The organism is Aeromonas sp. 5HA1 (genome assembly GCF_029237245.1).
In the GTDB taxonomy this organism is placed as follows: Bacteria; Pseudomonadota; Gammaproteobacteria; order Enterobacterales; family Aeromonadaceae; genus Aeromonas; species Aeromonas salmonicida.
Genome location: NZ_JAACFW010000001.1, coordinates 346,029 through 402,554, shown reverse-complemented (window position 1 = coordinate 402,554; position 56,526 = coordinate 346,029). Strand labels below are relative to the sequence as shown.

50 protein-coding genes, 2 pseudogenes and 1 riboswitch (2 of these 53 running past the window's edge) are annotated in these 56,526 nt (G+C 59.3%); of the genes and pseudogenes, 20 read left to right on the top strand and 32 right to left on the bottom strand.

All coding sequences use genetic code 11. The annotated features are described in order from the left end of the window. On the top strand, window positions 1-118 hold the 3' portion of the coding sequence (locus GWQ27_RS01775) for a TonB-dependent hemoglobin/transferrin/lactoferrin family receptor (protein WP_275906537.1). Its footprint begins 1,976 nt before the window's first position; the window shows 118 of its 2,094 coding nt (coding positions 1,977-2,094); the start codon falls outside the window, past its left edge; it ends in the stop codon at window positions 116-118. 279 nt (window positions 119-397) lie between these two features. Further along, window positions 398-1,537, top strand: coding sequence for a 3-phenylpropionate MFS transporter (locus tag GWQ27_RS01770; RefSeq protein ID WP_275906536.1), 1,140 nt, complete (start codon window positions 398-400; stop codon window positions 1,535-1,537). Window positions 1,538-1,638: 101 nt separating this feature from the next. On the opposite strand, the gene GWQ27_RS01765 is transcribed toward GWQ27_RS01770, so the two are convergent. From GWQ27_RS01765 to GWQ27_RS01755, 3 genes are read right to left on the bottom strand one after another with little or no spacing between them, the layout of a single operon-like run. Next, window positions 1,639-2,847 (bottom strand): hypothetical protein, encoded by a 1,209-nt coding sequence (locus GWQ27_RS01765; protein ID WP_275906535.1) that lies wholly within the window; start codon window positions 2,845-2,847, stop codon window positions 1,639-1,641. A 17-nt stretch (window positions 2,848-2,864) separates the two neighbouring features. Further along, on the bottom strand, window positions 2,865-3,074 hold the full coding sequence (locus tag GWQ27_RS01760; RefSeq protein WP_042035054.1) for a helix-turn-helix transcriptional regulator: 210 nt from the start codon (window positions 3,072-3,074) through the stop codon (window positions 2,865-2,867). A gap of 7 nt (window positions 3,075-3,081) precedes the next feature. Beyond that, window positions 3,082-3,708 carry a DUF2975 domain-containing protein gene (locus GWQ27_RS01755; protein WP_256687550.1) on the bottom strand — a complete coding sequence of 209 codons (627 nt, stop codon included), beginning with the start codon at window positions 3,706-3,708 and terminating at the stop codon, window positions 3,082-3,084. Between the two features lie 223 nt (window positions 3,709-3,931). Here GWQ27_RS01755 and GWQ27_RS01750 point away from each other — a divergent pair, with 223 nt between their 5' ends. The 4 genes from GWQ27_RS01750 (at window position 3,932) to GWQ27_RS01735 (ending at window position 14,880) form a co-directional block, all read left to right on the top strand. Continuing rightward, the gene (locus GWQ27_RS01750) at window positions 3,932-7,432 is read left to right on the top strand and encodes a PAS domain-containing hybrid sensor histidine kinase/response regulator (protein ID WP_275906534.1); all 3,501 of its coding nucleotides are present in this window, start codon (window positions 3,932-3,934) and stop codon (window positions 7,430-7,432) included. A 173-nt stretch (window positions 7,433-7,605) separates the two neighbouring features. After that, window positions 7,606-7,693: riboswitch (cyclic di-GMP riboswitch) on the top strand. 111 nt (window positions 7,694-7,804) lie between these two features. Continuing rightward, window positions 7,805-10,417: a glycosyl hydrolase family 18 protein gene (locus tag GWQ27_RS01745; protein ID WP_275906533.1), complete on the top strand. Its 2,613-nt coding sequence runs from the start codon at window positions 7,805-7,807 to the stop codon at window positions 10,415-10,417. A gap of 88 nt (window positions 10,418-10,505) precedes the next feature. Beyond that, window positions 10,506-12,881 carry a M66 family metalloprotease gene (locus tag GWQ27_RS01740; protein ID WP_275906572.1) on the top strand — a complete coding sequence of 792 codons (2,376 nt, stop codon included), beginning with the start codon at window positions 10,506-10,508 and terminating at the stop codon, window positions 12,879-12,881. Window positions 12,882-12,957: 76 nt separating this feature from the next. Beyond that, window positions 12,958-14,880, top strand: coding sequence for a glycoside hydrolase family 19 protein (locus tag GWQ27_RS01735; RefSeq protein WP_275906532.1), 1,923 nt, complete (start codon window positions 12,958-12,960; stop codon window positions 14,878-14,880). Between the two features lie 61 nt (window positions 14,881-14,941). Here the strand turns inward: GWQ27_RS01735 and GWQ27_RS01730 are convergent, their stop codons facing one another. Both GWQ27_RS01730 and crp read right to left on the bottom strand, forming a co-directional pair. Beyond that, the gene (locus GWQ27_RS01730; RefSeq protein WP_021138331.1) at window positions 14,942-15,742 is read right to left on the bottom strand and encodes a putative RNA methyltransferase; all 801 of its coding nucleotides are present in this window, start codon (window positions 15,740-15,742) and stop codon (window positions 14,942-14,944) included. Between the two features lie 122 nt (window positions 15,743-15,864). Further along, the gene (crp, locus tag GWQ27_RS01725; protein WP_005311762.1) at window positions 15,865-16,503 is read right to left on the bottom strand and encodes a cAMP-activated global transcriptional regulator CRP; all 639 of its coding nucleotides are present in this window, start codon (window positions 16,501-16,503) and stop codon (window positions 15,865-15,867) included. A 309-nt stretch (window positions 16,504-16,812) separates the two neighbouring features. Between crp and GWQ27_RS01720 the strand changes: the two genes are divergently transcribed. Then, on the top strand, window positions 16,813-17,217 hold the full coding sequence (locus GWQ27_RS01720) for an OsmC family protein (protein WP_005311765.1): 405 nt from the start codon (window positions 16,813-16,815) through the stop codon (window positions 17,215-17,217). Between the two features lie 48 nt (window positions 17,218-17,265). Continuing rightward, the gene (locus GWQ27_RS01715) at window positions 17,266-17,562 is read left to right on the top strand and encodes an MliC family protein (RefSeq protein ID WP_021138330.1); all 297 of its coding nucleotides are present in this window, start codon (window positions 17,266-17,268) and stop codon (window positions 17,560-17,562) included. 67 nt (window positions 17,563-17,629) lie between these two features. Here GWQ27_RS01715 and GWQ27_RS01710 read toward each other — a convergent pair whose 3' ends face one another. The 9 genes from GWQ27_RS01710 to arnB form a co-directional block, all read right to left on the bottom strand. Next, complete coding sequence (locus GWQ27_RS01710) at window positions 17,630-18,163, bottom strand: DUF4136 domain-containing protein (protein WP_271788302.1); 534 nt, start codon at window positions 18,161-18,163, stop codon at window positions 17,630-17,632. A gap of 15 nt (window positions 18,164-18,178) precedes the next feature. Continuing rightward, window positions 18,179-19,048, bottom strand: coding sequence for a phosphoribulokinase (locus GWQ27_RS01705; protein WP_005311770.1), 870 nt, complete (start codon window positions 19,046-19,048; stop codon window positions 18,179-18,181). Window positions 19,049-19,278: 230 nt separating this feature from the next. After that, window positions 19,279-19,725, bottom strand: coding sequence for a 4-amino-4-deoxy-L-arabinose-phosphoundecaprenol flippase subunit ArnF (gene arnF / locus GWQ27_RS01700; RefSeq protein ID WP_275906531.1), 447 nt, complete (start codon window positions 19,723-19,725; stop codon window positions 19,279-19,281). Then, entirely contained in the window at window positions 19,722-20,066 is a 345-nt protein-coding gene (locus tag GWQ27_RS01695) for an EamA family transporter (RefSeq protein WP_111589470.1), read from the bottom strand. The genes arnF and GWQ27_RS01695 overlap by 4 nt, the downstream gene beginning before the upstream one ends. Then, window positions 20,066-21,709, bottom strand: coding sequence for a lipid IV(A) 4-amino-4-deoxy-L-arabinosyltransferase (arnT, locus tag GWQ27_RS01690; protein ID WP_275906530.1), 1,644 nt, complete (start codon window positions 21,707-21,709; stop codon window positions 20,066-20,068). Before arnT ends, GWQ27_RS01695 begins: the two co-directional genes overlap by 1 nt. Before the next feature lie 68 nt (window positions 21,710-21,777). Then, the gene (gene arnD, locus GWQ27_RS01685) at window positions 21,778-22,677 is read right to left on the bottom strand and encodes a 4-deoxy-4-formamido-L-arabinose-phosphoundecaprenol deformylase (protein ID WP_275906529.1); all 900 of its coding nucleotides are present in this window, start codon (window positions 22,675-22,677) and stop codon (window positions 21,778-21,780) included. Continuing rightward, window positions 22,670-24,661, bottom strand: a complete 1,992-nt coding sequence (gene arnA / locus GWQ27_RS01680; protein WP_275906528.1) for a bifunctional UDP-4-amino-4-deoxy-L-arabinose formyltransferase/UDP-glucuronic acid oxidase ArnA — start codon at window positions 24,659-24,661, stop codon at window positions 22,670-22,672. The genes arnD and arnA overlap by 8 nt, the downstream gene beginning before the upstream one ends. Next, a complete protein-coding gene (arnC, locus tag GWQ27_RS01675; protein WP_271772289.1) occupies window positions 24,658-25,635 on the bottom strand; it encodes an undecaprenyl-phosphate 4-deoxy-4-formamido-L-arabinose transferase in 978 nt (325 codons plus the stop codon). The genes arnA and arnC overlap by 4 nt, the downstream gene beginning before the upstream one ends. Before the next feature lie 6 nt (window positions 25,636-25,641). Then, window positions 25,642-26,778: a UDP-4-amino-4-deoxy-L-arabinose aminotransferase gene (arnB, locus tag GWQ27_RS01670; RefSeq protein ID WP_275906527.1), complete on the bottom strand. Its 1,137-nt coding sequence runs from the start codon at window positions 26,776-26,778 to the stop codon at window positions 25,642-25,644. A gap of 280 nt (window positions 26,779-27,058) precedes the next feature. On the opposite strand from arnB, the gene GWQ27_RS01665 reads away from it, so the two are divergent. After that, window positions 27,059-28,405: a UDP-glucose/GDP-mannose dehydrogenase family protein gene (locus tag GWQ27_RS01665; protein ID WP_275906526.1), complete on the top strand. Its 1,347-nt coding sequence runs from the start codon at window positions 27,059-27,061 to the stop codon at window positions 28,403-28,405. Window positions 28,406-28,908: 503 nt separating this feature from the next. Here the strand turns inward: GWQ27_RS01665 and GWQ27_RS01660 are convergent. Beyond that, a complete protein-coding gene (locus GWQ27_RS01660) occupies window positions 28,909-29,151 on the bottom strand; it encodes a YheU family protein (RefSeq protein WP_275906525.1) in 243 nt (80 codons plus the stop codon). A gap of 89 nt (window positions 29,152-29,240) precedes the next feature. On the opposite strand from GWQ27_RS01660, the gene GWQ27_RS01655 reads away from it, so the two are divergent. Further along, window positions 29,241-30,392: a membrane-associated sensor domain-containing protein gene (locus tag GWQ27_RS01655; RefSeq protein ID WP_345893529.1), complete on the top strand. Its 1,152-nt coding sequence runs from the start codon at window positions 29,241-29,243 to the stop codon at window positions 30,390-30,392. Here the strand turns inward: GWQ27_RS01655 and GWQ27_RS01650 are convergent. The 3 genes from GWQ27_RS01650 to GWQ27_RS01640 form a co-directional block, all read right to left on the bottom strand. Further along, complete coding sequence (locus GWQ27_RS01650) at window positions 30,374-31,357, bottom strand: hydrolase (RefSeq protein ID WP_275906523.1); 984 nt, start codon at window positions 31,355-31,357, stop codon at window positions 30,374-30,376. The genes GWQ27_RS01655 and GWQ27_RS01650 overlap by 19 nt on opposite strands. Before the next feature lie 70 nt (window positions 31,358-31,427). After that, window positions 31,428-32,327 (bottom strand): chemotaxis protein, encoded by a 900-nt coding sequence (locus GWQ27_RS01645; protein ID WP_111589477.1) that lies wholly within the window; start codon window positions 32,325-32,327, stop codon window positions 31,428-31,430. Between the two features lie 182 nt (window positions 32,328-32,509). Beyond that, window positions 32,510-33,196, bottom strand: coding sequence for a hypothetical protein (locus tag GWQ27_RS01640; RefSeq protein ID WP_275906522.1), 687 nt, complete (start codon window positions 33,194-33,196; stop codon window positions 32,510-32,512). Window positions 33,197-33,235: 39 nt separating this feature from the next. Between GWQ27_RS01640 and GWQ27_RS01635 the strand changes: the two genes are divergently transcribed. Beyond that, the gene (locus GWQ27_RS01635) at window positions 33,236-33,442 is read left to right on the top strand and encodes a YheV family putative zinc ribbon protein (protein WP_034523471.1); all 207 of its coding nucleotides are present in this window, start codon (window positions 33,236-33,238) and stop codon (window positions 33,440-33,442) included. Window positions 33,443-33,596: 154 nt separating this feature from the next. After that, window positions 33,597-34,226 carry a peptidylprolyl isomerase gene (locus GWQ27_RS01630; RefSeq protein ID WP_275906521.1) on the top strand — a complete coding sequence of 210 codons (630 nt, stop codon included), beginning with the start codon at window positions 33,597-33,599 and terminating at the stop codon, window positions 34,224-34,226. 73 nt (window positions 34,227-34,299) lie between these two features. Here GWQ27_RS01630 and GWQ27_RS01625 read toward each other — a convergent pair whose 3' ends face one another. Next, the gene (locus GWQ27_RS01625; RefSeq protein ID WP_005311800.1) at window positions 34,300-34,515 is read right to left on the bottom strand and encodes a SlyX family protein; all 216 of its coding nucleotides are present in this window, start codon (window positions 34,513-34,515) and stop codon (window positions 34,300-34,302) included. Window positions 34,516-34,529: 14 nt separating this feature from the next. Beyond that, a complete protein-coding gene (locus tag GWQ27_RS01620; RefSeq protein ID WP_275906520.1) occupies window positions 34,530-35,498 on the bottom strand; it encodes a PQQ-binding-like beta-propeller repeat protein in 969 nt (322 codons plus the stop codon). A 119-nt stretch (window positions 35,499-35,617) separates the two neighbouring features. On the opposite strand from GWQ27_RS01620, the gene fkpA reads away from it, so the two are divergent. Together fkpA and GWQ27_RS01610 are read left to right on the top strand one after the other, a co-directional pair. Next, window positions 35,618-36,424, top strand: a complete 807-nt coding sequence (gene fkpA / locus GWQ27_RS01615; RefSeq protein WP_011899028.1) for an FKBP-type peptidyl-prolyl cis-trans isomerase — start codon at window positions 35,618-35,620, stop codon at window positions 36,422-36,424. Window positions 36,425-36,576: 152 nt separating this feature from the next. Next, window positions 36,577-37,983 (top strand): sigma-54 dependent transcriptional regulator, encoded by a 1,407-nt coding sequence (locus GWQ27_RS01610; RefSeq protein ID WP_058393571.1) that lies wholly within the window; start codon window positions 36,577-36,579, stop codon window positions 37,981-37,983. A 24-nt stretch (window positions 37,984-38,007) separates the two neighbouring features. Here GWQ27_RS01610 and GWQ27_RS01605 read toward each other — a convergent pair whose 3' ends face one another. The 6 genes from GWQ27_RS01605 to GWQ27_RS01580 form a co-directional block, all read right to left on the bottom strand. After that, window positions 38,008-38,877, bottom strand: a complete 870-nt coding sequence (locus GWQ27_RS01605) for a tetratricopeptide repeat protein (protein ID WP_275906519.1) — start codon at window positions 38,875-38,877, stop codon at window positions 38,008-38,010. Window positions 38,878-38,990: 113 nt separating this feature from the next. Next, complete coding sequence (locus GWQ27_RS01600; protein ID WP_017412614.1) at window positions 38,991-39,326, bottom strand: hypothetical protein; 336 nt, start codon at window positions 39,324-39,326, stop codon at window positions 38,991-38,993. 107 nt (window positions 39,327-39,433) lie between these two features. Next, window positions 39,434-39,772: a DUF2956 domain-containing protein gene (locus tag GWQ27_RS01595; protein ID WP_005311811.1), complete on the bottom strand. Its 339-nt coding sequence runs from the start codon at window positions 39,770-39,772 to the stop codon at window positions 39,434-39,436. Window positions 39,773-39,858: 86 nt separating this feature from the next. Next, on the bottom strand, window positions 39,859-41,697 hold the full coding sequence (locus tag GWQ27_RS01590) for a 5'-nucleotidase C-terminal domain-containing protein (RefSeq protein WP_021140908.1): 1,839 nt from the start codon (window positions 41,695-41,697) through the stop codon (window positions 39,859-39,861). Between the two features lie 225 nt (window positions 41,698-41,922). Next, window positions 41,923-43,488 carry an EAL domain-containing protein gene (locus tag GWQ27_RS01585; protein ID WP_159165702.1) on the bottom strand — a complete coding sequence of 522 codons (1,566 nt, stop codon included), beginning with the start codon at window positions 43,486-43,488 and terminating at the stop codon, window positions 41,923-41,925. Between the two features lie 198 nt (window positions 43,489-43,686). Continuing rightward, window positions 43,687-44,541 carry a TIM44-like domain-containing protein gene (locus GWQ27_RS01580; protein ID WP_021140910.1) on the bottom strand — a complete coding sequence of 285 codons (855 nt, stop codon included), beginning with the start codon at window positions 44,539-44,541 and terminating at the stop codon, window positions 43,687-43,689. Between the two features lie 437 nt (window positions 44,542-44,978). Between GWQ27_RS01580 and dnaB the strand changes: the two genes are divergently transcribed. Both dnaB and alr read left to right on the top strand, forming a co-directional pair. Further along, the gene (gene dnaB, locus GWQ27_RS01575; RefSeq protein WP_021140911.1) at window positions 44,979-46,373 is read left to right on the top strand and encodes a replicative DNA helicase; all 1,395 of its coding nucleotides are present in this window, start codon (window positions 44,979-44,981) and stop codon (window positions 46,371-46,373) included. A gap of 348 nt (window positions 46,374-46,721) precedes the next feature. Beyond that, window positions 46,722-47,795, top strand: coding sequence for an alanine racemase (gene alr / locus GWQ27_RS01570; protein ID WP_005311825.1), 1,074 nt, complete (start codon window positions 46,722-46,724; stop codon window positions 47,793-47,795). Window positions 47,796-47,862: 67 nt separating this feature from the next. On the opposite strand, the pseudogene GWQ27_RS01565 reads toward alr, so the two are convergent. From GWQ27_RS01565 to yegQ, 3 genes and pseudogenes are all read right to left on the bottom strand, one after another. Beyond that, window positions 47,863-47,943 (bottom strand): annotated as a pseudogene (locus GWQ27_RS01565) (ferredoxin); the annotation flags it as partial. 12 nt (window positions 47,944-47,955) lie between these two features. Next, window positions 47,956-48,204, bottom strand: a complete 249-nt coding sequence (locus GWQ27_RS01560) for a YfhL family 4Fe-4S dicluster ferredoxin (RefSeq protein WP_021140912.1) — start codon at window positions 48,202-48,204, stop codon at window positions 47,956-47,958. A 1-nt stretch (window position 48,205) separates the two neighbouring features. Then, entirely contained in the window at window positions 48,206-49,567 is a 1,362-nt protein-coding gene (gene yegQ, locus GWQ27_RS01555; protein WP_021140913.1) for a tRNA 5-hydroxyuridine modification protein YegQ, read from the bottom strand. 576 nt (window positions 49,568-50,143) lie between these two features. On the opposite strand from yegQ, the pseudogene GWQ27_RS01550 reads away from it, so the two are divergent. Continuing rightward, window positions 50,144-51,358 (top strand): annotated as a pseudogene (locus tag GWQ27_RS01550) (IS256 family transposase). A 98-nt stretch (window positions 51,359-51,456) separates the two neighbouring features. On the opposite strand, the gene GWQ27_RS01545 reads toward GWQ27_RS01550, so the two are convergent. From GWQ27_RS01545 to GWQ27_RS01535, 3 genes are all read right to left on the bottom strand, one after another. Then, entirely contained in the window at window positions 51,457-51,696 is a 240-nt protein-coding gene (locus GWQ27_RS01545; protein ID WP_275906518.1) for a hypothetical protein, read from the bottom strand. A gap of 82 nt (window positions 51,697-51,778) precedes the next feature. After that, complete coding sequence (locus GWQ27_RS01540; RefSeq protein WP_275906517.1) at window positions 51,779-52,186, bottom strand: H-NS family nucleoid-associated regulatory protein; 408 nt, start codon at window positions 52,184-52,186, stop codon at window positions 51,779-51,781. A gap of 353 nt (window positions 52,187-52,539) precedes the next feature. Then, entirely contained in the window at window positions 52,540-52,839 is a 300-nt protein-coding gene (locus GWQ27_RS01535; protein WP_275906516.1) for a hypothetical protein, read from the bottom strand. Window positions 52,840-53,358: 519 nt separating this feature from the next. Between GWQ27_RS01535 and GWQ27_RS01530 the strand changes: the two genes are divergently transcribed. The 3 genes from GWQ27_RS01530 to GWQ27_RS01520 all read left to right on the top strand — a co-directional run. Continuing rightward, a complete protein-coding gene (locus GWQ27_RS01530) occupies window positions 53,359-53,811 on the top strand; it encodes an antitoxin Xre/MbcA/ParS toxin-binding domain-containing protein (RefSeq protein ID WP_275906515.1) in 453 nt (150 codons plus the stop codon). A 670-nt stretch (window positions 53,812-54,481) separates the two neighbouring features. Continuing rightward, entirely contained in the window at window positions 54,482-55,972 is a 1,491-nt protein-coding gene (locus GWQ27_RS01525) for a SulP family inorganic anion transporter (RefSeq protein WP_275906514.1), read from the top strand. A 19-nt stretch (window positions 55,973-55,991) separates the two neighbouring features. Beyond that, window positions 55,992-56,526, top strand: the 5' portion of a protein-coding gene (locus GWQ27_RS01520; RefSeq protein ID WP_275906513.1) for a universal stress protein. Its footprint extends 311 nt past the window's final position; 535 of the gene's 846 nt are visible here — the first part of the coding sequence; the start codon lies at window positions 55,992-55,994; its stop codon lies beyond the right edge, outside the window.

Genomic DNA, 56,526 nt, shown 5'->3' with positions numbered 1-56,526 from the left:
GTTTGACAAGGAGTATGTCAGCTACGAGAACATCACTGGGCAGAGCGCTACCGCCAACACCAGCAACAAGACAGAGCCGGGCCGCAACCTGAGCGCACGGGTCAAGTACGTCTTCTAATGCCGGTGAGCAGCACGCACATCTTATGATTCAGGGGCCGCAAGGCCCCTTTTCTGTGGACTGAAACCGGCCCATGACCACTAAAAAAAGAAACCCGCCAGAAGCGGGTGGAAAGATTGCAACACTAACCAGGAGGTGGTATTACTCAATAGACTCCACTCTTGTGGCAATAGTTCAATTTTATTGATGTTTTTCATTTTTGCTTCCCCTCGGGATCGCAGGATCCTCCCCTGCAAATCGGTTATCATTTGTGCCCCTTCTTCCCGCTGTCGAGGATCTATGCCCGCCTTCTCCTGGTTAGCCCTGTTCTTTGGCGCCTTCTACTTCGTCTATGGTGCCTATCTGCCGTTCTGGTCGCTCTGGCTGGAGGGGATCGGCGTGAGCGCCGAGATGATAGGTCTGTTGCTGGGAGCAGGGATGGCGATCCGCTTCGCCGGCAACCTGATGGTGATGGGGCAGATCAAGGGGGCGGGGCACCTGCTGCCCATCACCCGGCTGCTCTGTCTGCTGAGTCTGCTGGCCTTCCTCGGCTTTTATCTGAGCCATAACCTCTGGTGGCTGGTGGGCTTGACCCTGGTGGCGAACTTCATCTACCCGACCCTGATGCCGATGGGGGAGGCACTGGCTACCCGCATGGTGGTGCAGGCCCATCTCGACTACGGCAAGGTGCGGCTGTGTGGCTCGTTCGCTTTCATCGTTGCATCTACTCTGGTGGGATCGCTGGTGGGGAATTTTGGCAGCGACTGGGTGCTGCATACCATGGTGGCGGGATTGCTGCTCATGCTGTTGCTCAGCTGGTTGCCGCTGCATCCGGCGCCCCGCGACATTCAGGGAGAGCGGGCGAAAGCCTCCCTGCTCGATACCCTCAAGTCCCCTTCGGTGCGCCGCTTTCTGTTGATCTCGGCCCTGCTGCAGGGCAGCCATGCCGCCTACTACGGCTTCAGTGCCATGCACTGGAAGGCGGCAGGTTACAGCGGTACCACCATAGGCTATCTGTGGGCGCTGGGGGTGGTGGCGGAGATAGGCATGTTCGCCGCTGACAAGCGCTTTCTCAACCGCTTCGGTGCCCAGACGCTGTTTCTGGTGGGGGCGATTGGGTGCGTGGTGCGCTGGAGCCTGCTCGGTGCCTCCACCGAGCTCCTGGTGCTGGTGGCGGGCCAATTGCTTCATGCGGTCACCTTCTGCGTCAGTCATCTCGGCGCCGTGCGCTTCATGACCCGTCAGTTGCCAACGGAGCAGCTGATCCCCACCCAAGCACTCTACGCGGCGCTCGGTCTCGGCATGACGGTGGCCGCCCTGATGACACTCTCTGGCCTGCTGTTCGAGCCGCTGGGTGGCGGCATCTTCTTCATCATGGTGCTGGTGGTGGTACCCGTTTTCTTCCTGCGGCTGCGCCCTGGCAAGGCGGCCTCCGCCTGATCTTGGCCGACAATGTCCTGGCCAAAATGTCCTGGCCGAAAATGAAGGTGCCAGACAAAGTGAAGGGGAGCATGTGCTCCCCTTTTTGCATGTCTCTCGTCTCACGCTGGCTCGCTCAGATAGCGGCTGATCAGGGAATGCCAGACCTCGGCACCCAGGGTGCCCGCAAGCAAGGTGCTGGAGGCCGCATCGAAGCGACCATCCTCTTGCCAGGAGAGATGCGGCAAGAGTGCCGACAGGGTACGGTGATGGCGTTGCAGGGCCAGGTCCAGTGCCTCCCAGAAGGCGCTCCCTTTCACGTAGAAAAGGGGATAGTAGGAAAGATCCCCCGCCTTGACCGCATCACTGGCCCGATAGAGGCCTGCCTTGGCATGGGGCAGACGGTCTTCGCGCTGCACCAGCTCGTCGGCGGCCGTGGTGGTGTCCAGACGGAAGCGGTGCAGCGACTTGATGGCAAGGTACTCCGCCAGGCTCTCGGCGACCCAGGTCGGTCTGGCCCGGGTGTCGAGCATGTGCACTGCCTCGTGGGCACTGGTGCGCAGCAGGCGCAGTGGGGCATCGGCGGTGGGCTGGTTGTCGCTGACCGGATAGTTGGCGACAAAGGCCCCGGCCCCGGCGGCGCCTCCCAGCGAGTGGGTACTGATGTCGCGCGCCAGCCACACCAGTTGCCAGGGCTGGCGTGGGGGCGGGGCATCGAGCTGAAAGGCGAGGTAATCGATGATGGCCTCCAGCTTCTTTTGCAGGCTGGCGATATTCAGCGCCCCGGCCACCCCATCGTAATGGATCTGCAGACGTGCTCCCTGCCGAGACTGGGTTGTCGCTGGCAGGGCGAAGGGCAGGATCAGTGGCGGCTCGTCCATGCGGGGCATGGGGTGGCACTGGCCATCCGGCAGGCAGACCTGACCCGGTTGTGCACCCTGCTGGCGCGGGAAATTCCCCCATTCGGTGACCAGCCAGCCGCCTTGTGGAAAGTAGAGGTTCTGCTGGGCAGAGGCATCGGCCCCGGTTGTCGGCACTGGTTTGAGCGTCACCTGCCAGCTCAGCTCGCGGCACCGGATAGGCTGGCCCGGCTTGACCCTGGCGCCGCTCTCCAGACAGGTAAGAGCAGGCAACCCCTGTTGCGGTGTGCCGCGCAAGGTACGGGCGGGCAGAAGAGTGAAAGGTTGTGCCCCTTCCGGGGTGAAGCGGATCAGCAGGGTGTCGGGTTTGGCGCTGGCCATGAGCTGATAGCTTGGGCCGGGTGGTGCCTCGATGGCTGCTCCCCAGAAGGGGAGCAGCAACAGGCTCTGGATGACGGGTGGAAGGGTCATGGCGTCGTTCCTGCGGGTTAGCGCGCTTGCTCATAGCCCAGCAGGTCGCCCGGCTGGCAGCCCAGCTCGCGGCAGATGGCTTCCAGGGTGGAGAAGCGGACCGCTTTGGCATGACCGTTCTTGAGGATGGAGAGGTTGGCCTCTGTGATGTCGACCCGCTGGGCCAGTTCACGGGCTGTCATCTTGCGCTCGGCCAGCAGGGCGTCGAGCCGGATTATGATGGGCATGGGATCCTCACACCGTCAGTTGTTGTTCGTCGGCCAGTTGTTTGGCCTCGCGCATCACCAGGGCCAGTGCCGAGACAATCAAGCCGGCCAGCAGCAGCCTGAAATCTGATGAGCCTATGCTGATGGTGCCATGCAATTCAGGCCCCTGCATGGTGAGGGCTATGTCGACGAGCGGCATTGTGATGATTTCTGCGACGAAGCTGGCACACAGCAGCAAGCCGAGCCAGCGATAGCGGCGGATCTGGCCGAAGGTGAACAGCATGGCGTGCCGATAGCCGCGAAACAGCTGGTGCAGTTGCCAAAGGATCAGCATGAACACCAGATCGGGGAGCAGCATGATCAGGGTGGCCAGAAGGCGAGTGCCGAAGGTGAGCGGATAGTCGCTAAGCGCAGGTGCCGGCGGGGTTAGCAAGGTGCCGAGGGCCTGATCTTCCTGAGCCTTTAGTGGCACGCCGTTGAACACCTTGTCACCGTCGTGGCCGAGCGCCTTTACCAGTTCGTCGTGCAGGCTGTCATTGCCGCCAAGCAGATGAGACCAGGTATCCGTCAGCGTCATGAGCGGGGTGGCCAGCAGGGCGAACAGCAGGATCCATTCGATCAGGCTGCTCATGCGTTCGAGCTTGTTGTATTTCATCCTATACCTCGTGATAGACGCCATGGGCCGCACAAGGCGGCATTTGCTTACTGTTTATCGATAACCTGACGCCAGTGTTTATCGTTTTTCGATATTTCGTCAAGGGTTTTTTTATTGAAAAACGATAAGGATTGACTGGCAAGAAGGAGATGACATTTTCCGGGCACCTCTCTAGACTGGCAGCTGCCGCGCTTAAATATTCAACATGGACAAGAGGTTACAGATGCACCAGGGATGGCTGCTGATCGGGTTGTCGCTCGCCTATCTGGGGCTGCTGTTTCTCATCGCCTATGTGGCTGACAAGAGCAAACGCCGCCGTCTCAAGGGGCAACCCCTGCTCTACAGCCTGTCGCTGGCGGTCTACTGCACCTCCTGGACCTTCTTCGGCACCGTCGGTCAGGCCAGCGAATCCCCCTGGTCGCCGGTGCCCATCTATCTGGGCCCCATGCTGGTGTTCCTGTTCGGCTGGCGCCTGCTGGCCCGCCTCATACTGGTGGCCAAGCGCGAGCACATCACCTCCATCGCCGACTTCATCGCTGCCCGCTATGGCAAGTCCCAGCGTCTGGCCATGTTGATAAGTCTGGTTGCCATCATAGGGGTGCTGCCCTATCTGGTATTGCAGCTCAAAGCGATCGTCACCGGGCTGGATCTGCTGATGGCCAACTCGGTGCCAGCGGGACCGACTGGCAACACGGCGGAGCTGGCACTGGGGGTCACCCTGCTGCTGGCCCTGTTCAGCATACTGTTCGGTACCCGCCACCTGGACGCCACCGAGCACCACAGAGGCATGGTGGTGGCCATCGCCTTCGAATCCGTGGTCAAGCTGCTCGCCTTCATGGCGGTGGGGGGCTTTGCACTCTGGCTTATCCTCAGCAAGCCGAGTCAGGCCCGCACCCTGGTGGCCAGCGACTTTCTCGATGCCGTGGTGGCGGTGACGCCGGGCAGCCTGCTGGAGCTTGCCATCTACACCCTGGTCGCCATGTGCGCTGTCATCTGCCTGCCACGCCAGTTTCACGTGACAGTGGTGGAGAACAACCAGGGCCAGGATCTGCACTGGGCGCGCTGGCTGTTTCCGCTCTACCTGTTCCTGATGGGACTCTTCATCTGGCCGCTGGCGCTGGCGGGCAAGCAGTGGGTGGGGGCCGGCATGGCCTCCGATACCTATGTGATCAGCCTGCCCATGTCGCTGGGCTTTGACGGCATGGCGATGCTGGCGTTTCTCGGCGGTACTTCGGCGGCCACCGGTATGGTGATCGTCTCCACCATCGCCCTGGCCATCATGGTCAGCAACGATCTGGTGCTGCCTGTGCTGCTGCGCCGCTTCTGGCAGCAGGGGCGGGACGAGCGGCTGGTGCGACTGCTGCTGCAGGTACGCCGGGGCGCCATCCTGTTGATCCTGCTGGCGGCCTGGGGGCTCTACCTCTGGCTTGGGGATCTCACCAGTCTGTCTCGCATCGGCTATCTGTCGTTCGGCGCCGTGGCCCAGTTCGCACCGGCTCTGCTGCTCGGCCTCTACTGGCGGCACGGCAACCGCAAGGGGGTCTATCTCGGGCTCGCCCTCGGGGTCAGCTTCTGGTTTGTCACCCTGCTGGCGGAGAGCGGCCTGCTGGCCGGCTCGCCGCTGGAGGCGTTGCTGGCACCGCCGGACTGGCCCGCGTTTCGCGATCTGAGTCTGGGAGCCTGGTGCATCTTCCTGAGCCTCTTGCTCAACCTGCTCGGCTATGTGGCGGGATCCCTGCTGTCGCGGGCGGCGGTGAGCGAGCGGCTGCAGGCGGCCAACTTTGTCGGCAAGCCGAGCCGGGATACGGCGGCCCTCTATCAGGCGCGGGTCTCGGTCAAGGAGCTGGAGATGCTGGCGGCCCGCTTCGTCGGTTCGAGCCGGGTCAAGCGGGCCTTCGGTCGTTTCGCCGGCGAGCGGGGCGGCACCCTGGCGCCCCAGATGCAGGCCTCGGCTGAGCTTATCGCCCATACGGAGCGGCTGCTGGCCGGGGTGTTCGGTACCTCGTCCGCCCGGCTGGTGCTGGCGTCGGCCCTGCAGGGGCGCAACATGCAGCTCGAAGAGATCGCCACCATAGTGGACGAGGCCTCCGACGTGTTTCGCTTCAACCGCGGCCTGTTGCAGGGGGCCATAGAGCACATGGGGCAGGGGATCTCTGTGGTGGACAGAGAGCTCAAGCTGGTGGCCTGGAACCGGCGCTACATAGAGCTGTTCCACTACCCGCCCGGCCTCATCCAGATGGGGCGATCCATCGAGGAGATCATCCGCTACAACGCCGAGCAGGGGCTGTGCGGCCCGGGAGATATCGAGGCCCAGGTGGCGCGGCGGGTCGCCTTCATGCAGCGTGGCAGCCCCCACATCTCGGCGCGGGAGCGACCCGATGGCCGGGTGATAGAGATGCAGGGCAACCCCATGCCGGCCGGCGGTTTCGTCATGACCTTTACCGACATCACCCCGTTTCGCGACGCCGAACGGGTGCTGCGGGAAGCCAACGAACACCTGGAGGCGCGGGTGGCCGAGCGTACCCACGAGCTATCGGAGCTCAACCGCCAGCTGCTGCTGGTAAACCAGCAGGTGGAGCGGGCCAACCACTCCAAGAGCCGCTTCCTGGCGGCGGTGAGCCACGATCTGACCCAGCCCCTTAACGCCGCCAAGCTGTTTACCTCTTCCCTGCTGGAGATGCTGCCACCCCGGGATGAGACGGCCCGCATCGCCCGTCACATCGACGATGCGCTGGGGGCGACCGAGGATCTCATCACGGATCTGCTCGACATCTCGCGGCTCGAGGCGGGCAAGTTCAAGGCCAAAAAGCTCGATTTCGCCCTGCACGACGTGTTCGACAACCTCAAGGCGGAGTTCGGGGTGCTGGCCCAGGCGGGGGGCATACAGTTCTCGGTGGTGGAGAGCAAGCTGGCCGTGTACAGCGACGTGCGCCTGCTGCGACGGGTGCTGCAAAACTTCCTCACCAATGCGTTTCGCTACAACCCGGGCGGCCGTGTGCTGCTCGGTTGCCGCCGGCTGGGGGACAAGGTGCGCATCGAGGTGTGGGACAACGGTCCTGGCATACCGCTCGACAAGCAGGAGGCCATCTTCGACGAGTTCTCCCGCCTCGATCACTCCCGCACCGCCAAGGAGCAGGGGTTGGGGCTGGGGCTCGCGATCGCCCGCGGCATTGCCCTGGTGCTGGGGCACAACCTGACCCTGCGCAGCTGGCCGGGGGCGGGATCCGTGTTTGCCATCACCCTCAATCTGGCGACCCGCCCTGTCGCAACGACGCAAGTGGCGGCGCCCGCCCTGCGGGATAGCCAACTGGAAGGCGTTCGGGTGCTTTGCATCGACAACGAGGGCGACATTCTCATCGCCATGCACTCCCTGCTGGGGCGTTGGGGCTGCGAGGTGGTGTGTGCCCAGAGCCAGGCTCAGGCGGAGGATCTCATCGCCGGCGGTTTCCTGCCGCAGCTGGTGCTCTCCGATTACCACCTGGATGACGGCAAGACAGGGTTGCAGGCCCTGCACATGCTGCGCCTCGCCCATGGCAACGACATTGGCGGCATCATCATCAGTGCGGATCGCAAGAGCGAGTTGCAGGCGCAGATCCGTGAACACGGCTACGGCTACATCAGCAAACCGGTCAAACCGCTCAAGTTGCGTGCACTGATGAACAGCATATTGCGGCCGACCAAACTTGATGATGATCACGAAACAAGTAATTCGTCTGATTTTTAATCTCAGCCCCGAGACGTCAAGATCGGCGCTTTCTTACACAACAAAGCGTCTTTTCTTCTCGTTTGGGGCTATTTTTCGATAAAAAGTGGCTTATTAATAACCTGCCAGAGGTTTGCCCTTCCTCGTTTAACTCCTTATATTCAACCGGCGATTATTTTTTATCGCAAATCAAGTTGTGCAAAAGGCAAACCGGACGAAAGTCCGGGACGCAAAGCTTCCGGTCTAAGGGTCAGCAGTACCTAAGATAGCGGGGCCACCACAGGTTGTTTCGTCCATGGGCCAAGCCATGGCGCGATGTTGTCTGCGTTACCTGTCTGGTTGGCGTTGCCTTTTTCGTTGTTAATTCCAAGAACGAAATAAGGATATTCAACTATGTTAAGTCCAAAACCCTCAGTACTGGCGTTGTTGGTCGGGGGTCTGTGTGCCTCCTCCGCCTTCGCTGCCGCCCCCGGCAAACCCACCATCGGCTGGGGCGAAACCAAGTTCGCCATCGTCGAAGTCGATCAAGCCGCCACCTCCTACAACAAACTGGTCAAGGTACATGCCGATGGCGCGCCGGTCAGCGTGAGCTGGAACCTCTGGTCCGGTGATGTCGGCCAGACCGCCAAGGTGCTGCTCGATGGCCAGGAGGTGTGGTCCGGCGCCGCGTCAGCCTCTGGCACCGCCAACTTCAAGGTGACCAAGGGGGGCCGCTACCAGATGCAGGTGGCCCTGTGCAATGCCGATGGTTGCACTCTCTCCGACAAGAAAGAAATTCTGGTGGCCGACACCGATGGCAGCCATCTGGTGCCGCTCAAAGCACCGTTGCAGGAGAACAACAAACCTTACGCCAACAAATCCGGCAAGGTGGTGGGGGCCTACTATGTGGAGTGGGGCGTCTATGGCCGCAAGTTCACCGTGGACAAGGTCCCGGCCCAGAACCTGACCCACATCCTCTACGGCTTTACGCCCATCTGTGGCGGCAATGGCATCAACGACAGTCTCAAGTCCATCTCCGGCAGTTTCGAGGCGCTGCAACGCTCCTGCGCCGGGCGGGAGGACTTCAAGGTCTCCATCCACGATCCCTGGGCTGCCATCCAGATGGGGCAGGGCAATCTCACAGCCTATGACGAGCCCTACAAGGGCAACTTCGGCAACCTGATGGCGCTCAAGAAGGCCTATCCGGACCTGAAAATTCTCCCCTCCATCGGCGGCTGGACCCTCTCCGACCCCTTCTTCTTCTTTGGTGACAAGACCAAGCGCGACACCTTCGTCGCCTCGGTGAAAGAGTACCTGCAAACCTGGAAATTCTTCGACGGGGTGGACATCGACTGGGAGTTCCCGGGTGGCCAGGGAGCCAACCCGGATCTTGGCAATGCCTCCGATGGCGAGACCTATGTGCTCTTGATGAAGGAGCTGCGCGCCATGCTCGACGAGCTGAGCGCAGAGACGGGCCGCACCTACGAGCTCACTTCCGCCATCAGCGCCGGCGATGACAAGATTGCCAAGGTGGATTACCGCGCCGCCCAGCAATACATGAATCACATCTTCCTGATGAGCTACGACTTCAACGGCGCCTGGACCAACACTGAGCTGGGTCACCAGACCGCCTTGTATGACGCTAGCTGGGATCCCGATACCCGCTACACCACGGACAAGGGGGTGAAGGCACTGCTGGGTCAGGGCGTCGAACCGGGCAAAGTAGTGGTCGGCGCGGCCATGTATGGCCGTGGCTGGACCGGCGTCAGTGGTTATCAGGGCAACAATCCCTTCACCGGCACCGCCACCGGCCCCATAGCGGGCACCGAAGCGGAAGGTATCTGGGAGAAGGGGGTCATCGACTACCGTGGCATCGCCAAGGGCAAGATGGCCGGTGACTGGCAGTACAGCTATGACGAAGTGGCCGAGGCACCCTATGTGTTCAAGGCATCCACCGGTGAGCTCATCACCTTCGATGACGACCGTTCGGTCAAGGCCAAGGGACAGTACGTGCTGGCCAACCAGCTCGGCGGGCTATTTGCCTGGGAAATCGACGCCGACAACGGCGACATTCTCAACGCCATGCACGAGGGGCTGGGCAACGGGGAAGGCACAACGCCGCCCACCAACAAGCCGCCTGTTGCCAACGCTGGCAATGATCTTGCCGTGACCGGCCCGGCAGAGCTGGTGCTGGATGGTTCTTCTTCCCGCGATCCGGAAGGGGCCGTGCTCGGCTACAGCTGGACTCAGGTCTCGGGTCCCAAGGCGACCCTGAGCGATGCCAACCTGGCCAGGGCCAAGGTGAGCGTCGATGCGGTCAGCCAGGACGTGAATCTGGTGTTCGAGCTGACGGTGACCGACGACCACAACCTCAGTGCCAAGGATCAGGTAGTGGTGACCAACAAGGCGCCGCAACCCAATCTGCCACCTGTGGTGACAGTGCAGGACAAGGTCTCGGTACAGGCAGGCAAGCAGGTGAGCATCACTGCCAATGCCACCGATCCCAACGGTGACACCCTCAGCTATCAGTGGAGCGTCCCGGCAGGCCTGACGGCCAGCGGTCAGAACAGCAGTACTTTGGTGGTTACCGGTCCCAGCGTGACCGAGTCGACCGGCTACGACCTCACTGTCACAGTGACCGACGGCGTGCTGGATGCCCAGGGCAAGACCCGTCTCACCGTGACGCCGGTCAGCGGGGGAGGCGAGTGCGGGGCGACTGATCCGGATGCGGCCAACTGGCCGGCCTGGAAAGCCGCGACCACCTACAACGGTGGCGAGAAGGTGAGCCACAACCAGCTGGTGTGGCAGGCCAAGTACTGGACCCAGGGCAATGAGCCGAGTCGCAGCGCCGATCAGTGGAAGCTGACAAGCCAGGTGCAGCTGGGCTGGGATGCGGGGGTAGCCTACAACGCAGGTGACCTGACCACCCACAAGGGCCATCAGTGGAAGGCCCAGTACTGGACCCGTGGCAATGAGCCCGGCCAGCACGACGTCTGGCAAGACCTGGGCGCCGCCATCTGTAATTAACTCTTTTGTCAACTAGCCTTTCTGTGAACCAACCGGGGGCATGCTTGGCATGCCCCTTCTTTTTCTCACCACAACAGCGAGCGTCATGATGACCATACACACTACCCGTATTGCCAGCCTGATCACCGCAGTGCTGGCAAGCGGTTCTCTGCTGGCCGCTACTCAGGCTGTCCCTGCCCTGGTATTCGACGGCACAACCCCACAAAATGACTTGCAAGGATCCTTGGCGGCCAGGGTGCAGTTTGCCCAGAGCCAGATCCTGCCCGCCCATCCTCGTGAGGGGGACAATCAGCCCCGTCTCACCGCCCTGCGCAAGAGCCTGTTGCTGGTCAGGCCGATGCAAGCCGACAGCACAGCTCCCATGGTGGTGATGGCCTATGATGGGACGGGTAAGTTGCTCGGCTCGATGGGACTCAACCCACCCTCAAAACTACCCAAAACCGCTTACTACCTGGAGGGGTCCCCCGAAGAGGGGGTCGATTTCACCCCGGGCCCCGGCACCACAGGCGTCATCAACAGCAGCAGCGAACTGGCAAAGCTGGGTGATCCGGCCGGCGCCTTCCTGCTGAGCAAGTTGCGAGTCCATGCGCTTGTGTCCATCCAGACCGCAGACGGGCGCTGGGTGCGCAACGTTTATTTGCCGACGGATGCGGCGCTGGAAGGCAAGATGGTGCGCCTCGCTTCCAATGCCGGCTACGACTCGACTGTCACTTTCCGTGGTCGTCAGGTGACACTCTCCCGCGGTCAGAGCCAGCAATTCAAATTTGTGCGCGGTCAGTGGATCCGTGACGGTGAGCTGGAAAATAACGGCATCACCTACGCCAGCGATGCCTGGAGCGGGGTACTGCCCTCCAAGTGGATAGTACCTGGACTCAGCTTGTGGTTCAGTCATAACCAGCTCCACGGCGAGCTGACGGGCCTCAAGGTGGGGGCACCGGGGGAGCTGCTGATCCACACCATAGACATCGGCATGCTGACCACACCGCGCAACCAGTTTGCCTTTGCCAAGGATCCCGAAGCGCATCGGGAGTACTTCCAGACCATACCTGCCAGCCGTCTCATCGTGAGTCAATATGCCCCCCTGTCGCTGCCCGAGGTGATGCTGCCGGATGGCACCCTGCTCACCGACTTTGATCCGAGCGAAGGGGGCTGGCACGACGGCACCATGCGCCAGCGCATCGGCAAGGAGCTCATCTCCCATGGCATCGACAATGCCAACTACGGCATCAACAGCACGGCGGGGGAGGGGGAGAGCAGCCACCCCTATGTGGTGGCCCAGCTGGCTGCCCACAACAGTCGCGGCAACTACGCCAACGGGGTGAAGGTACATGGCGGCTCCGGCGGGGGCGGCATAGTCACGCTCGACGATTCTCTTGGCAACGAGTTCAGCCACGAGGTGGGTCACAACTACGGCCTTGGTCACTATGTGGGCGGTTTTGCCGGCTCTGTGCATCGCAGCGCCGACCAGATCAATGCCACCTGGGGCTGGGATGGCGACAAAAACCGCTTCATTCCCAACTTCTTCGCAACCCGCAGCGGCCAGAGCACCTGTCTGGATGGCCAGTGTCAGGCGCCGTTCCACAGCCGCACCTTTGGTCTCGATGCCATGGCTGGCGGTGCACCGCTCTCCGGTTTCAACCGTTTTACGCTCTACACCCCCAACTCGGCAGCCATCATCCAGCGCTTCCTCGAGAGCAAGGCAGTGTTTGATGCCAGTTCCGCCACGGGTTTCAGCAAGTGGAACGAGAGCCGCGCCAAAATGGAGCCCTACCGTCACAAGGTCGACCTTTCCGAGCAGATCACGGCACCCGTGAGTGATCTGGGGGAAGTAAAACTGGCCGCCCTGCTGGCCGAGTACGACCTGGTCAAGGTGGCCATGTGGGATGGAAACTGGACCCGCAACATCCAGCTGCCGCTGGCCTCGGCGGTCAATCGTGGCCGCATCTTCACTGTCGATCACGACGCTGGCTACAACAGCACCCTCTTCATCAACGGCCAGCAGATCACCGTCTCCCGTGGCTTCAAGAAGAGTTACACCTCGGACGGTGCACGCTGGAACGAGGGGCCGCTGGCGGACCTGGCGGTGGAGCGTAAACCTGACGCCTTCGGGGTGCCGGTGACCACCCTGGTCGGTTACTACGATCCGCAGGGGCAGCTGCCGAGCTACCTCTATCCGGCCCTGCACGGCGCCTACGGCTTTGCCTATGGCGATGACGGCGAGCGGCTCGTGACGGGGGATTGCCAATTGCAGGTGGAGACCCGTGATGGGCTGCTGCGTTTCAGATTGGCCAACCATCGCCTGAGTGCCAGCGTAATGAACAAGTTCCACGTCAACGTGCCCACTGCCAGCGAGCCGCGCAGCGCCAGCGTGCTGTGCCGCAATCAGGTGCAGAGTGACGCTCTGCTCACGCCGGCACCGGCCGGTCTCGGCTACACGGTCAACGGCATGCCGTTGACGCGCTGAGACGCTTTTTCCTCGCGCAATGCGAGGTACCACAGGCGGGGGCCGAGCCCCGCCTTTTATCTAGCAAGAGGTAACGATGATGATAAGAAAGTCCTCTGTGGCCAGCCTGCTGGCCGGACTCTGTCTGAGCGGTCAGCTGTGGGCCGCCACCCTGTATGACATCAATCAGGGTTACAGTGGCGGCAGCCAGGTCAGTTTCAACGGCAAGATCTATGAAGCCAAGTGGTACGCCAATCCGGGCCAGAGCCCGGGGGTACAAGGGGCCAATGAATGGGACTCTCCGTGGGCCCTGATGGGTGACGGCGAGGCGACCCCGCCCGATGACGGCGCTGGCATCACGCCTCCGGTGGAGGGGGGCAGCGGTGCCACCGAAGGCACGCCCGTCTACCTGAGCCAGAGCGAGCTGGATGCCAAGGAGAAAGCGCTCACCGACTTCCCGGCCATGGCGGCAGTCAAGGCCTCCATCGCGACCCGCGACAATGCCGTGGTCGAGGCGGTGGCCCCCGGGTTGCCGCTCAACCCTGCCAACGTCAAGCGGGTCGAGGGGGTGATCAGCGAGTCCCAGTTCAACTTCCTGTTCCCGCTGCGGGCCCCGGAATACACCTATCGCGGTTTTTTGCAGGCGGTGGCCAAGTTCCCGGCTTTTTGCGGTGATTACAGCGACGGTCGCAATGCCGAGGCCATCTGCCGCAAGTCGCTGGCCACCATGTTTGCCCACTTCGCTCAGGAGACCGGCGGTCACGAGAGCTGGCGACCCGAGCCCGAGTGGCGCCAGGGTCTGGTCTGGGTGCGGGAGATGGGCTGGACCGAGCAGATGCGCGGCGGCTACAACGCCGAGTGTCGGCCGGATGTGTGGCAGGGTCAGCAGTGGCCATGCGGCAAGTTCGAGAACGGCGAGTTCAAGAGCTACTTCGGTCGTGGCGCGAAGCAGCTCTCTTACAACTACAACTACGGCCCCTTCTCCGAGGCCATGTTCGGCACAGTGCGCACCCTGCTGGACAACCCGGAAAAAGTGGCGGACACCTGGCTCAACCTGGCCAGTGCCGTCTTCTTCTTCGTCTATCCGCAGCCGCCCAAGCCCTCTATGCTGCACGTGATCGACGGCACATGGCAGCCCAATGACCACGACAGGCAGAATGGTCTGGTGCCGGGCTTCGGGGTGACCACCCAGATCATCAACGGCGGCGTGGAGTGCGGTGGCACGGCCGAACACGCCCAGTCCCAGAACCGCATCACCTACTACCAGGCCCAGGCCCAGTATCTGGGGGTGCCTGTGCCGGCAGACGAGGTGCTTGGTTGCAAGAATATGAAGTACTTTGACGAGGCGGGCGCCGGTGCCCTGCCCATCTATTGGGAGAATGACTGGAGCTATGTGCCGGGCAATCCCAATGGCGGCAAGAGCTACGCCTGCAAGCTGGTGGGTTACCAGACCCGCTTTAGCGCGTTCAAGGCGCGGGACTACAGTCAGTGCGTGCAGCACTTCTTCCCCGAGGTGGTGATCGAGGACAACGGCAGCGGCACCAACCTGCCGCCGGTGGCCAATATCAGCGGCCCGAGCGAGGCGCTGGGCGGTGCGACAGTGCTGCTCTCCGGCCAGGGCTCGAGCGATCCGGAAGGCAAGCCGCTCGGCTACGCCTGGACCTTGCCCGCCGGGGCCAGCGCCTCGGATCTGTCCCAGTCCACCCTGAGTGCCACCCTGCCGGCTACCCCGCACAGCGACACCCGCTACGGTTTCGTGCTCAAGGTGACCGACGAGCAGGGGCTCAGTCGCAGTGCGACCCACGAGATCCTGATCAAGGGCAGTGGCGGCACTACGCCGCCGGATGGCAACCCCCCTTACAAAGCAGGGACGGCCTACAAGGCGGGGGACAAGGTAAGCAATCTGGGGGGCAACTACCAGTGCAAGCCCCACCCCTATACCGGCTGGTGTGCGGGCGCGGCTTGGGCCTATGAGCCTGGCAAGGGCACGGCCTGGGGGGATACCTGGATCAAGCTGTGACGTCTGTATTCGTTCAATAAAAAAGGCCCGTCAGGGCCTTTTTTCATGGGAATGAGCGCAATCAGAGCGGCTTTTGCCACAGGCTCAACAGCAGATCCTGCTCCAGCTCATCCGGTCCCTGCTGGGTAAAGGCGTGACGCTGCTCCGCGCTGGCACGCCAGCCGAGTCGGCTGGTTTCCAGAATGAAGCTGCGCAGGCTTTGATCCATGGTCATGGTGAACTGGCAACGCTCCTGACCCACGGGGTTGAGGCCGCCGAGGGCTGGCCAGCTGAGGGGGTGCTCCATGCTGACAGGGTTGAGGCTGACCCTCAGCTGCCACTGGTGGCGCGGGCCTGGCTGCAGGTAAAGCAGGTAACCACCCGGTGCCAGCCAGCTGACCAGCAGCTCTGTCTTGACCTTGAGATCATTGACCAGCAGCACCTGGGCCGTGCCCGGTTGCAGCGGGGCACGAGCCGGATCGGCGATGATGAACTGAGCTTCAGGCTGTACCTTGTTGGCGGCGAAGATGGCGTTCTTGGCCAGATCGAATCCGCCAAATTGCCATTCGGGCAGGCGTTCGGCCAGGGCACGGCAGTAGTAACCTTCGCCGCAGCCGAGGTGGATCAGTTCATGGGCACCGAGGGGGGCGAGCAAGGCCGCCATGGCGTCTACCAGCGGCGCCTGATGGCCCTGTTCCAGGAAGTGGCGCTTGGCGCGCATCAGGGCGCGGCTGTCGCTGTCCTTGGGATTCTTCTTGCCGGGAATGAGATCCAGATACCCTTCCGGGGCCGGATCGAAATGGTGCTTGTTGTCGCAATAGACCCCGCGGGATGCTTCGTGAAGATGCAGGGGGCTGCGGCAAACGGGACATTGAAGATGCATACACACTCGCTTGATTGAGGCTGGGGAAGGGCGTTCGCGATTATAGGGGAGACGATCAGAAAAGGCTGCCGTGGCAGCCTTTTTTATCCAACGGCTCTGTGCTGAGCCGTCAGGGAACCCTGTCAGCGGGTACCAAACACCACTATGGTCTTGCCGTGGGCGGAGATCAGCTCCTGCTCTTCGAGCATCTTGAGGATCCGGCCAACGGTTTCACGGGAGCAGCCGACGATCTGGCCAATCTCCTGACGGGTGATCTTGATCTGCATGCCATCCGGGTGGGTCATGGCGTCCGGCTGTTTGGCCAGATTGAGCAGGGTCTGGGCGATCCGGCCTGTCACGTCCAGGAAGGCCAGGTTGCCGACTTTCTGACTGGTGTGCTGCAGTCGGGTCGCCATCTGGCCGGAGAGACGCATCAGTATGTCCGGGTTGACCTGGATCAGCTGACGGAACTTCTTGTAAGAGATCTCGGCTACTTCACAGGAGCCCTTGGCGCGCACCCAGGCGGAACGCTCTGGATTCTCGCTCTCCTCGAACATGCCCATCTCGCCCAGGAAGTCGCCCTGGTTCAGATAGGAGAGGATCATCTCCTTGCCTTCATCGTCCTTGATCAAGACGGCCACAGTGCCCTTGACGATGTAGTAGAGGGTCTCCGCTTTCTCACCCGCATGGATCAGGGTGCTCTTGGCGGGATACTTATGAATGTGGCAGTGCGACAAGAACCATTCCAGGGTGGGATCGCTTTGCGGTTTGCCAATGACCATGAGAATTCCTCTGTAGTGTCTTTTTATGGACTCGTGCGTCCGGGCAAGCTGCCAACCTTGCCATTCCTTGTATTAGTCGCAGTAGGATAAGAGCCTTTGTCTGTGCTGACAAGGCTTTGAGGGCTTTTGCCAGATCCCCTTGATGCCTGCTGTGCTATCTGCGCCATTTTAGGGAACTTGGGGGCATCAGATGTTGATTTTGATCTAGTTAGCACCGAAGTTCGCGAAAATGGCTCACATATGCCGATTGGGCGCCGTCTGGGGTATGCTATGTCAGTCAGATATGTCGTCATTAAGAGGAAATGTGAGATGAAAGCCAAGGTCAGCTGGGTGGAAGGCATGAAGTTTGTCGGCGAGAGTGAGTCCGGTCATCAGGTGACCCTGGACGGCGCCAACCCCGGCGAAGGTGCCAGCCCGATGGAGATGATCCTGCTGGCGGTGGGTGGCTGCAGCTCGATCGACGTCGTCTCCATTTTGGAGAAGGCACGTCAATCCGTGACCGCCTGCCATGTGGAACTGGAAGGGCAGCGTGTGGAGTCGGTGCCGCGGGTGTTCGAGAAGATCCACCTCAACTTTGTGGTCACCGGCAAGGGGCTGGCCGAGAAGCAGGTGGCCCGTGCGGTGGACCTGTCGATGGAAAAGTATTGTTCCGTCTCCCTGATGTTGGAAAAAGCGGTAGAAATTACCCATAGTTATCAAATTCTTGAAGCCTGATAGCTGTGATTTGTCCCGTCGATAACGCCATGACATAAGGAAAGTGCAATGAAAAACTTGATAGTGTTACTTCCCCTGCTGGGGCTGGCGGCCTGCAGCATGCCCCAGCCGACCCAGTACCAGTACAGCCAGTACCAGTGCGGGGAAGAGCTGTTGGCCATTACCTATGATGCTCAGGCCGACATGGTGCAGTTCCCGTACGCCGGCGTGTATCACAAGCTGGGCCGGGTAGAAGCGGAGTCTGGCGCCAAGTATTCCGATGGTGTCACCACCTTCTGGAATCAGGAGAAACAGGCCATCCTCAGTCAGAAAGATGTGACCCTGCTGACCTGTCAGCGCAAGTAATCGTCATGGTGTGATCACAACGGCCTGCTCTCGCAGGCCGTTTTGTTTCAAGGGGAAAAGACCCGTGCTAGCGGGCAGGCAGGGAGTCCAGCATCTGGCCGGCCAGTTGCTGGCTCAGCTGGCGGCGTGACTCGTCGGGGATGGCGACGTCACTGGCGAGCTGGATGGCACTGCTCCACACCACCTGCTGGGTACGCCGGTCGAGCAGCACTATGGCCAGAGTGCCCTTGCGTGCCCCCACCTTGGCTTGCAGCCCGGGGGTCATGCCGAGGCGGGCGAATATCTCGCCATCGCTCAAGTCCTTGCTGCCAGCGACACCGATGGCGACCCAGAGATCCGCTTCATCGAGGGGCACGCTCTGCCAGCCCTTGCTGCCCAGCTCCTGATTGACCGCCTGCTGAACCGGCACCAGCCAGCCCTCGGCACTCTCACCCGCATACTGGAACTGCTCGGCCAGCGCGTAGCGCGGCGTCGCACCAAACGGCCAGCTCGCAGCCGGTCGCACCACCATGGTGCCCGACTCCAGGGTCGGAGCGGCCGGGCCGCTGCTGCAACCGCCCAGCAGGGCGGCCAATACCACAGAGATAAACGCTAACCGCATCATAAGCTCCTTGGCTCAAGTGATCTTGCCGGTTTCGAGCAGTTGCTGGATCAGCGGGCGCAGGATCAGCTCCATCGCGAAGCCCATCTTGCCACCCGGAACCACGATAGTGTTCATCCGTGAGATGAAGGAGCCATCGATCATCGACAACAGGTAAGGGAAGTCCACCTGCTTGATGCCACGAAACCGGATCACCAGCATACTCTCGTCCAGACTCGGGATCACCTTGGCACTGAAGGGGTTGGACGTATCCACGGTCGGCACCCGCTGGAAGTTGATATGGGTGCGGGAAAACTGCGGTGTGATGAAGTTGATGTAGTCATCCATGGAGCGGACTATGGAGTCGGTGACCGCCTCGCGCGAATGTCCGCGCTCCGAGGTATCGCGGATGAGCTTCTGGATCCACTCCAGGTTGACGATGGGCACCACGCCGATGAGAAAGTCCACGTGACGCGCCACATTGTGGTCATCTGTGACCACGCCGCCGTGCAGCCCCTCGTAAAACAGCAGATCTGTCTCGCTCGGCAGATTTTGCCAGGGGGTGAAGGTACCCGGCATCTGATTGAAGGGGACCGCCTCGTCGAAGCTGTGCAGATAGCGCCGATACTGGCCGCTGCCGTTCTGGCCGTACTCCTGGAAGAAGGACTCCAGCAGCGCGAAGTCGTTGGCCTCGGGGCCGAAATAGCTGATGTGGCGCCCCTGCTCGCGCGCCTTGCGGATCGCCACGTCCATTTCCGGTCGGGTGTAACGATGAAAACTGTCCCCTTCCACCACGGCCGCTTTGTAACCAAGCTGATGAAACATGGAGCGAAAGGCGTTGGTGGAGGTGGAGGTGCCGGCACCGGACGAACCGGTGACTGCAATGATGGGATGCTTGGCCGACATAGAATTCTCTCTTCCTTGGGAGTTCCGTTATAAAGGCATGTTCCGAGTGCGGTCAAGTACGCCGCTTGTCAGTACCGCCGCCCGACTGGTTCACTGGCGTGACACTTGTTCCCTGGCGCGCAGCGACGAAGGGGAGATGAGCCGGGTGAACAGGGGGGATCCGCATCATAAGAAAAGGGCTGCCGAAGCAGCCCTTGCACAGGGAGGATTGCGAGCCAAACCGTCATGGGTTAATGGGAGTTGCGTTTCCTGCCCACCGGTTTTATCCCCACCAGCACGGCCCCCAGCAGGATGAAGATCACTCCCACCGCCTTGCCCGGCTCCAGCGGTTCGGCAAAGCTCGGTATGGTGACCGCCAGCAGGTAGACCAGCGCATAGCTGGTGCTGAGCAGGGGGTAGGCGATATTGAGCGGGGTGAAGTGCAGCGCCGCCAGCCAGCAGAGCAGCGACAGGGCATAGCAGCCCACTCCGGCTGTGATGACCAGCAGCGGCACCGGGTGAGCCAGCATGATATCGAGGCTGGCCTGCCAGGTAGGCAGCTGCATGACTCCCCACTTCATGGCGAGCTGGGCCAGAGTCACCAGCAGTATGCTGCCGAGCACATAGAGATAGCCCTTGATCGCGGGCCTCCCCGTCACCACCGGTTCTTTGCCAACCCCGGTATTGTCACCTTTCATAGCAAGCCTCCCAGCAAGAGGGCGCCAATGATGATGGCGCCGGCCCCCAGCCAGTTGTGGTAGCTGATCTGCTCGTGAAAAAACAGCCGTGAGCCAATCAGCACCAGCACCAGATTGATGCTGAGCATGGGGTAGGCCATGCCGAGCGGCAGCCGTTGCAGCAGGTAGATCCAGAGCAGCATGCCGCTGCCGAGGGCCGCCACGCTGGCGATGAGCCAGGGTGAAAACAGCTTCTGCCAGTGGCTGCATGGCTGGCGCTGCCAGCTGATGACCGCCTGTTTTTGCAGCATCTGGCCGCTGCAGGTCAGCAGGCACACCAGCAGAAGCAGCAGCATGTCCATCAGCGGGCCCCGTGGTAGACAAGCAGGGTCAGCCGGTGGCTCACTATCGTCTCGTCGGCCGGCGGCAGAGATCCCGTGCCGCCGTCTCTATCCGTCTTCAGCAACAGGGCCACCTGGCCGTTTTTACGCGCCTCGGCCAGCCAGGCCGGGAAGTCGGCCCGGGTCACGTAGCGCTCCTTGGCATCCGGGTAACTCAAGCCGTAATGCACTTCCCCCTTGCTGTCGAATAGCGTTATTTCGCTGCGCCGGGTGCCCCAGGCGAGGGAAGAGGCCAGCCCCACATCGTTGGCCAGCAGGGCGCTGGAGTCCATCAGTACTGTCTGGTTGGCCTCGATGAAGCGCTCCGGCAGCTTGGAATCGATCAAGGATTGCGGCAATGCCCAGGGCAGACCCACCGCCAGCACCATGGGGCAGAGCGCGCTCAGGGTCCAGCGGCGGCTGACATCCTTCAACTGGATGAAACCGAGCAGGGCCCAGCCGGCGAAGATGACCATGGCCACCGCCAGGGCGCCATTATCTTCGGTTCCATAGACGGCGTGGCTGGGGGAGAAGGCCAGCACGGCGAGGATACCCATGCACAGCAGGCCGAACAGGCCGTTCAACCAGGCGTTGAGCCTGAATGGCTGTGCTTTCCCCTCCTTGAGTTTGTCCATGGCGCTGGCGGCCAGCAGTATGGCCAGGGGAGCGAAGCAGGGCAGGATATAGGTGAGCAGCTTGCCCTTGGCAATGCTGAAGAACAGCAATGGCAGTACCACCCAGGCCAGCAGATAGAGGGTCTCCGGACTTATCTTGCGATCCTGCCAGCCCTTGCGCAGTGCGCCGGGCAGCAGGCCCAGCCAGGGCAGGGTGCCGAGCAGCCCCATGGGCAGGTAGTACCAGAACGGCGCCTTGTGCTGGGCGTTATCCGCCGCGAAGCGCTGTATGTGTTCGACCCAGAAGAAGTAGTGCCAGTAATCGGGCTCCCGCAGGTGTACGGCGATGGCCCAGGGGGCGGCCAGCAGGGCGGCACTCACCATTGCCAATGGGCCGAAGCGCAGCAGTTCGAGCAGGCGGCGCTGATGAATGACGTAGGGCACTATGACGATGACAGGCACCGCCAGGGCGATGAAGCCCTTGGTGAGAAAGCCCATGCCGCAGGCCAGGCCAAACAGCAGGTAGCCGGCGACCCGGGTTCGCAGCGGACTCTCCTGCCGGATGAGATAGAAGCTGACCATGGCCGCGTTGAGCCAGAGGGTGACCATGGCATCGAGCACGCTGTAGGTGCCTATGCCATAGACGATCAACAGTGACAGGTAGATGAGCCCGGCAAGGAAGGCCTTGCGCCGGCACTGCCAAAGCTGCAGCGCAAACCAGACGATCAGCAGGGCGCTCAGGCCTGTGGCGGCGGCCGAGGCGAAGCGCACGGCGAAGTTGGTGTCACCAAACAGCTGCTGGCTGATGCTGTTGAACCAGTAACCGGCGATGGGCTTCTCGAAATAGCGCAAGCCCAGGAAGTGGGGCACGACCCAATCCCCCGTGCTCACCATCTCACGGCTTATCTCGGCGTAACGGTTCTCGTCGGGGCTCCAAAGCGGCCGCTGGTCGAGGGGCAGCAGGTAAAACAAGAGAAAGAACAGGGGCAGGGCCCACTTGGTCAACTTCATGACATCCTCTGTAGCATTGTGTGGTGAGCGCAATGGCGCATCATGACGTCCGCGATGTGAGTAAGGGTCTAGACATCGGCCTTGCAGCCAAGCCATCCCTCTCGCCCCGGCAGGGTGCCGCGCACCAGCCGTCCGGCATCCAATTGAGCGGGATCAGGGGGTAACAGACTCCCCAGGGGGACAAAGCGGATGCCGCGAGCGCGAGCCTCGGCCAGCAGCGCATCGAACTGATCCGCCATGACGATGCCTTCCACCTCGGCGTGAATGGTGTAGACGTGAGGCGCCACCTGCGGCGGCGTGCAGAGCCTGTCCAGCATGAAGGCGTTGAACTGCGCCGTTGTCACCTTTGTGCCGACCACCTCGTCGAAGGTGGGCAGGTTGACCGGGATCTGCGGCGTACCCGGTCGGCCATCTTGCAGCAGGGGTCGAAACAGGCCGCTGCCACGGCAATCGCTGTTGTAGCGAAAGCCGAACGCCTCCTTGGCCTGGGTGGTGAGCGGATCTGCCCGCCAGCCGGCGGCGGCGGAGCAATCCACCTCCCGCCCCAGGATCTGGTTGAGGGCATCCACCCCCAGCCTTGTCTGGTGAATAAGCATCGCTTCATCCCAGCGGCCCGTATTGGCCTGCCAGCCGTGGTGATCCCAGGCGTGCAAGCCCACCTCGTGGCGGGCGCTGTCGGTATCGCGCATCAGGGAGCCCAGCTGCTTGCCGATTGATTTTCCGGGCCAGGCGGTGCCGGCCAGCAGAATATCCAGCCCATAGAGGGATGCCGCGTTGGATCGCAGCATCTTGAGCAGGAAGCGGGGTTTGAGCAGGCGCCACAGGTGGCGCCCCATGTTGTCGGGGCCCACGGAGAAGAAGAAGCTGGCCTTGATCTGATGCCGGTCGAGGGTTTGCAGCAAGCGGGGAACCCCGTCACGGGTCCCCCTGAAGGTATCAACGTCGATCCGCAGACCCACATCAATCATGCTCGACTCCCGTGCTGACCGCCCCTTGCAGGAAGAAGTCCAGGGTCTTGCCGATGGTCTCTTCCATTTCGATGGTCGGTTCCCAGTCGAGCAGGCGACGGGCATTCTTGATGCTGGGACGGCGGTGGGAGACATCCTGATAGCCGTCACCGTAGAAGGACTTGCTCTCCACTCGCTTGAAACCGGCAAACGGCGGGAAGTGGTGGCGCAGCGGGTGGGCCTCGAACTTGCCGAGCAGCACTTCGGCCATCTGGAGGATGCTGGCTTCATTGTCCGGGCTGCCGATGTTGATGATCTGGCCATCACAGCGGTTGCCCTTGTTCTCTATTATGCGGAACAGGGCCTCGATGCCGTCCTCTATGTCGGTGAAGCAGCGCTTCTGGGCGCCGCCATCCACCAGCTGGATCGGGGTGCCGTCCACCAGATTCAGGATCAGCTGGGTGATGGCGCGGGAGCTGCCGATGCGGGCTGAGTCCAGGCTATCCAGCCGCGGTCCCATCCAGTTGAAGGGGCGGAACAGTGTGAAATTGAGCCCCTCTTTCTTGCCATAGGCCCAGATCACCCGATCCAGCAGCTGCTTGGAGACGGAGTAGATCCAGCGCTGCTTGTGGATGGGGCCGACGATGAGGCGGGACTCGTCTTCATCGAAGCTGTGATCGTCGCACATCCCGTACACCTCGGAGGTGGAGGGGAATATGATGCGCTTGTTGTACTTCACGCAGTAGCGGACGATCTTGAGGTTCTCTTCAAAATCGAGCTCGAACACGCGCAGCGGGTTGCGGGTGTACTCGATGGGAGTGGCGATGGCCACCAGCGGCAGGATCACGTCGCACTTCTTGATGTGATACTCGATCCACTCGGTGTGGATACTGATGTCCCCTTCCACGAAATGGAAATGGGGGTGGTCGATGAAGCGTCCGAGCGCGCTGGCGCTGATATCCAGCCCATAGACCTCGTAACGGCCATCCTTGAGCAGACGCTCGGTCAGGTGGTTGCCGATGAAGCCGTTGACCCCGAGGATCAGCACCCGGGTCAATCGCTCCTTGCGCAGGGCACTGCTGGCTTTGGCGCCGAGCCGCATGCCTGCCACCAGACCCAGTTCACGGGCGAGCTGGGCACCGCGCACATAGAGTCCCCCTTCCGCCTGACCGGCCAGGATCTCCAGCACCCCTTCACCGCAGGCAATGCGCAGCGGATCCTGGCTGAGGATGGTGCCGGGCAGCATGTCGCTATCCTGGGCTATGTGGGTTGCCTTCCACACCGTCAGCTTGCGATCACCGGCGAAGCTGAAGGCGCCCGGATAGGGCTGGGTGACGGCGCGCACCAGGTTGTAGAGATCCCTGGCGGATTTATCCCAGTGCAGCTCGCCGTCGGCCGGGGTGCGGCGACCATAGTAGCTGGCTCTGGACTCATCCTGCGGGGTGAGGCTGATGTCGCCCGTCCGCAACTTGGGCAGTTCGGCGTCCAGCAAGGCTTTGGCGGCGAGGCGCACCTTGCCATGCAGGGTCAGCGCAGTGTCGGCCTCCTTGATGGCGACGGCCTGCTGGGCGACGATGGAGCCGGCATCCGGGCGCATCGTCATCTGGTGCAGTGTGATACCGGTTTGCTGTTCACCATTGACCAGACACCAGTTGATGGGGGCACGGCCGCGATAGGCAGGCAACAGGGAGCCATGGAGGTTGAAGGCGCCGGCGGAGGGGATATCCAGGATCTCCTGCTTGAGCATGTGGCGGTAATAAAAAGAGAAGAGAGCCTGGGGTGCCAACCCCTTGATGTGCTCGACCCAGAGCGGATGGTTGACATCTTCGGGGGAGTAGACCGGCAGACCGTGTTCGGCACAGAGCTGGGCCACGGAGCCGAAGAAGCGGTTCTCGCCCGGGTCGTCGGCATGGGTGAAGACGGCCTGGATCTCGTAACCTGCCTCGAGCAGGGCCTCGATACCGGTGCAGCCGATATCATGATAAGCAAAGACGACAGCTTTCATTGTTCAGTTTCCTGTTGCGAAGGGGTGGCGGTGCGCACTATCTGATGGATGAAGTAACGGGGGCGGGCGCGCACATCTGTGTACATGCGGCCTATGTATTCCCCCAGCAGCCCCATGCCCAGCAGTTGCACGCCGACGAAGGTGAAGAGAATGGCAAAGAGGGTGAAGACGCCATCGGCGGCCCAGTCGGCACCCATGACGAGGCGCATCAGGACCAGCAGTATGGAGAAGGTGAAGCCGAGCCCCGCCACCAGGCTGCCGACGATGCTGAGCAGGCGCAGCGGTGTGGTGGTCATGCAGGTGACCAGGTCATACATCAGGTTGATGAGGTGCATCAGGCCGTATTTGGATTCGCCATGAGCCCGCTCGGCATGGCCGACTTCCAGCTCTATGGTGCGCCGGGCGAAGCTGTTGGCCAGGATGGGGATGAAGGTACTGCGTTCCTGGCAGCAGAGCATGGCGTCTATGATGTGGCGGCGGTAGGCCCGCAGCATGCAGCCGTAGTCGCTCATGTGGACGCCGGTCGCCTTTTGCACCGACTTGTTGATGAGTCGGGAGGCCGTCTTGCGAAACCAGGAATCCTGGCGGTTGCGGCGCACTGTGCCCACCACGTCATAGCCCTGCATGGCGGCCTCCACCAGACGGGGGATCTCCTCCGGCGGGTTCTGCAGATCCGCATCCAGGGTGATCACCAGATCTCCCTTGGCGGTTTCGAAGCCGGCCATGATGGCGGCATGCTGGCCATAGTTGCGATTGAGCAACACGCCGACCAGCTTGCCGTCATTGTTGGCGGCGGCTTCGCTGATGATCTCGGTGGAGCCGTCGTGGCTGCCGTCGTCGATCAGGATCACCTCGTAATCCTGAGGCAGGAGCTCACAGGCGGCGGTGACCCGGCTCAGCAGCACGGGCAGACTGGCCTCCTCGTTGTAAACGGGGATGATCACCGAAACCAGCTTGATATCTGTGTTGTTCACGTGTCGTTACTCCAATATGTCGGTGAGTGCCGCGACCACACGGTCAACGTCGGCCAGCGTCATGTCCGGGAAGAGTGGCAGTGTGCACAGGCGCGATGAGTTCCACTCGGTATGAGGCAGGCTGAGGGCGGGGTAGCGCTCGCGGTAATATTTCTGGGTATGGGCGGCGCGAAAGTGCAGGCCGGTGCCGATGCCGCGCTCTTGCAGCGCCTGCATCAGTTGATCCCTGTCGAGACCGCAGCGCTCGGGGTCGACCCGCACCATGAAGAGGTGCCAGGCGTGCAGATGGGGATAGGTTGGGATGGCGAGTGGCGCCAGCGGCAGCCCTGCCAGTTTTTCCTGATAACGGGCGACCAGCCCGGCGCGTCTGGCATTGAGCTCGGGCAGGCGTGCCAGCTGGACCAGGGCGATGGCGGCGTTGATGTCGGTCAGGTTGTACTTGAAGCCCGGCGTTATTACCTCCGCCTGCGGTTTGCGGCCCTGCGTCATGCGATCGAAGGCATCCACCCCGAGACCATGAAACTTGAGCATGCGTACCTTGTCCGCCAGCGCCTTGTCATCGGTCACCAGCATGCCCCCTTCGGCGCAGGTCAGGTTCTTGATGGCATGGAAGGAGAAGATGGCGGTGCCGGTGGCACCAATCCAGCGATCCCGATAGCGGGTGCCAATGGCATGGGCGGCGTCTTCGATGACGGGGATGTCGTATTGTCTGGCCAGCTTGAGAATAGGGTCCAGATCGACGGGGGCGCCGGCGTAGTGAACCGGAATGATGGCCTTGGTGTTGACTGTGATGAGCGGCGCGATAAGCTCTGCGCTGGTCATCAGTGTGTCTCTGTCCACGTCGACAAAAACAGGTTCGGCGCCGAGCAGTGTGATGAGGTTGATGGTGGACACCCAGGTCTGTGACGGGGTAATCACCTCATCCCCCGGGCCTATGCCCAGCGCCATCAGTGTGACGTGCATGCCAGCGGTGGCAGAGTTGAGGGCGACGGCATGCTGGCAGCCGTATGTGTCACAGAATTGCTGTTCCAGTTCGTGACCCTTCGGGCCCGTGGTGATCCATCCCGATTTCAGCACCTCACAGACAGCGCTTATTTCGGCGTCGCCGATGGCTGGCTTCGAAAATGGCAGAAAGTCTTGCATAAGAGATCCAACAATGAATATTAATCAGTGCCCATCAGAACAGGCGGCCTTAAACATTAATTTCAACATAGCGTATATAAAATTGGCCCCGCAATGGCTCAGCAACAGCTGGTAACAATTCACTGTCAAAATCCATATAAAAGCGGGATGGCAAGGGGGCAGAAACAGCTGGTAACAATTAAACGCTGCGACCATTTATAGGGGTGTGGTAAATATTTAAAATCCGAAAAATGCTCACTTTTCAACACTGCATCATCTCTGACATTCTGGTTGTATCAATATGAACATTACTGTATTTGGAAGTGGTTACGTGGGGCTGGTGTTGGCCACTGTACTGGCCGATATTGGTCATCAGGTTATCTGTGTCGATGTCGATGAACAGAAGGTGGCTGACTTGATGGCTGGTCAGGTTCCCATCTATGAACCCGGATTGGAGGCGCTTCTCCAGCGCAATATCAAGAGTGGTGCCCTGGTATGTACCACGGATGCAATCCTGGCCGTCAAGCACGGTGAGGTGCAGTTCTTGGCGGTGGGCACCCCGCCGGGAGAAGATGGCTCTGCCGATCTTTGCCACGTGCTGGAGGTGGCTGACACCATAGCTCGTCATCGTGATGAGCCCGTCATCATAGTCAACAAGTCGACCGTGCCGGTGGGCACAGCCGACAAGGTGACAGCCAGGGTGAAGCTGGTTCAGCAGCAACTGGACAAGTCGTTTGCCTTCGATGTGGTTTCCAACCCCGAATTTCTGAAGGAGGGCTCCGCCATCCAGGACTGTCTGCGGCCGGATCGCATCGTGGTCGGCACTCGCAACGAGGTGTCCCGCCAGCTGATGCGCGAGCTTTACGAGCCGTTCAATCGCAACCATGACCGCATCCTGTTCATGGATGTGCGCAGTGCCGAGCTGACCAAGTACGCCGCCAACTGCATGCTGGCCACCAAGATAAGTTTCATCAACGAGATGGCTGGCCTGGCCGAGCGGGTCGGGGCCGACATCGAGATGGTGCGTCAGGGGATAGGGTCGGATCAGCGCATCGGTTATCAGTTCATCTACCCTGGCTGTGGCTATGGCGGCTCCTGTTTCCCCAAGGATGTCAAAGCCTTGCTGGCAACAGCCCAGGAACTGCAATATGACACGCCGCTGATCCGGGCGGTGGAGCGCATCAACGAGCAGCAAAAATCGCGACTCTACGAGATACTGTCAGACTTCTTCAGCGCCCAGGGGGAATCCCTGGCAGGCAAGACGATCGCTCTGTGGGGGTTGGCATTCAAACCCAATACCGATGACATGCGAGAGGCCCCGAGTCGTGCCCTGATGGAGGCCCTCTGGCGTGCTGGCGCCACAGTGCAGGCCTATGATCCGGAAGCCATGCAGGAGACCCAGCAGCTCTATGGCTATTGTGACAACCTGAGGCTGATGGGGACCAAGGAGGCCGCCGTGTTTGGGGCCGATGCCTTGGTAATCTGCACCGAGTGGAACCATTTCAAAGCCCCCAATTTTTCCACCATCAAGCAGGCATTGAAGCAACCGCTGATCGTGGATGGCCGCAACCTGTTTGATCCGGGTCGCATGCGGGATCATGGCTTTCATTACTATGGTATTGGGCGGGGCGAGTCGGTAAATAGATAATGGAGGCGGGCGTTGAATGAAAATTTATCGCTCATCTCACCCATGTCTTTTTACCAACCAGCAGGGCCGGTTTTGACATGACAAATAAACAGAGATGCACCTTGAGTTGACCCTGGCTGAATAGCGTTATGAGCGTGAAATTCTATAAGGTTATGGCATGGTCATATCTTGTAAATAGGGTGATATGAACGCTTTTTTATACTCATGTAATTGCCATGGATTATCCCCTGGCCGGAAAATATGAGGGCAGGTTTATCCCGGGATGACAGGCATCTTATTTATCTGTTTTTCATCCGTGAGAATTTATTTATTCGGAAGGTGTGGTTCGCTTAATTACATGGTTGTAAAGGTACTCATACTTGCCCCAAATGGCCTGTCGATGATTCGGCGGGCCATTTTTATGTCCGGTATAAAGGCCTGACCCCGGGCGGGAACTGTCAGGTTTGTCGCGCCATCATGCCAGTTGCGCTGGCAAGGCCCAGATTGGGATGGCAATCACCTGGCTATTCCGGTATATCGTCCATCGGTGCGCTGCTGAAGGTTGCTTTTGACACTATGTTGATGCTCTCGTGCAGTTCGCTGTAGACGATCACGGCCAGACCTTGCTTCAGCTGCTGTCTGACCTCGTCGACCTTGTCAGCCAGGCTGACGTCATGCTCACCGTACTCGGTGCCTTCCCGCAGGACGAAGTGTTCGAGCAGGTTGCTGAGGGTATCGGAGTCCAAGTCTTGCCAGGGGATAATCATGGGGTCATCTTCAGTTACGAACGTGTGGATATTGTCTATTGGTTGTCAGCGAGCGCAAGGAGTTTATCGGGCTGCAAGCGGGTGTGATCATGCTGACTGATGAGCAACGTCGCCTCTCCACTCGCTTTGATCACCATCTGTGCGAATCGCGCCGCCATGCCCTGAGCAAGGGGCTGTTCTGGTTCTGGGCCGTCAACCAGCTGGCACTCCTGTTCCTGCTTGCCCGTTTCTATGTCTATCAGGATGCCCATCTGGTGGTTGCCCGCATACTGCCCTGGCATTATGAGATGCAGCTTGCCCTGATGACCCTGGCCTGCCTGCTGTTTCCCTTGTGCTGGCGCTGGTTGTCGAGGCAGCCGCTGGCGCTCTGGCGGCCCTGCTTGTGCGCCGGGGCGCTGTTGTGGGGCCTTGCCTGGGCACTGTTTGGCTATGCCATCGCCCTGGTTGAGCTGAGGGGGGGCTTCAGTCTGGCGTTCGACCTTATCAGCTTGCTGCTGATGACGGCGCTGATCGCCCTCTATTGCGAGGCGCGGCTGTTTTACTGTTTCAGCGTTCCACCCTTGCTCTTTCTGTTGCTGGAAGCCCTGTTTGTCAGGGTGCCGTTTCCCATTGTGCACGGACTGGCGGTGGGCTGCCTCGTCATACTGTTGGAGACAGGGCGGCGCATGCTGAACGGCTGGTTCGTGCTGGCGGTCTCTCGGGAACACGAGAATCTGGCGCTGGCCCGTCAGCTCGATGGCATGGCCAAACAGGATCCCTTGACCGGCTTGGCCAATCGGCGCCATTTTACCAGAGTCAGCGAGCAGATCCTGGCCGAGGTGCGCCAGCAGCATGGTGACTTTGCCATCCTGCTGCTGGATGTGGATTTCTTCAAACGCTTCAATGACCACTACGGTCACCTGCAAGGGGATACCTGCCTGATTGCGGTGGCGGATTGCCTGCGTGAGGCGGTGCGACAGCCAGCCGATGTGGTGGCTCGCTATGGTGGGGAGGAGTTCGTGATCCTGCTGCCCGGCGCCGATACCCTGCTCGCCGCAGACATTGCCAGGCGGATCGCCGCCGCCCTGGCTGCCCGCGCCATTCCCCATGCGCAGTCAGAGGTATCCCCCAATGTGACTGTGAGTCAGGGCATTGCCTTGTGGCGTGAAGATGAGTCGGTTGCCGACATGCTGGCACGGGCTGACGAGGCGCTATATCGGGTCAAGGAAACGGGCCGCAACGGCTACCTGATAGCCTCCTGAGTCTGCTCCTGCAACCATTGGCTGATGCGCTCCTCCAGCCAGAAGCGGGGCCGCCAGGGCGTGCCGTGCAGGAAGCCCACATGGCCTCCCCGCCGACTCAACTCGTAACGCACCATGGGTGAGAGTTGCTCCGGCCGCGGGATCACGGCATCCGTCATGAAGGGATCGTCGGCGGCGTGGATCACCAGGGTAGGAATGGGGATGCGTGCCAGTAGCCCCAGACCCGAGCAGCTCTGGTAATAGTGGTCCGCACTGGCAAAGCCGTGCAGGGGAGCCGTGACCTGCTCGTCGAAGTCGCGCAGGGTAGCAATCGCTTGTACTTGCTGCGGCTGCCAGCGTTTGCCCGCCTCGGCCTGGCGACGGATCTTGCTTTGCAGGTTATGGCGCATGGTGCGCAGCAGATAGTTTTGGTACACCCGCGAGAATCCCTGATTGACCCGATCGGCGCAGCTGTCGAGCTGTAGCGGTGCCGAGATCACCACGGCTGCCTTCAATTCCTTCGGGCAGGCCCGCGCCAGCAGATTGACCAGCATGTTGCCCCCCAGTGAATAGCCGATGGCGATCATCGGCTTGCCGGGAAAACGCCGCCCCAGCTCGGCGATCAGCACCTGTGCATCCTCGATGGCACCGGAGTGATAGGCCTGCAGCAGGCGGTTGGGCTCGCCGCTGCAGCCGCGAAAATGCATCAGTACCGCCTCGTCTCCCTGGCGCTGCAGATGGGCAAACACCCCCTTGGCATAGTGGGAGTGGATGCTCCCCTCCAGGCCATGAAACAGCACTATCAGTGGCCGCTCCCCCTGGCTGATGTCACCGCTCCAGGCGAGATCGACGAAGTCCCCGTCTGCCAGTTCAAAACGTTCAGGCACGAAACGGGCGGGGGCTCGTCGCAACCACTTTGGCAATATGGTTTGCAGATGGGGATTGCGCGCCCACCATGGGGCATGGAAGTGACTCTCTATGAGCATGATGGGGTCCGAAGCAGGTATCAGGGCAATGAAAAGCACGGCGAGAAGGGACGCTTCTCGCCGATTTTGGTCAGGCCAGCAGGCTGTCGTGGTGCTCGGCACCGCGCAACATGGCCTGGACCATTTCGTTGGCCTCAAACTTGGTCAGCGCTTCGTGGGCACCTACCTGATGGGCACGCTCCACGCTGATCTCGCTGGAGAGCGAGGTGTGCAGGATGATGTAGGCACCCGCCAGCGTCGCATCGCTTTGCACCTCAAAGGCCAGTTCATAGCCGTCGAGTCCCGGCATCTCTATGTCGCTCACCAGTATGTCGATGGGGGTCTTCTGGCTGGCGCGAGCCTGCATCAGTGAAAGTGCATCCTTGCCGTTGGTGCAGACTTCGTAGGGAATATTTATGTAGTCGAGGGCGGCCATCAGCTGGCGGCGGGCGACGGAGGAGTCATCCACCAGCAGGATCCGCATCGGCTTGATCCGCTCCCGCTGCACATCGGTCAGCACAGGATAGAGGTGGCTGGGGTCGTCTGGGTAGACCCGTGACAGTATCAGTTCCACATCCAGCAACTGGATCAGCTGGTCGTTGACCCGGGTCACCCCGGTCACGAACACGTTATGGCCGAGAGCCGCGGGAGGGGACTCGATATCGCGCCAGTTGCACTCGGTGATCTTGTCGATGCCGCGCACCAGAAAGCCCACTAGGGTGCGGCGACAGTCGGTGATGATGATGAAGCAGCTCGGCATCTCCTCCTTGCTGATAGGGCGATAACCCACCGCCATGGCCATGTCGATTACCGGGATTGTGGTGCCCCGCATGCTGGCGGCGCCGAGCACGGTCGGGTGCGAGTGCGGCATGGCCGTGAGCTGGGTGTAAGGCACTATCTCCTTTACCTTGAGGGTGCCGATGGCAAAGGATTGTTTGGCCGAGAGATGAAACAGCAACATGCCCTGGGATTGGTTGGCCTTGCTTTTCATGGCAGATGTCCTGTGAGTCAAAACGGTATCAGTCAATTCAGGCCCCTAGCATAAAGGATTATAGGCGAAATGGCCCTCCCGTTATTAGCGACCGCGCGCCGTAAAACTGGACTCATTTCACCCATTTATTCACCTTGCTGACCCTATGGCGTGTCTGTGCGGGTCATGGCAATCAGGGGAGATCAGGCGGGTACTTGCTGGTCCAGGCTGGCGCCAAGCCAGTGCTGACACGCTTGGGCGAGAGCTTCTTCGTCCCGGTAGCCGAGCTTGGCTATCACCTGTTCCCGTTTGCTGCCGCTTTTGAGCAGGCGCACAGCTTGCAGCAGCTGCCACTGGGCGCTCAGGGCATCGGCCGCTAGGCCCGGATCTGTCATGCCTCGCTGGGAGAGGCACGCCTGCCAGGCGGCGTCACTGCCCGTTTGCTGGCCTGCCAGTGCCCGCCAGGCGCCTTGCAGCATCTGGTCACCATGTTGCGCGAGCGGGCAGGCCTGAAGCTCGTCGAGCATCACCTGCAGACGATAACCATAGGCCCCTTGCCAGTCGCGTGGGCGTTGCCACTGGGCCAGGCTGTCGAACAGGGCATCAAGTAGCGGTGTCGGGTGCAACCAGCCTGCCTGTGCAGGTTGGGCAACCCGCGGGGAACAAGTCAGCAAATCATAATGGCAGCCTGCCAGCGGGCTGAAGGCAGCGAGGGCATCGGCGCAGAGCCAGAAACTGTTGCCCGCTGTCAGCAGCAATTCATGCTGGCCGAGTCGCAGCAGCGCCCCGCCCCGGGTTATTCGCAGCAACTGGCCCAACGGCACGCGTTTGCGGCCGCCAACCTGCAGGTGAGGGGAGGAAAAATGCTGACATTCGATGGCGTGATGCATGTAAAAACCCTGATATGATGCTGCCTGGAGGTAACAAAAATGGAAACCAGACGTAAAAAACGCTTCATTGCCGGCGCTGTGTGCCCAGCATGCGGCAAAATGGACACCATGATGCTGTATATGGAGCATGGAGTCGAGAAGGTGACCTGCGTCGACTGCGGGGATACCCAGGTGCAGACGCAGGCCGAGGTGGACAAGCTAACCCGTGAGACCGAACAGGTCATAGGGGTGTTTCGTCCCGAGTGAGGTTATCAGCAGTACCAGAAAAGGGGCGTAAGTCAGGCTCATCCCGTTTCGCAGTGATGACTTTTTCATCATGACGGAGGGGGCCCGACCATATGCTTGGCCACCTTTTTGAGGTATTCTGAGCCCGTTTTTTTCTATCCGCAGGATCCCTGACATGAAAGTAGCTCCCCTGAGCGTGGTTACGCTGGAATACACAGTCACTGACGAACATGGTGAAGTCATCGACACCACTGTCGGTAAAGAGCCTCTGGTGTATCTGCACGGTACCCGTTATCTGGTCTCTGGCCTCGAAGCCGAGCTGGAAGGCCGTAGCGTGGGTGAGGCGTTCGACCTTACTCTGGCACCGAGCCAGGCCTATGGCGAATACGACGAAACCCTGGTGCAAGAAGTACCTGGCGAGTTGTTTGACGGCATGGAAGTGTCTGAAGGGGATACTTTTGTGGCCGAGACTGACGATGGTCACCGTCCGGTTACCGTCATTGAAGTGTCCGAAGCGTTCGTCAAGGTGGATGGCAACCATCCGCTGGCTGGCGTGACCCTGGGCTTCAAGGTCGAGATCAAGGACGTCCGTGCTGCCACTGCCGAAGAGCTGGCTCACGGCCACGTTCACGGTGCCGGTGGTTGTGGTCACGATCATGGTCACGACCATGACCACGATCACGGCCATGAGCACGGTGGTTGCTGCGGTGGTGGCCACGATCACGGTCATGACCATGGCGATGAGCAGGGTCATGGCGGTTGCTGCGGTGGCGGCGGCTGCGGTGGCAAGGGTCACCAGCACTGATCTGTGCCCCGGGCCTGGCCCGATAAAAAACCCGCGTTTATCGCGGGTTTTTTTATGGTGCCGAGACAACCGCTCAGTAGTGAGGGGGCGGCGTCTCTTCGGCCATGCTGGCAATCTGGCTAGGTTGTACGCTTTGCAGTTTATCTACCAGCAGCTGGATCTGGTGCTTGAGTCGATCCAGCTCACGGCCCTGGGTGGTGACCTCGTCGTTGAGCTGTTCCACCGTGTATTCGGCGAAGGCGAGACGGCTTTCCAGGGTTTCGATGCGATCGTTAAGTTGCTGACTCATGGGCCTTTAGGTCCTTACTTGATAGTCCAGATTTCGGCCAGACCACTGGAACTGGCGCTGACAAGGTGACTATTGTCGCGCAAAGCCACGCCGTAGACCACTGCACTCGGCGGTTTCACCTTGGGATGGGGTGAGACGAGCCAGCTTTGCAGCTGGGTGCCATCGCTCACCTGCCACAGGGAAAGCTGGCGGGAGGGGGCGCCCGTGATGAGCCATTTGCCGTCGTTGACGAAGCGGGCACTGGTGTAGACCTCGAAGCGGTGCGCGAACTGCAACCGGCTCACCTCCTTGCCTGTCTTGAGATCCCAGATGCTGGCCTGGCGGCTGTCCGCTGTGAAGGCGAAACGGCCCTGGGGATCGAGCCTTGCCATCACCACCCGACCAGCGTGGTTGAAACGCCATACCACCTGACCTGAGCGGGTATCCCACAGATAGGCGCTGTAGTCGTTGCCGCCGGTGAGGGCGTAGCGACCATTGGCGGAGAGATCCACCGTATTGACCTGCTCGGTGTGGCCGAGAAATTGCAGCCGGCGGCCGCTCCGGGTATCGACCACCTCCGCCTTGCCATCTTCACGCCCGATCAGCACCTGGCGGCCATTGGCCGACAGCGCTATGTCCCTCAGTTTGGATTCAGGTAGCGAGTAGTAGCCTTGGGACTGGCCATCTTGCAGGCGCCAGATGGCGAAGGTATCCAGGGTGGCGGTCACCGCATGGCTGTTGTCTGCCGAGAAGCGGGTAACGATGACGAAGTTGTCCTGATTGTCTGACTGGCGCCAGCGCCAGCGCTCCTTGCCCTGTTCCAGGTCCCACACGACAGTGCCCTGTCCCAGGCTGGAGACGATGGCCTGCTTGCCATCGCTGGCAAGGTCTGCACTCAGCAGACCCTGATTGGCGAGTGTGACTTGTTGGCCCGGCCGGGAGCTCTGCTCGCAACCGGTCAGTATCAGACAAATACCGATGAGATAAATGGCACTTTTTATCATTTTTCCTGTCTCATGCTTTCGTTACCTGCGATCACGGCGTTAGTATAAGGCGCTTATCACGATAAACCTCTCATTTCACGAAGGAACCGAGAGCGGTATTTAGAGTTTTGGAGAAACTGATGAACAATTTTCTGAAGGTGTCCCTGTTGGCTGCGGCGGTTGCCGTGAGTCTGACTGCTTGCCAAAAAGATGAGAAGCCGGCTGCGAACAACGCAGAGGTCAAGGCAGAAGCCAGCAAGCCGGCAGAGGCCCCCAAGGCTGATGCCAAGAGCTTTGAAGAGCAATCCGGCTATGCAATTGGCCTCTCCATGGGTCGTTATATCGCCAATACCCTGGAACGTCAGCAGGAACTCGGCATCAAACTGGACAACAGCGTCATCCTCAAGGGTGTGACCGACGGTCTGGGTAAAGAAGCCAGCATGACTGACGAGGAGATCCAGAAGGTTCTGCAGCAGTACGATGCCAAGATCAACGAGTTGACCAAGGCCAAGGCTGACAAGGATGCCGTGGATAACCAGAAGAAGGGTGAAGAGTACCTGACTGCCAACGCCAAGAAAGAAGGTGTGAAGAGCACCGAATCTGGTCTGCAGTATCTGGTCGAGAAGATGGGTGACGGCGCCAAGCCGAAAGCCACTGACATCGTCAAGGTTCACTATACCGGTACCCTGACCGACGGCACCAAGTTCGACAGCTCCGTCGATCGCGGTGAGCCCGCTACCTTCCCGCTCAACCAGGTTATCCCTGGCTGGACCGAAGGCGTGCAGCTGATGCCGGTCGGTTCCAAGTTCAAGTTCTTCCTGCCGTCCAAGCTGGCTTATGGCGAGCACGGTGCAGGTTCCATCCCGGCCAATGCCGTGCTGGTGTTCGATGTTGAGCTGCTGGCTATCGAGAAGCCGGCTGCTGATGGCGACAACGCCAAGAAGTAAGCGCCCATCGTTGAAAAAACGGCTCCTTCGGGAGCCGTTTTTACTTGTATCTCCCTGCGAATGGCGGGATAAAAGAGAGGCTGCGCCAGCTGTGGTAACATGGCGGGCAAGACCTGAAATAGACAACGAAATCAATCGCAAGGATGGCTCCCGTGGCTGAAAGCAAACCTCGAGTCCTGTTGGTGGAAGATACCCGCAGTCTGGCGGTGGTTTATGAACAGTATCTGGCCCAGGATGGCTATGAGGTGCTGTTGGCCGATTGTGGTCAGCAGGCGTTGGCGCAGCTGCTGACCAGTCCGCCACCTGTGGTACTGCTCGACCTTGAACTGCCCGACATGTCCGGCATGGACATTTTGCAGCAGATCACCGAACAGCAGTTGCCCTGTTCCGTGGTGGTGATCACCGCTCACGGCTCCGTGGATGTGGCGGTGGAGGCGATGCGCCTCGGTGCCTTCGACTTTCTGACCAAACCGTTTGACGGCAAGCGGCTCTGTGCCACTGCCCGCAATGCCCTGAAACATCAGCAACTCAGTTCGCTGGTGGCCCAGTATCGGGAGAATTTCGAACGCAGCTCGTTCGCCGGTTTTATTGGTGCCTCCATGCCGATGCAGGCCGTCTATCGCATCATAGAGAGCGCGGCGCCGAGCAAGGCGACCGTCTTCATCACGGGGGAGAGCGGCACCGGCAAGGAGGTGTGCGCAGAGGCCATTCACCAGTGCAGCCCGCGCAGCGAGCAACCCTTCATAGCGCTCAACTGCGCCGCCATTCCCCATGACCTGATGGAGAGCGAGATCTTCGGTCACGTCAAGGGCTCCTTCACCGGCGCCCAGGGGGATCGCAAGGGGGCGGCCAGTCTGGCTGATGGCGGTACCCTGTTCCTGGACGAGATCTGCGAGATGGATCTCGACCTGCAGAGCAAGCTGCTGCGTTTCATCCAGACCGGCACCCTGCAACGGGTCGGCAGCGGCAAGCTGGAGACGGTGGATGTGCGCTTTGTCTGCGCCACCAACCGGGATCCGCTGGTGGAGGTGAAGGCGGGGCGTTTTCGTGAAGATCTTTACTACCGCCTGCACGTGATCCCGCTGAGCCTGCCACCGCTGCGCGAGCGCGGCGAGGATATACTGCTGCTGGCGCGTAACCTGTTGCAGAGCTACGCAAAGGAAGAGAACAAGCGCTTCAAGGATTTCGATGTGGAGGCGGCGCGGGTGCTGCTCGATTACCCCTGGCCTGGCAACGTGCGCGAGCTGCAAAACGTGGTGCGCAACATAGTGGTGCTCAACGACAGAGAGCTGGTGAGTCCTGACATCTTGCCACCGCCGCTGAATGGCAGTCGGGGTAGCATGCTGGCCGCGACAGCGCCGCTGGCCACTGCTGGCAGTGCCACCTTGCCTTCTTTCAACGCGCCGATACGCCCGCTCTGGCTGGTGGAAAAAGAGACCATAGAGCAGGCTATCGCCAGTTGTGACGGCAACATCCCCAAGGCAGCGGCACTGCTGGAGATCAGTCCCTCCACCATCTATCGCAAAAAGCAGGGCTGGGAAGAGACGAGTCTGGCCTGAGCAGGGGACTGAGGCCGCGCCTGTCTAGAGCTTGGCCAGCTGCTTGAGTCTGGCCAGTCGCTCCGCCTCGTTGGCCTTGAACCAGCGATCCTGTGACAGCAGAAACCAGGCGCGGGAGAAGTATTCGGGCGCAGCCGGATCGTCCAGCACCAATGCATTCTCCCCCAGCTCCTCGAACAGATAGCCATCCTCCGGCTCGCCGGCCTCTGTCATCTCCAGCTGCAGCTGCTTCAGCTCGGCCAGCGCCTGCTCGTGCAACCCCTGTGCCCGGGTCAGTCGCGCCAGACTCCAGCGGGCGATGAAGGCCTTGGCCGTATTGTTATGTTGTTCGTGCCAGGCTAGACACTTTTGCTGGAATACTCTGGCTTCATCAAAGCGTCCCAGCTCGAACAGGGTCCAGCCCTGATTGTTGTAGAGGCTGGCGAGCCAACCGCGCACCTTTTCATCCTGGCTGCGTTCCGCCAGCTCCATTGCCAGCTGATGCCAGCGGCTCTGCTCCTCCAGTGGCGCGGCTATGGCTATCATGTGTGCCGCATCGATGGCCAGATAGAGCTCCTTGCTCTTGAGCCCCAACTGCCAGGCTTGTTCGAACAGGGTTCTGGCAGTGGCTTTTTCGCCGGCGGAGTTGAAGGTGCGGCCGCGCTCCAGCAGGGCGCGAAGGCGGGCTCGCGGGGTGGCATCGGTGAGGCGGGGTTCTATCTCGTCGAGCAGCTGGTGGGCTTCGGCAAACTGGCGCAGCAGGGAATGGGTGCGGGCGATCTGGGTCAGCAACTCCAGCTCGAGTTGCAGGTTGGCTGCCGTACGCGCCTCGGGAAGAAGTGCATGAAAACGCAGGGCACTGGCGGCGGGATCCTGATAATTCCACTGCGCCATGAAATCGGGTGACTTGTCCATCTGGCCTCCTTGCCGGTGATATTGTCACCAATATGCCTACGGGCCATTGTTTGTACAAGGGACGCCCGTCACAGAGAGCCCCTTGAGTCATGTCAACGCCAGCAGCCAGCCGATCAGTAAACCATGGCGAGGCTCATCAGCATCAAGCCGAGGGCGGCGAAGGCACCCTCCTTGATGGCCAGACGCGGCACCAGCGCCTTGGGCAGGGCCGGAAACAGGGTCAGGGCAAAACCAAGCCCGGGCATCAGCCAGTGAAAGGCCGGGCTGCGCAGGGCGGGATCGGCGGCGCCGTTGATCACTATGAGCAGGATGAACAGAGTGAAGGCGGGCAGGATAAACCAGCGGGCACTGCCGGCGGCGACGGCTCGCAGCGGAGAGATGCGATAGAGCACCAGGGTCACGATAAACAGCACCAGGGGTGCCAGCAGATAGAAGGGGGCCGGGTTCATGGCAAGTCTCCAGACGACAAGAGGCGGGATTTAATCAGTCGGAAGGGAAGATGACCAGCATGCTGCCCCCAGCCTGTGAAGAGGATCCCAGGTAAAGGTTTGCGCGCTCAGTGCAACCCGAACCAGGCAGCGGCAAAGCCAACCCAGCTCAGCAGCAACAGGATCCAGGGCAGAGGATGCTGGCGGGAGACCTCGACAAGCTCAATGTCGCCCTCCTCCTCATGTCCGGCTTGCGGCTGCTGTTTTGCCTTGGTTTGCAACTTCTTCTGGCGACTGGCCTCGCGAGCCCGTGCCTTCATCTGCTTCTTGTATTCGTCTATGCCTTTCTGGATCCCCTGGGCGATCAGCTGGGTCTGTTCTTTGGTCTGTCCCGGCTTCTGGTTGGCGCGAGCAATTTTCTGCGCCTCTTGCTGGGTCTCGGGGGAAATCTTGTCGTATTTGGCCATCAAACATTCTCCTCGGCATCGATGGGCGGGGAGTATGCCATAAAAACGGCGCCCTCAGGCGCCGTTGCAATAGCGTGTGAGCCTGATCAGGGCTTGAAGTAGGTCACGGTCGCATAGGGCAGTGGATTGAGGGTGCCCTGGGACTCGGCATACTCCATGAACATCTCGTTCTCACCGACGCCAGAGTCGACGTAGTCACCCTTGTTGGGCAGCTCTTCGCGCTTGAGCAGGCCGTTGTAGCCATCCTTGCCGGAGGCGATATAGGTGTTGGCACCGACACGGTACACCTTGTCGTCGTCCAGCGGCTGCCACTGGCCGTTGGCGTCCAGCAGCTCCAGCTTGGTGATGCGGGAACCCTTGGCCAGTTTGCCATCATAGGTGTAGCTCAGGTGGCCGACGTAAGGGAAAGCACCGCTGGAGGCGCCGATCCCGGTCTCGTGGCCGATGGAATAGTCAACGGCGTACTCCAGAGTGGCGCGCACGTCCTTGCCCTTGAGGTTGAAGGCGGCGATCTTGTTGCCAAACGGCAGCAAGGTGCCCATCACGTAACCGACGGAGAGCGGGCCCGCGTTCACATCGGCGCGCACACCACCGGCGTTCTGGATGGTGAAGTCCACCTTGGTATTGAGTTTGTTGAGCTTCCAGTAGAGGGATTCGGCCACCAGGGGATCGATCAGACCCGCGCCATCCGGGGTGGCCGGCACGCGCACATGGGGCAACTTGGTCGGCACGTCGGCGATGATCTTGGCCTCGAGCTCGGCCACGGCCGGTTTGTACTCTGTGTCGATCACATCGCGCATGGCGGTGTTCTCCGGCACGATTTCGATGACGGGTGACTTGGTGATGAAGTCGACCACATTGGTCTGCTCGCTGCCACTCAGGGGCTCTTTCTTCTTGGCCACGTCCTTGGTGAAATCGTCGCCCGTCATCAGGGTATTGCGCCCCTCACACTTGGTGATCTGGCCTTCCTTGCTCAGGGAGACATTGACCAGGCCATAGCCTTTGGCCCATTCACCGGCCTGCACGATACAGGTCTTGCCACCGTCCGGATTGCCGACCAGCTGGGCATAGGTGTTGTCGTCGTCCGGATTCTGGTTGTGGGCCGTGTAGCCTATGGTGTTGATCTCGTTGATGTCGCCGAGGAAGGTCTGGGAGTGACCGCCGACAATCAGGTCGATACCGTTGACCGCCTTGGCGACGGCCTGGTCATTTTGCAGACCGATATGGGTGACCATGATGATCTTGTTGGCGCCTTTTGACTTGAGGGTGTCGACCATTTTCTGGGCGGTTTCAATCATCGGCAGGAATTGGGTATCGGTATCCGGTGAAGAGATATCATGCATATTTTCCAGCACCAGCCCGAAAATACCCACGCTCTCGCCATTTATTTCTTTAATGACATATTCATGAATATTTTCACTGTCTTTCAGGGTGGCGCTACTGGATTTCACCATGTTGGAAGCCAATACAGGGAAATTCACCCGTGAGACGAAATCTTTAATGGCCTGATTGCCCAAATCAAATTCGTGGTTGCCCAGCACCATGGCATCGATACCCATGTCGGAGAGCAGGCGAGACTCCTCTTCCCCCTTGAACTGGGTGAAGTAGAGAGTGCCCTGGAAGGCATCACCACCGTTGAGCACCATGAAGTTGCGGCCTTCATTGGCGGCCTGGCTGCGTAGCTCGTCCAGCTTGAACTTCAGACGGGGATAGCCGCCCAGTTTGGCGTAGAATTTGAACAGCTCCTGGCCGGTGGGCTGGATGGCCAGCGCATTTTCGGTCGGGTCGAGGTGGGCGTGGGTATCATTGATATGGGCAATGGTCAGATCCAGCGGAATATGCTCCTTGCTGCTGTTTTCTGAATTGCAGGCGGTCAGCCCGAGCAGAGTAATAGAGACGGTGACGGCCAGTAACGTCTTCTTCATTGGTAATAATCCTCTTGTTGTTATTGTCCTGTATATCGTTCCTGTATGACAGGAGTGTGGCGATTCTAGGCAAAAAGCAGTAATTGGAAATAAAGAGAGCTGATTCCTTTGAGCTACTGCACATTAATAAAGCAAACAAACGTTTGCCAGATTGTTTAACGCCATTGCCACAGACTAATGACAAGTTTCACATTGTTGCATCGGCACCCGAGCGTCGCTGAGGGATCATGCCGCTTGATAGGGGTCTGTCTGCTCCGGCACCGGGGCGGGCAGCAGCCGCAGGAACTGGGCCGGGGTGAGCGGACGGCCATAGAGGTAGCCTTGCAGGTAGTTGACGTTGCGCTCTGTCAGGAAGTCAGCCTGCTCCTGGGTTTCGACCCCTTCGGCGACGGTTTCCAGTCCCAGCCGGGTGGCCAGACTGATGGTGCTGTCAAGAATATGACGAGAGAGGGCATTGGTGCCTATCATGGCGACGAAGCTCTGGTCGATCTTGAGGTAGTCCACGTGAAACTGTTGCAGATAGGTGAGGCTGGAGTGGCCTGTGCCAAAGTCGTCCAGACCTATCTTGACCCCCATCTGGCGCAGCTCGCCGAATAGCTGGTCGGTCAGTTGGCAGGGGGTGATCAGTTCCCGCTCGGTCAGCTCCAGCACCAGCGTGACCGGATTGCTGGCGAAGGCAGCCAGGAATCGGCGGCAGTCGTCGATCAGGCTCATCTCTTGGCAGTGCTGGGCACAGATGTTGAAACCGAAGTGAAAGCTGGGCGGCAGTTGCGCCACATGGGGGGCAAACTCCAGACGAACCTGCTGCATCAGGGTCTGGGTCATCAGTATGATGAGGCCGCTCTCCTCCGCCAGCGGGATGAAGAGATCCGGCCGGATCAACCCCTGACGATGGTGCTGCCAGCGCATCAGCACCTCGCAGCCATGGAGCTGACCGCTCTTGCTGTAAACGATGGGTTGCAGGTAGGGAATGAACTCCTGCTTGATGATGGCGCGCTTGAGCTCCTGGGTCGGGGTGGAGATATGGCTCCACCAGCGATAGGTGGCAAGGCCGGCCAGCCCGCCCAGAGTCAGGATCAAGATGATGACGGTGCTCTGCTTTTTCAGCGTGAGCAGCAACACGGCTTCCAGCGGGAATCCCTGATTGAGGCTGTAGCCGAATACCGTCGAACTGAGCGGGTAGTTGAACCCCCGAAAAACAGGGGCGATACCGTTGTGGATCCGGCCTTTGATATCGAGCCACTGCTCACCTATCTGCACCCAGCTGTTGGGCCCGCCAAGTCGCCATTGCAGCGGTTTGCTCAGGTGGTAGGGGTTGATGGCAACCACTACCCCATGATCGCCTTCGCTCAGGCGATAGAACAGCAGCGAGGGCTTGAGTCCGAGCCGGGTGACGGCTTTGAGCTTGAGCTGCTGGTGCTGGCCGTTTTGCAGCTCATCTTTCAGGTTGATCTCGTCGAAGATGGAAGAGCAGTAGAGGCGACCATGGCGTGAGAGGTTGACCGAGCGTACATAGGGGGAGGTGGCAACCAGTACTCTCAGCTCGCGGGCAACCTCGTGACAGGGGCGGCCCACCAGCGGCAGTGCGGCCCGGGCCGCCTGGGTAGAGTGGTAGAGGGCGCTGTCTATCTGCACCATGGCACGCTCGGCGGCATTTTGCGCCTGCTGGCGGGTCATGGACCAGGTCTGCCAATAGAGAGTGGCGAGGGAAACCAGGATCAGGGTTGCGCAGCACAGCAGGCTGGCCAGCAAACGAGGCATGTTGCCGCTACGCAGAAAAGAGAGAGCCATGAACCACGCCTCGGTGAACGGAAATTGAACAAAAAAAGGGCGGTCATACTACACAATCACGAACCATTCTCATAGCGACCATATTGAGGGGCTGTGGCTGGACTTGCAGGGGAGGGGGTTGGAGAGGGCACGCAGGGAGTTAAAAATAACAGAGGCGGCCTTGGGCCGCCTCTGTTGTCTTCGCAGGATAAAGAGCGTTTACAGCTGCTCGATACCGACAATGTGCCAGGGTGCATTGTCCTTGGCCAGGTTACGTTCGAGGTGCCACACCTCTTTGATGTCTTCCTCGACCTGCTCCTGACGGTCCATGTAGCGGCCGCTGAAGCGTACGCTGACCTGGGCCCAGTCGCTGCCGTAGTCGGCACGCACCAGCTGGGTATCCACATACATGACTTCGGTATGCTGCTCGCCGGTCAGCTCTGCGCGTTCGGCTTTGAGCTGTTCGAACAACTCAGGGCTCACATACTCACGCACTTTTTCCAAGTCGTTTGCGTTCCAGGCTTCTTGCAGGGTGCGATAGTGATCGCGTGCACCGGACAGGAAACTGTTCATGTCAAAACCTGGCGGCAGACGGAACGGCACGTCGCTGTCGGCAAAGCCGGTCGCTTGCGGCGCACTGCTGCTCTGTTCGAACTGCTGCGGCGCAGCCGATGGCGGCTGATAGCCGGCGTAGGCCGTCTGTGGTTGAGGCGAGGGGGCCTTGCTCTTGCGCATGGCGCGGAACAGGAAGACAGCACCCAACGCCAGCAGCGCGATCAGCAGCATGTCCATGCCTTGCAGACCTTCGAAGGCGCCGCTACCCAGCAGGTAAGCGAACAGACCACCGGCCAGCAGGCCGCCGAGCAGGCCGCCCATCATGCCGCCTTTCTTCGGTGCGGCCTGAGCCCCGACCGCCGGGTTCTTGGTGTCGACGGGTTTGGCCGCCGGTTGGGCCGGAGCTGTTTTGTAGCTCTTGCCAAAGGATTTACCGCCGCCAAATTTCTTGGCCTCGGCAATGGGTGCCCCCAGGCCAATGGCCAGGATAACGGCAAACAGGGTCAGCATCTTTTTCATTTTGACTCTTTTCACTCTCATCAGTGGATGGGGACATGGTCTGCTTTAGCAAGCTCAGCGAGGTGCATGACAGGCTGCCTGTCCCTCGTTGTAGTGCAGCTTGCGACTATGATTAACATCGTTGGCATGAATTATTCATGAACAGATTACACCCCATTCCGGGGCAATCAGAGGAGAGAATGGCAATGAAAAATCGACGACCAAGCCGCAAGGAGCGCAAGCTGCGCAACAAAACGAGAGCCAAGCAGCAGGATCAGACCCTGGTCTGGCCCTTCATCATGGTATGAGACAGCGGCATATTTCATCAGCAAGCGGCGCCATTGACCATCAGGAGGGCGCTTGTGTCAGACAGAAGTGAATAGCGTGCATTAGCACTCGCGATGGCGGGGTTTCTTTTGTAAAATTCCCGTCCCCTTCCCGCTGCGGTTTTTATGTGTATGGCAGAGCAAGTGACGGCGAAAAAAGACGCCAAGACACAACAGCTGAAAGTTCCTCCCCACTCTTTTGAGGCCGAACAGTCCGTACTGGGCGGCCTGATGCTGGATAACGAGGCCTGGGATCGGGTTGCCGAACGGGTGATCGACAAGGATTTCTACAGCCGCCCTCACCGGCTGATCTTCCAGGCCATGACCCGCCTCTCCAACGCGGGCAATCCCATCGATCTCATCACGCTGCAAGAGGAGCTGGAGCGCTCGGAGCAGCTGGAGGAGTCCGGTGGTTTCGCCTATCTGGTGGAGATCGCCAAGAACACCCCGAGTGCCGCCAACATCAATGCCTACGCCGAAATCGTGCGTGAGCGGGCAGTTGTGCGGGAGATGATCTCGGTCGCCAACGAGATAGTCGAAGCTGGCTACGAGCCGCAGGGGCGCACCTCCGGCGATCTGCTGGATCTGGCCGAGAGCAAGGTGTTCCAGATCGCCGAGCAGCGTACCAGCGCCAACGAGGGGCCGCAGCCGCTCAAGCTGATCCTCGAGCAGACGGTCGACAAGATTGAAGAGCTGTTCAAGACCCCCCACAACGGCGTGACCGGGGTCTCCAGCGGTTACGGGGATCTGGACAAGATGACCGCAGGTCTGCAGCGTTCGGACTTGATCATAGTTGCGGCTCGTCCCTCCATGGGCAAGACCACCTTTGCCATGAACCTGTGCGAGCACGCGGCCCTCACCGCCGAGAAACCGGTACTCATCTTCTCGCTGGAGATGCCCTCCGAGCAGATCATCATGCGTATGCTCGCCTCGGTCGGGCGCATCGACCAGACCAAGGTGCGTACCGGTCAGCTTGACGACGAGGATTGGGCACGCCTCTCCTCCACCATGGGATTGCTGCTCGAGAAGGGCAAGATGTATATCGATGACGCCTCCGGCCTCACCCCGACCGACGTGCGCTCCCGCGCCCGCCGCATCGCCCGTGAGCACGGCGGCCTATCCATGATCATGATCGACTACTTGCAGCTGATGCGGGTGCCCGCGCTCTCCGATAACCGGACCCTGGAGATAGGTGAAATCTCCCGCTCCCTCAAGGCGCTGGCAAAAGAGTTGCAGTGCCCTGTGGTGGCGCTCTCCCAGCTAAACCGAAGCCTGGAACAGCGTGCGGACAAGCGCCCGGTCAACTCGGATCTGCGGGAATCCGGCTCCATCGAGCAGGACGCGGATTTGATCATGTTTATCTACCGTGATGAGGTGTATCACGATGACAGCCCTGACAAGGGGATTGCCGAGATCATCATCGGCAAGCAGCGTAACGGCCCCATCGGCCGGGTACGCCTCACCTTCCAGGGCCAGTTCTCCCGGTTCGACAACTATGCCGGCCCGGCGTTTGATGACGACTATTGATGAAAAACCGTGGTGATGGCGGATTAGATACCACCACGAAAGCCCTGAAAGGTAGCCGAGTTCTCATCGGTCAACCGCGTAACGGTGCCAATAGGGCCGGGTGCGACTCACCTTCCAGGGTCAGTTCTCCCGGTTCGACAACTACGCCGGTCCGTCGTTTGATGACGATTACTAAGTAGGGAGCGATCTACGCACCCATATCGCTGCCTGGGTCCCTCCAGATCCAAGACACAGTTTTCCCGGTTCGACAATTATGCCGGTCCGGCCTTCGATGATGACAATTAAGGGCTGACACCACACGGTGCCTGGTGCATTCACGCGCCATCATGCCCTCGTAAGGGAAAACAGATGAAAGCGGCTATTGCCCAAATCAATACAGCGGCCCTGCGCCACAACCTCGCCGTGGTCAAACGGCATGCCCCCGATTGCAAGATCATTGCCGTGGTCAAGGCCAATGCCTATGGCCATGGTCTGTTGCCGGTTGCCCGCACCCTGGTGGATGCGGATGCCTACGCAGTGGCCCGCATCGAAGAGGCGCTGATGCTGCGCTCCTGCGCAGTGGTCAAGCCCATAGTGCTGCTGGAAGGCTTCTTCTCGAGCGCCGATCTGCCGGTGCTGGCGGCCAACAATTTGCAAACGGCGGTGCACACCTGGGAGCAGCTCGAAGCGCTGGAGCAGGCCGAACTGCCGGCTCCTGTGGTGGCCTGGCTCAAGCTCGACACCGGCATGCACCGGCTCGGGGTGCGCGCCGATGAGATGCCCGCCTTTATCGCGCGTCTGGCCAAGTGCAAGAACGTGGTGCAGCCGTTCAACATCATGACTCACTTCAGCCGCTCAGATGAGCTCGAACAATCGACCACCCGCGAGCAGATCGACTTGTTCAGTCGCCTCACGGCGCCGCTTTTGGGCGAGCGGGCCATGGCGAACTCGGCGGGGATCCTGGCCTGGCCCGATTCCCACTGCGACTGGGTGCGTCCCGGCGTCATCCTGTACGGCGTATCCCCCTTCCCCAATACGGTGGCGGCGGATTACGACCTGCAGCCTGTGATGACCCTCAAGACCCAGCTTATTGCGGTGCGGGATCACAAGGCAGGCGAGCCGGTGGGCTATGGCGCCAACTGGGTGTCGGACCGGGATACCCGGCTCGGCGTCATCGCCATCGGCTACGGCGATGGCTATCCGCGCATGGCGCCCAACGGCACTTCTGTGCTGGTCAATGGCCGCATAGTGCCGCTGGTGGGCCGTGTCTCCATGGACATGACCACAGTGGATCTGGGACCGGGTGCCACCGACAAGGCCGGCGACGAAGCCGTGCTCTGGGGTGAGGGACTGCCGGTGGAGCGGGTCGCCGACGAGATTGGCACCATCCCCTACGAGCTCATCACCAAGCTTACTTCCCGGGTCTTTATGGAATACGTCTAGGTTCGGCCAGCACCAAACGTAAAAAAGCCCCGTCAGGGGCTTTTTTTCGACAACATGCCGGCAATTACTACCGATGCATCCGCACAAACTTCTCCAGCAACTGCTCTTCGGTTTCCACGTGGGCGAGATCCCGGATGATGCAGTCTATGAGTAGCAGGCGCTACTGCCGGTGCATCCGCACAAACTTCTCCAGCAACTGCTCTTCGGTTTCCACGTGGGCGGGATCCCAGATGATGCAATCGATGGGGCAGACGCTGATGCAGGTCGGCTTCTCATAGTGACCGACGCACTCGGTGCAGCGACTGGGGTCTATCTCGTAGATCTCCTCCCCCAGGCTGATGGCCTGGTTCGGACACTCGGGATCGCACATGTCACAGTTGATGCACTTGTCGGTGATGAGCAGGGACATATCAGGCCGCCGAGTGCGGCTGACGGGTGTCCTGGCGATCGCCGAGGTTGCGCAGCAGTATGCCGTAGTTGATGTCGATCTCTTTGGGGACTGGCACATAGACAACGTGGCCGTTGCCCGGCGCCGTGTCGATGAGCTCGCCCTTGCGGTTCTGCATCTGCTCCAGATTGAAGCTGACGTTGCCTTGCGGCGTCATCAGCTCCAGGCTGTTGCCCACCAGGAACTTGTTCTTCACTTCCACTTCCACCATGTCGCCCTGGCGACCGGTGATCTCGCCGACGAACTGCTGGGTGTCGGAGACCGAGTAGCCGTAATCGTAGTTCTGGTACTCGCTGTGGTTGTGGCGGCGCAGGAAGCCCTCGGTGTAGCCACGGTGGGCCAGATTTTCGAGGGTGCCCATCAGGGTCGGATCGAACGGACGACCGGCGACTGCGTCGTCGATGGCCTTGCGATAGACCTGGGCGGTGCGGGCGCAGTAGTAGAAGGACTTGGTGCGGCCTTCAATTTTCAGCGAATGCACCCCCATCTTGGTCAGGCGCTCCACGTGCTCGACGGCTCGCAGATCCTTGGAGTTCATGATGTAGGTGCCGTGCTCGTCCTCGAACGCCGTCATGTATTCACCGGGACGGTTGGACTCTTCCAGCAGCACCAGGGCATCGCTCGGCTTGCCGAGCCCCAGGGTATTGTCCGGGCGAACTGCGATGGGCTCCTGACGGTGGACTATCTGGCCCACGTCATCTTCCTTGCCCTCGTGCACCTTGTACTCCCAGCGGCAGGAGTTGGTGCAGGTGCCCTGGTTGGGGTCGCGCTTGTTGATGTAACCGGACAGCAGGCAGCGGCCCGAATAGGCCATGCACAGGGCGCCGTGGACGAAGACTTCCAGCTCCATCTCCGGCACCTGCATGCGGATCTCTTCGATCTCGTCAAGCGACAACTCGCGCGACAGGATGGCACGGGTCAGGCCCATCTGATGCCAAAACTTCACCGTCGCCCAGTTGACCGCGTTGGCCTGCACCGAGAGGTGAATGGGCATCTCCGGGAAGGCTTCACGCATCATCATGATGAGGCCCGGGTCTGACATGATCAGCGCATCCGGCTTCATCTCCACCACGGGACGCATGTCACGGATAAAGGTCTTGAGCTTGGAGTTGTGGGGCTGGATGTTGGCCACCACATAGAACTGCTTGCCCAACGCGTGGGCCTCGTTGATGCCGAGCTGCAGATTCTCGTGATCGAATTCGTTGTTACGCACCCGCAGGCTGTAGCGTGGCTGACCCGCATAGACGGCGTCGGCGCCATAGGCATAGGCGTAACGCATATTCTTGAGGGTCCCGGCGGGGGAGAGCAATTCTGGTCTGAACATGTTGGACTCTTAGTATCTGATTGCAAATCAGGACGACTCTACCTAATAGAGTCTAATAAACAATAACTTAACGCACTTTTCTTTGTGTGTATAGTCGTGTGTAGTTGGGGATTCCCAACACGTCAAGATTTTACCACCAAACCAAGCTGCCAGCCACGCGCACCGCTTTGCTGAGTTGATTTAAGGTGCACAACCGCGAGCAGAGAGGAAGATCGCAAAACAATATGGGGACATATCAGCTGCTCTCTATAGAGGGTCATCCTGATTCATCAGTTCATCGTGACTGACAGCGGATGAGCTATTTGGAAAGGGTTAACTCGTGGATTCGAAATCAATAGACGACACTATGGGCCTCATGCAGCACATGCTGCAAAATCACAAGATCCTTCCGAAAAGAAAATGAGCACCAGCTAGAGAGCCCATCTCGACGGATTACTGTAGAGCAATCCAGCAGTAATAAATCCGGCCTGAGGTTTTTGAGCCTGGAGCGGCACCTCATTAGAGCCTGTAAATCCAATTGTGTAACCGCCCACGAATAAGTAACTTTTTCAAAAGGATACCTTCGTGGGTAAGCAAATGGACCAAGACAAACTCAAAGCACTGGCCGCTGAGCTGGCAAAAGACATCAAATCTGAAAAAGATCTCGGCACCCTCACCCAACAGCTGATCAAGCTCACCGTCGAGACCGCGCTCAATGCCGAGATGGACGAGCATCTGGGCTACGAGAAACACGCCCCATAAGGCCGCGGGACCGGCAACAATCGCAATGGCTATTCCACCAAGCGCCTACAAGGACAGCACGGCGAGGTCACCATCCAGGCGCCTCGTGACCGTAACTCGTCCTTCGAACCCCAATTCGTTCGCAGGGGCCAGTCCCGCCTGACCCAGATGGATGACCAGATCCTCGCCCTTTATGCCAAGGGCTTGAGCACGCGGGATATCGTGGACGCGTTCAAAGAGATGTATGACGCTGACATCTCGGCGGGGCTGGTATCGAAGGTGACCGAACGTGTCATCGAACAAGTCCACGAATGGCAAAACCGGCCGCTGGATCCGCTCTATCCCATCGTCTATCTGGACTGCATTGTGCTGAAGATCCGCGCGAACCAGCGGGTGATCAACAAGTCGCTCTATCTGGCACTGGGCATCAATATGGAAGGGCACAAGGAGCTGTTGGGCCTGTGGCTGGCCGAGACCGAAGGGGCAAAGTTCTGGCTATCGGTCCTGACCGAGCTGAAGAACCGCGGCCTGGAAGACATCCTGATCGCGTGTGTGGATGGTCTCAAGGGCTTCCCTGATGCGATTGCCGTGGAGTATCCCCAGACTAAGGTGCAACTGTGTATCGTCCACATGGTCCGCAACTCGTTGCGCTATGTCTCCTGGAAGGACTACAAGGCGGTGACGGCGGATCTGAAACAGATATACCACTCTGCGACGGAACGTGAGGCTCAGCAGGCACTGGCGACCTTCGGCGAGCGCTGGGATAGCCAGTACCCGCAGATAGCGCGCTCCTGGCAGAGTAACTGGGACAATCTGATTACGCTGTTTGATTATCCCCCCGCCATCCGGAAGGTGATCTACACCACCAATGCGATCGAGTCACTGAACAGCGTGCTGCGCAAAGCGACCAAGCAAAGGAAGCTGTTCCCGACCGATGAGTCGGCGCTCAAAGTGGCGTTTCTCGCGATACAGCAGGCCTCCAAGAAATGGACCATGCCAATCCAGAATTGGAAGCCTGCCCTGAATCGCTTTATTATCGAGTTCGGTGACCGCCTGAACGGTCACCTGTAATGGAGTGGGCAGTTACACAGAATTATTTACAGGCTCCGGATCGCTTCGTAAGATGCTGTCTGTATGAAACCATTTAATCCATTTTGGATTATGAAAAATTAAATATTGACGCCATGATGCGTACCATCTGGCATATGGACGAATAAACTCAGCCGACAGTCTTGGCTCTCCACTGACCTTTTGAGCGACAACAAACCATCGAGAACATCGGTATCTATTGTAGGAACATCACCCGTCCCGAGATTTGAAAGCAGTTTGGTCACACTGAGACGTACCAGTTGCTCTTCGGCAAGAGCCTTGGCTCTCTGGACAACCTCGGGTGATTCGGATGAAATCATATCCTCCAATGTCCTCCCCATACGGTGCTCCTACTAAAAACAGAATTAAAGGCCCACGCCGAGCTGGCATGGGCTCTCAGCACTAGATCAAAAATTCTTCCAATGCTCGACCACTCGCCACCGCTTCTGCGATGGCCTTAGGCATGCGACCCTGGCCAGTCCAGGTCTTTTCCAAACCATCCTCGGTGTACTTGTATTTTGCAGGACGAGGCGCACGTTTTGTTTTGGCTGAACCCTCAGCCTTCGCCGGAGCCGCAGTACCAACCAGCTCACTCGGATCGATGCCAGCCTCTTTCAGCATCTCGGTAAACTCAGCCAGCTTTTGCAGGCGCTCGGCAGACTCCTCCCTCAATTTAGTTTCTTGCTGCTCACGCTCAGCAAAAATTTCCTCGAATTTCTCTCTGATTTCGACCAGCTGCTCAAAAGAAAGCTCGCGCAATGCAGCTCGCAGACTACGGATATTCAACAAAGTTTTCAAAAAATCGTTCATTTTTATCCTCATGTATCACATTTTTATATCAGTGAAATTATCTCTCAACCCCAGCATTAGCACCACTGTTTTTGGCACCAAGATGATTCGAAAAAATAGCATAATTTAAAAATCTTGAGCTAAATTGCGTTTGGGGCTGCTTAGTGGTCTAGCTCCAATCTGCTATGAAACTATGTAGCCAAAAATTAAATCTAGGTGGTAGTGAGCGTTGAGACCACCTCACCAGATGAGCCGATGAACGATCTTGATCGGCTCACGAAATGAGCCGATTGGACAATATCATTGGCTCACAGAATGAGCCGATGATAGGAAATAGTTCTCTCCACACAAACTAGGGTATGGGAGCATATCATTCATATTATTTCCCTATTAGAATAATCACGCCCAAATGTGTCTGGGTTTGCAGCCTCATAGTCATCGTCACACATATGATCCCCGCGATGCATCTCCCTCATTGTTGCGAGTATACCGAAAAAACACATTTCACACAGATGCACCAGATAACGCTCACCATCGTGACGGGAACCATAGCCAAAATCCGCCGATAACGAGCCGTATTGATTGGTTCCAAAATTCGTTTTTGTACTACGACCACAGACATCACAGAGAATGTCAACGACCTGTTCTGTTGGCACAATTTCTTTTACGAGCATGCTACGCTCCTAATCTGATGAAAATAGGAATTATAATACGCGTACTGACTATATATGGTGCAACCTGTTTTTGGTTACTTTTTGGTATCCATGCGAATAAGGGTTTTCACCTCAACAACAGTGGCTCCGATAGGAACACCTATCGAACTCAATAACTCGCCATTTTCAGTTCTGGTAACCTCGGGATCCCCCTTGTACCAACACCATTCTCGGCCAGTTTTTGTGTCGGCTGCCTCTAAGATGCCACAACGATAATCAAAATTGATGGTCACTGAATGTTCTCTCAGCTAGCTTGTTTGGTTATATCATAGTCAATATATGAGAATTCAAGTCTCATAAAGACCCCAGATAGAATTATGCCTAGAGATTCACAAAAAAGTTGATACCACCCGTTTGGGGCTCTTTAGCCTTTGCATCCAGTACCTCCTCCAATATAGTCCTCAGAACCATCGCCACCGCAGTGAAGAACAGATAGGATAGGTCACAAAGCATTCATTGCACATCAGAGGAGAAATCACTATGTCCTATGCTGTTTACCGTCCAAGTACGGCTGTGACCTCTTCCAATACTATATTTACCTCTCTTGGCATACCGAGCGACCCACTGGGGGCTCACCTATGGATCGTTGCTGGCGTTGCGCCTAGCATCATTCATCGGCTTGCTGAGTTGGTTAAGGTTGATGTTGGCATGATCTGCTGCCTAACGGGCATTAGCCGAAGCATAATTGCCCGCAAACTCAGGACTCAGACCTCCTTGTCAACATCCCAGGGCGCAAGGGTATATGGGGTAGTCCTTGTCCTTGATGCAGTGCTCTCCCTTCACCAGAACGATAGCGTTAGGGCATTTTCATGGCTAAACCGCGCAGCCTGGGGCTTAGGTGGCATAGCTCCAGCCGAGCTATTGAAGACACAAATGGGGGTTCAGGCCGTTGTCGATCTGGTGGGACGGATTAGGCATGGGGTTTGCGTATAAGCAATAAGTCGGGGGCTGTGAGAATAAAACCATCTAGATTGGTTAAACTTCCACCAAACAGAATTATTTTCAAACTTTTTCACATCCCCCCACTTGAAAAATTCGGAAAACTGTCCATTTACTAATTATGAGAGCTATAAATTAATTTTTTCCATTTCAACATTCCGCTGCTGCGCAGCGAAGAGAAACCAGTTTTACTACCCCCTATAAATTATTTTTATTAAATCAATGAAATTTGAAGAACTCTGATAAATTAAATTTCATTAACTTAGCTTAAGACATCAATGCTTCATCACTTAGTAATAAATTTGATTCCTATATACAGAAAACAGAAAACAGAAATGTAACCTCAGTTAAGATGTGGTTATATTCGCCCTGTAGGGCGGAAAATTAAAAAAGTATTTTGCAAAAATGAGAGCTCTATCTATACAAGCTCCTCTCTGCTATCATTTTCCGCCCATGAACAAATCGCATACTGGCGTGACTGTAACGCCGCCTTAACCCCTCCCTCTGCGGCTCCTGCCGCTTGACTCTGGTTGTCACAACCGGAGCGCTTTTTTACACCCATTAGATCCCACTACAACAATCTGATCCTGCCCGAACTCCATCTGACCTCCCAGTCGGTGGATGCGTTGCGCTATGGATCCTAAACAAGCGAGAAAATCCCCCCATGCTGGAACGTGCAAGACAAGAATGGTTCTCCAACATCCGTGGTGACCTGTTAGCCGGAATCGTGGTCGCCCTGGCGCTGATCCCAGAAGCCATCGCCTTCTCCATCATCGCTGGAGTAGACCCCAAAGTCGGACTCTATGCCTCCTTCTGTATCGCCGTGGTCATAGCTTTTGTCGGCGGTCGTCCAGGCATGATCTCGGCAGCCACAGGCGCTATGGCGCTCTTGATGGTGACCCTGGTCAAAGAGCACGGCCTGCAATATCTGCTTGCAGCGACTCTGCTCACTGGGGTACTCCAGATCGCGGCGGGTTACCTGAAACTGGGCAGCCTGATGCGGTTTGTCTCCCGTTCCGTGGTCACCGGCTTCGTCAATGCGCTGGCGATCCTCATCTTTATGGCCCAGCTACCGGAGCTGACCAATGTCACCTGGCAGGTCTACGCCATGACGGCGGCGGGCCTTGGCATCATCTATCTGTTCCCGCTTATTCCGGTGGTTGGCAAGCTAGTGCCTTCTCCGCTGCTCTGCATCGTCATCCTGACGGCAGTCGCCATCACAATGGGGATCGATATCCGCACTGTAGGCGATATGGGCGAGCTGCCCGATACCCTGCCCATCTTCCTGTGGCCCGAAGTGCCGCTCAATCTGGAGACGCTGGCGATTATCTTCCCCTACTCTGCGGGCCTAGCTGTGGTCGGTCTGCTCGAATCCATGATGACGGCAGCCATTGTCGATGACCTGACAGATACCAGCAGCGACCGCAATCGCGAGTGCAAGGGCCAGGGGATCGCCAACATAGGCGCGGGTCTGATGGGAGGCATGGCGGGCTGCGCCATGATTGGTCAATCCATCATCAACATCAAGTCCGGTGGCCGTGGCCGCCTCTCGGCCTTTGCTGCGGGCGTGATCCTGATACTGATGGTGGTATTCATGGATGAATGGCTCCGCCAGATCCCAATGGCAGCACTGGTGGCCGTGATGATCATGGTCTCTATCGGTACGTTCTCCTGGGATTCACTGCGCAATCTCAAAAAGCACCCGCTCTCCACCAATATCGTGATGGTAGCCACGGTTATCGTAGTTGTGGCTACTCATAACCTGGCACTCGGGGTATTTGTCGGGGTACTTCTGGCTTCCCTATTCTTCGCCAACAAGGTTGCCCGCTTCATGCTGGTCAAGAGCGACAGCGAGCGCCATGGTGAGGTGCGCACCTATCAGGTACGGGGCCAGGTGTTCTTCGCCAGTGCCGAGCAGTTCTTTGCCGGATTTGATTTCAAGGAGGTGGTAGAGAAAGTGGTGATCGACCTCACCCATGCCCACTTCTGGGACATCACCGCCGTCACCGCACTGGACAAGGTGGTCATCAAGTTCCGCCGTGAGGGCACCGACGTGGAGCTGATTGGTTTGAACGAGGCGAGCGCCACTATCGTTGACCGCTTTGGTGTGCACGACAAACCGGAAGAAGTTGAAAAGCTGCTGGCTGGACACTGATCACAAGAAGGAATTTATCATGACAAACATTTTTGCCTGCATCGATGGCTCCCCAGCCATGTCAGCCGTGTGTGATGCAGCGGCATGGGCCTCTACCAACACTGGGTTACCTGTCACCCTGTTGCACGTATTGGAAAAGAACGAGTTTGAAGGACAAGCCGACCTCTCCGGCAATATCGGCTTGGGCAGTCGTGAGCATTTGCTCAAGGAACTCGCCGAGCTGGATCACCAACGCAGCCGTCTCGCCCATGAACAGGGACGGATGCTGCTCAATAGCGGCAAGGAGTATCTTGCTGACTTGGGTATGACAGCGGTCGAGCTCCTGCAACGCCACGGCCAGCTGGTAGAGACGACCCAGGAGCTCGCATCCGGTATGCGGATGTTGATCATGGGCAAGCAGGGCACGACCCATGCCCACGATCTGATTGGCAGCAATATCGAGAGCGTCATCCGTACCCTGGCTAATCCCATCATGGTGGTGCAGCCTAGCTTTCAGGCCCCAAGCCGCTTCCTGTTTGCCTATGACGCGAGCCCGACTGCCAAGAAGGTGCTGG

Bases quoted from the DNA above. Each gene is read 5' to 3' on its own strand.
- GWQ27_RS01770 (WP_275906536.1), top strand. From the start codon at position 398: ATGCCCGCCTTCTCCTGGTTAGCCCTGTTCTTTGGCGCCTTCTACTTC.
- GWQ27_RS01765 (WP_275906535.1), bottom strand. From the start codon at position 2,847: ATGACCCTTCCACCCGTCATCCAGAGCCTGTTGCTGCTCCCCTTCTGG.
- GWQ27_RS01760 (WP_042035054.1), bottom strand. From the start codon at position 3,074: ATGCCCATCATAATCCGGCTCGACGCCCTGCTGGCCGAGCGCAAGATG.
- GWQ27_RS01755 (WP_256687550.1), bottom strand. From the start codon at position 3,708: ATGAAATACAACAAGCTCGAACGCATGAGCAGCCTGATCGAATGGATC.
- GWQ27_RS01750 (WP_275906534.1), top strand. From the start codon at position 3,932: ATGCACCAGGGATGGCTGCTGATCGGGTTGTCGCTCGCCTATCTGGGG.
- GWQ27_RS01745 (WP_275906533.1), top strand. From the start codon at position 7,805: ATGTTAAGTCCAAAACCCTCAGTACTGGCGTTGTTGGTCGGGGGTCTG.
- GWQ27_RS01740 (WP_275906572.1), top strand. From the start codon at position 10,506: ATGACCATACACACTACCCGTATTGCCAGCCTGATCACCGCAGTGCTG.
- GWQ27_RS01735 (WP_275906532.1), top strand. From the start codon at position 12,958: ATGATGATAAGAAAGTCCTCTGTGGCCAGCCTGCTGGCCGGACTCTGT.
- GWQ27_RS01730 (WP_021138331.1), bottom strand. From the start codon at position 15,742: ATGCATCTTCAATGTCCCGTTTGCCGCAGCCCCCTGCATCTTCACGAA.
- crp (WP_005311762.1), bottom strand. From the start codon at position 16,503: ATGGTCATTGGCAAACCGCAAAGCGATCCCACCCTGGAATGGTTCTTG.
- GWQ27_RS01720 (WP_005311765.1), top strand. From the start codon at position 16,813: ATGAAAGCCAAGGTCAGCTGGGTGGAAGGCATGAAGTTTGTCGGCGAG.
- GWQ27_RS01715 (WP_021138330.1), top strand. From the start codon at position 17,266: ATGAAAAACTTGATAGTGTTACTTCCCCTGCTGGGGCTGGCGGCCTGC.
- GWQ27_RS01710 (WP_271788302.1), bottom strand. From the start codon at position 18,163: ATGCGGTTAGCGTTTATCTCTGTGGTATTGGCCGCCCTGCTGGGCGGT.
- GWQ27_RS01705 (WP_005311770.1), bottom strand. From the start codon at position 19,048: ATGTCGGCCAAGCATCCCATCATTGCAGTCACCGGTTCGTCCGGTGCC.
- arnF (WP_275906531.1), bottom strand. From the start codon at position 19,725: ATGAAAGGTGACAATACCGGGGTTGGCAAAGAACCGGTGGTGACGGGG.
- GWQ27_RS01695 (WP_111589470.1), bottom strand. From the start codon at position 20,066: ATGGACATGCTGCTGCTTCTGCTGGTGTGCCTGCTGACCTGCAGCGGC.
- arnT (WP_275906530.1), bottom strand. From the start codon at position 21,709: ATGAAGTTGACCAAGTGGGCCCTGCCCCTGTTCTTTCTCTTGTTTTAC.
- arnD (WP_275906529.1), bottom strand. From the start codon at position 22,677: ATGATTGATGTGGGTCTGCGGATCGACGTTGATACCTTCAGGGGGACC.
- arnA (WP_275906528.1), bottom strand. From the start codon at position 24,661: ATGAAAGCTGTCGTCTTTGCTTATCATGATATCGGCTGCACCGGTATC.
- arnB (WP_275906527.1), bottom strand. From the start codon at position 26,778: ATGCAAGACTTTCTGCCATTTTCGAAGCCAGCCATCGGCGACGCCGAA.
- GWQ27_RS01665 (WP_275906526.1), top strand. From the start codon at position 27,059: ATGAACATTACTGTATTTGGAAGTGGTTACGTGGGGCTGGTGTTGGCC.
- GWQ27_RS01660 (WP_275906525.1), bottom strand. From the start codon at position 29,151: ATGATTATCCCCTGGCAAGACTTGGACTCCGATACCCTCAGCAACCTG.
- GWQ27_RS01655 (WP_345893529.1), top strand. From the start codon at position 29,241: ATGCTGACTGATGAGCAACGTCGCCTCTCCACTCGCTTTGATCACCAT.
- GWQ27_RS01650 (WP_275906523.1), bottom strand. From the start codon at position 31,357: ATGCTCATAGAGAGTCACTTCCATGCCCCATGGTGGGCGCGCAATCCC.
- GWQ27_RS01645 (WP_111589477.1), bottom strand. From the start codon at position 32,327: ATGAAAAGCAAGGCCAACCAATCCCAGGGCATGTTGCTGTTTCATCTC.
- GWQ27_RS01640 (WP_275906522.1), bottom strand. From the start codon at position 33,196: ATGCATCACGCCATCGAATGTCAGCATTTTTCCTCCCCTCACCTGCAG.
- GWQ27_RS01635 (WP_034523471.1), top strand. From the start codon at position 33,236: ATGGAAACCAGACGTAAAAAACGCTTCATTGCCGGCGCTGTGTGCCCA.
- GWQ27_RS01630 (WP_275906521.1), top strand. From the start codon at position 33,597: ATGAAAGTAGCTCCCCTGAGCGTGGTTACGCTGGAATACACAGTCACT.
- GWQ27_RS01625 (WP_005311800.1), bottom strand. From the start codon at position 34,515: ATGAGTCAGCAACTTAACGATCGCATCGAAACCCTGGAAAGCCGTCTC.
- GWQ27_RS01620 (WP_275906520.1), bottom strand. From the start codon at position 35,498: ATGATAAAAAGTGCCATTTATCTCATCGGTATTTGTCTGATACTGACC.
- fkpA (WP_011899028.1), top strand. From the start codon at position 35,618: ATGAACAATTTTCTGAAGGTGTCCCTGTTGGCTGCGGCGGTTGCCGTG.
- GWQ27_RS01605 (WP_275906519.1), bottom strand. From the start codon at position 38,877: ATGGACAAGTCACCCGATTTCATGGCGCAGTGGAATTATCAGGATCCC.
- GWQ27_RS01600 (WP_017412614.1), bottom strand. From the start codon at position 39,326: ATGAACCCGGCCCCCTTCTATCTGCTGGCACCCCTGGTGCTGTTTATC.
- GWQ27_RS01595 (WP_005311811.1), bottom strand. From the start codon at position 39,772: ATGGCCAAATACGACAAGATTTCCCCCGAGACCCAGCAAGAGGCGCAG.
- GWQ27_RS01590 (WP_021140908.1), bottom strand. From the start codon at position 41,697: ATGAAGAAGACGTTACTGGCCGTCACCGTCTCTATTACTCTGCTCGGG.
- GWQ27_RS01585 (WP_159165702.1), bottom strand. From the start codon at position 43,488: ATGGCTCTCTCTTTTCTGCGTAGCGGCAACATGCCTCGTTTGCTGGCC.
- GWQ27_RS01580 (WP_021140910.1), bottom strand. From the start codon at position 44,541: ATGAAAAAGATGCTGACCCTGTTTGCCGTTATCCTGGCCATTGGCCTG.
- dnaB (WP_021140911.1), top strand. From the start codon at position 44,979: ATGGCAGAGCAAGTGACGGCGAAAAAAGACGCCAAGACACAACAGCTG.
- alr (WP_005311825.1), top strand. From the start codon at position 46,722: ATGAAAGCGGCTATTGCCCAAATCAATACAGCGGCCCTGCGCCACAAC.
- GWQ27_RS01560 (WP_021140912.1), bottom strand. From the start codon at position 48,204: ATGTCCCTGCTCATCACCGACAAGTGCATCAACTGTGACATGTGCGAT.
- yegQ (WP_021140913.1), bottom strand. From the start codon at position 49,567: ATGTTCAGACCAGAATTGCTCTCCCCCGCCGGGACCCTCAAGAATATG.
- GWQ27_RS01545 (WP_275906518.1), bottom strand. From the start codon at position 51,696: ATGATTTCATCCGAATCACCCGAGGTTGTCCAGAGAGCCAAGGCTCTT.
- GWQ27_RS01540 (WP_275906517.1), bottom strand. From the start codon at position 52,186: ATGAACGATTTTTTGAAAACTTTGTTGAATATCCGTAGTCTGCGAGCT.
- GWQ27_RS01535 (WP_275906516.1), bottom strand. From the start codon at position 52,839: ATGCTCGTAAAAGAAATTGTGCCAACAGAACAGGTCGTTGACATTCTC.
- GWQ27_RS01530 (WP_275906515.1), top strand. From the start codon at position 53,359: ATGTCCTATGCTGTTTACCGTCCAAGTACGGCTGTGACCTCTTCCAAT.
- GWQ27_RS01525 (WP_275906514.1), top strand. From the start codon at position 54,482: ATGCTGGAACGTGCAAGACAAGAATGGTTCTCCAACATCCGTGGTGAC.